General features: G+C 49.7%; 45 protein-coding genes and 2 pseudogenes (2 of these 47 running past the window's edge). 19 read left to right on the top strand and 28 right to left on the bottom strand.

The genetic code is table 11. The features are described from left to right. The 5 genes from GILYN3_RS12760 to thiI all read right to left on the bottom strand — a co-directional run. On the bottom strand, positions 1 to 635 hold the 5' end (the start) of the coding sequence (locus tag GILYN3_RS12760; protein ID WP_049723344.1) for a BCCT family transporter. It extends 1,486 nt beyond the left edge of the window; 635 of the gene's 2,121 nt are visible here — the first part of the coding sequence; the start codon lies at positions 633 to 635; the stop codon falls past the left edge of the window. Positions 636 to 860: 225 nt separating this feature from the next. Next, positions 861 to 2,162: a glycoside hydrolase family 2 TIM barrel-domain containing protein gene (locus tag GILYN3_RS12755; protein WP_232305588.1), complete on the bottom strand. Its 1,302-nt coding sequence runs from the start codon at positions 2,160 to 2,162 to the stop codon at positions 861 to 863. A gap of 287 nt (positions 2,163 to 2,449) precedes the next feature. Then, a complete protein-coding gene (gene typA, locus GILYN3_RS12750) occupies positions 2,450 to 4,273 on the bottom strand; it encodes a translational GTPase TypA (RefSeq protein WP_084005430.1) in 1,824 nt (607 codons plus the stop codon). Positions 4,274 to 4,422: 149 nt separating this feature from the next. Beyond that, entirely contained in the window at positions 4,423 to 4,884 is a 462-nt protein-coding gene (locus GILYN3_RS12745; protein WP_049723343.1) for a hypothetical protein, read from the bottom strand. A gap of 2 nt (positions 4,885 to 4,886) precedes the next feature. Continuing rightward, positions 4,887 to 6,368 (bottom strand): tRNA uracil 4-sulfurtransferase ThiI, encoded by a 1,482-nt coding sequence (thiI, locus tag GILYN3_RS12740; RefSeq protein ID WP_049723342.1) that lies wholly within the window; start codon positions 6,366 to 6,368, stop codon positions 4,887 to 4,889. 366 nt (positions 6,369 to 6,734) lie between these two features. On the opposite strand from thiI, the gene glnA reads away from it, so the two are divergent. The 4 genes from glnA (at position 6,735) to glnG (ending at position 11,565) form a co-directional block, all read left to right on the top strand. Beyond that, a complete protein-coding gene (gene glnA / locus GILYN3_RS12735) occupies positions 6,735 to 8,138 on the top strand; it encodes a glutamate--ammonia ligase (protein ID WP_049723341.1) in 1,404 nt (467 codons plus the stop codon). Positions 8,139 to 8,264: 126 nt separating this feature from the next. Then, entirely contained in the window at positions 8,265 to 8,819 is a 555-nt protein-coding gene (locus tag GILYN3_RS12730) for a DUF4124 domain-containing protein (RefSeq protein ID WP_049723340.1), read from the top strand. Between the two features lie 225 nt (positions 8,820 to 9,044). Further along, a complete protein-coding gene (glnL, locus tag GILYN3_RS12725; RefSeq protein WP_049723339.1) occupies positions 9,045 to 10,148 on the top strand; it encodes a nitrogen regulation protein NR(II) in 1,104 nt (367 codons plus the stop codon). Then, the gene (gene glnG, locus GILYN3_RS12720) at positions 10,135 to 11,565 is read left to right on the top strand and encodes a nitrogen regulation protein NR(I) (protein WP_049723338.1); all 1,431 of its coding nucleotides are present in this window, start codon (positions 10,135 to 10,137) and stop codon (positions 11,563 to 11,565) included. The genes glnL and glnG overlap by 14 nt, the downstream gene beginning before the upstream one ends. Positions 11,566 to 11,608: 43 nt before the next feature. Here glnG and GILYN3_RS12715 read toward each other — a convergent pair whose 3' ends face one another. The 3 genes from GILYN3_RS12715 to GILYN3_RS12705 form a co-directional block, all read right to left on the bottom strand. Beyond that, complete coding sequence (locus GILYN3_RS12715; RefSeq protein WP_049723337.1) at positions 11,609 to 12,088, bottom strand: GNAT family N-acetyltransferase; 480 nt, start codon at positions 12,086 to 12,088, stop codon at positions 11,609 to 11,611. Continuing rightward, on the bottom strand, positions 12,085 to 12,330 hold the full coding sequence (locus GILYN3_RS12710) for a DUF2164 domain-containing protein (RefSeq protein WP_232305587.1): 246 nt from the start codon (positions 12,328 to 12,330) through the stop codon (positions 12,085 to 12,087). Before GILYN3_RS12710 ends, GILYN3_RS12715 begins: the two co-directional genes overlap by 4 nt. Positions 12,331 to 12,487: 157 nt before the next feature. After that, entirely contained in the window at positions 12,488 to 13,819 is a 1,332-nt protein-coding gene (locus GILYN3_RS12705) for an OmpP1/FadL family transporter (protein WP_049723336.1), read from the bottom strand. A 565-nt stretch (positions 13,820 to 14,384) separates the two neighbouring features. Here GILYN3_RS12705 and GILYN3_RS12700 point away from each other — a divergent pair. Then, on the top strand, positions 14,385 to 14,795 hold the full coding sequence (locus GILYN3_RS12700) for a Dabb family protein (RefSeq protein WP_049723335.1): 411 nt from the start codon (positions 14,385 to 14,387) through the stop codon (positions 14,793 to 14,795). 127 nt (positions 14,796 to 14,922) lie between these two features. Further along, positions 14,923 to 15,456: a peroxiredoxin-like family protein gene (locus tag GILYN3_RS12695; protein ID WP_049723334.1), complete on the top strand. Its 534-nt coding sequence runs from the start codon at positions 14,923 to 14,925 to the stop codon at positions 15,454 to 15,456. 165 nt (positions 15,457 to 15,621) lie between these two features. Here the strand turns inward: GILYN3_RS12695 and GILYN3_RS12690 are convergent, their stop codons facing one another. From GILYN3_RS12690 to GILYN3_RS12680, 3 genes are all read right to left on the bottom strand, one after another. Beyond that, complete coding sequence (locus GILYN3_RS12690; protein ID WP_049723333.1) at positions 15,622 to 17,391, bottom strand: SLC13 family permease; 1,770 nt, start codon at positions 17,389 to 17,391, stop codon at positions 15,622 to 15,624. A 334-nt stretch (positions 17,392 to 17,725) separates the two neighbouring features. Beyond that, the gene (locus tag GILYN3_RS12685; RefSeq protein WP_049723951.1) at positions 17,726 to 18,706 is read right to left on the bottom strand and encodes a leucine-rich repeat domain-containing protein; all 981 of its coding nucleotides are present in this window, start codon (positions 18,704 to 18,706) and stop codon (positions 17,726 to 17,728) included. 183 nt (positions 18,707 to 18,889) lie between these two features. Beyond that, complete coding sequence (locus GILYN3_RS12680) at positions 18,890 to 21,871, bottom strand: TonB-dependent receptor (RefSeq protein ID WP_049723332.1); 2,982 nt, start codon at positions 21,869 to 21,871, stop codon at positions 18,890 to 18,892. 1,199 nt (positions 21,872 to 23,070) lie between these two features. Here GILYN3_RS12680 and GILYN3_RS16900 point away from each other — a divergent pair. Both GILYN3_RS16900 and GILYN3_RS12670 read left to right on the top strand, forming a co-directional pair. Beyond that, positions 23,071 to 23,421, top strand: a pseudogene (locus tag GILYN3_RS16900) (cellulose binding domain-containing protein); the annotation flags it as partial. An 18-nt stretch (positions 23,422 to 23,439) separates the two neighbouring features. Next, positions 23,440 to 24,765 (top strand): annotated as a pseudogene (locus tag GILYN3_RS12670) (endo-1,4-beta-xylanase); the annotation flags it as partial. A gap of 656 nt (positions 24,766 to 25,421) precedes the next feature. Here GILYN3_RS12670 and GILYN3_RS12660 read toward each other — a convergent pair. From GILYN3_RS12660 to GILYN3_RS12630, 7 genes are all read right to left on the bottom strand, one after another. Continuing rightward, positions 25,422 to 25,853 (bottom strand): hypothetical protein, encoded by a 432-nt coding sequence (locus GILYN3_RS12660; protein ID WP_157484933.1) that lies wholly within the window; start codon positions 25,851 to 25,853, stop codon positions 25,422 to 25,424. 252 nt (positions 25,854 to 26,105) lie between these two features. Next, the gene (locus GILYN3_RS12655; protein ID WP_157484932.1) at positions 26,106 to 26,663 is read right to left on the bottom strand and encodes a DUF3592 domain-containing protein; all 558 of its coding nucleotides are present in this window, start codon (positions 26,661 to 26,663) and stop codon (positions 26,106 to 26,108) included. 252 nt (positions 26,664 to 26,915) lie between these two features. Then, entirely contained in the window at positions 26,916 to 27,506 is a 591-nt protein-coding gene (locus GILYN3_RS12650) for a GNAT family N-acetyltransferase (protein ID WP_049723327.1), read from the bottom strand. A gap of 171 nt (positions 27,507 to 27,677) precedes the next feature. Beyond that, a complete protein-coding gene (locus GILYN3_RS12645) occupies positions 27,678 to 28,328 on the bottom strand; it encodes an MAE_28990/MAE_18760 family HEPN-like nuclease (protein ID WP_049723326.1) in 651 nt (216 codons plus the stop codon). After that, positions 28,315 to 29,421: a DUF262 domain-containing protein gene (locus GILYN3_RS12640; RefSeq protein ID WP_049723325.1), complete on the bottom strand. Its 1,107-nt coding sequence runs from the start codon at positions 29,419 to 29,421 to the stop codon at positions 28,315 to 28,317. Before GILYN3_RS12640 ends, GILYN3_RS12645 begins: the two co-directional genes overlap by 14 nt. A 62-nt stretch (positions 29,422 to 29,483) precedes the next feature. Next, positions 29,484 to 30,257 (bottom strand): hypothetical protein, encoded by a 774-nt coding sequence (locus tag GILYN3_RS12635; RefSeq protein WP_049723324.1) that lies wholly within the window; start codon positions 30,255 to 30,257, stop codon positions 29,484 to 29,486. Positions 30,258 to 31,156: 899 nt separating this feature from the next. Next, positions 31,157 to 34,333, bottom strand: coding sequence for a hypothetical protein (locus GILYN3_RS12630; RefSeq protein ID WP_049723323.1), 3,177 nt, complete (start codon positions 34,331 to 34,333; stop codon positions 31,157 to 31,159). 344 nt (positions 34,334 to 34,677) lie between these two features. Between GILYN3_RS12630 and GILYN3_RS12625 the strand changes: the two genes are divergently transcribed. Next, positions 34,678 to 35,220 (top strand): cytochrome b, encoded by a 543-nt coding sequence (locus tag GILYN3_RS12625; RefSeq protein WP_049723322.1) that lies wholly within the window; start codon positions 34,678 to 34,680, stop codon positions 35,218 to 35,220. Between the two features lie 21 nt (positions 35,221 to 35,241). Continuing rightward, positions 35,242 to 36,279 (top strand): Gfo/Idh/MocA family oxidoreductase, encoded by a 1,038-nt coding sequence (locus GILYN3_RS12620; protein WP_049723321.1) that lies wholly within the window; start codon positions 35,242 to 35,244, stop codon positions 36,277 to 36,279. A 19-nt stretch (positions 36,280 to 36,298) separates the two neighbouring features. Here the strand turns inward: GILYN3_RS12620 and arsB are convergent, their stop codons facing one another. The 4 genes from arsB to GILYN3_RS12600 form a co-directional block, all read right to left on the bottom strand. After that, positions 36,299 to 37,309, bottom strand: coding sequence for an ACR3 family arsenite efflux transporter (gene arsB, locus GILYN3_RS12615; RefSeq protein WP_049723320.1), 1,011 nt, complete (start codon positions 37,307 to 37,309; stop codon positions 36,299 to 36,301). A gap of 9 nt (positions 37,310 to 37,318) precedes the next feature. Further along, positions 37,319 to 38,023, bottom strand: coding sequence for an arsenical resistance protein ArsH (gene arsH, locus GILYN3_RS12610; protein WP_049723319.1), 705 nt, complete (start codon positions 38,021 to 38,023; stop codon positions 37,319 to 37,321). Next, positions 38,020 to 38,499: an arsenate reductase ArsC gene (locus GILYN3_RS12605; RefSeq protein ID WP_049723318.1), complete on the bottom strand. Its 480-nt coding sequence runs from the start codon at positions 38,497 to 38,499 to the stop codon at positions 38,020 to 38,022. Before GILYN3_RS12605 ends, arsH begins: the two co-directional genes overlap by 4 nt. Before the next feature lie 78 nt (positions 38,500 to 38,577). Continuing rightward, a complete protein-coding gene (locus GILYN3_RS12600) occupies positions 38,578 to 38,913 on the bottom strand; it encodes a metalloregulator ArsR/SmtB family transcription factor (RefSeq protein WP_049723317.1) in 336 nt (111 codons plus the stop codon). Positions 38,914 to 39,054: 141 nt separating this feature from the next. Here GILYN3_RS12600 and GILYN3_RS12595 point away from each other — a divergent pair, with 141 nt between their 5' ends. Beyond that, positions 39,055 to 39,438 carry a SpoIIAA family protein gene (locus GILYN3_RS12595; protein ID WP_049723316.1) on the top strand — a complete coding sequence of 128 codons (384 nt, stop codon included), beginning with the start codon at positions 39,055 to 39,057 and terminating at the stop codon, positions 39,436 to 39,438. 109 nt (positions 39,439 to 39,547) lie between these two features. Here GILYN3_RS12595 and GILYN3_RS12590 read toward each other — a convergent pair whose 3' ends face one another. Continuing rightward, a complete protein-coding gene (locus GILYN3_RS12590; RefSeq protein WP_049723315.1) occupies positions 39,548 to 40,189 on the bottom strand; it encodes a DUF922 domain-containing protein in 642 nt (213 codons plus the stop codon). A 135-nt stretch (positions 40,190 to 40,324) separates the two neighbouring features. Between GILYN3_RS12590 and tsaA the strand changes: the two genes are divergently transcribed. Beyond that, on the top strand, positions 40,325 to 41,035 hold the full coding sequence (gene tsaA / locus GILYN3_RS12585; protein WP_049723314.1) for a tRNA (N6-threonylcarbamoyladenosine(37)-N6)-methyltransferase TrmO: 711 nt from the start codon (positions 40,325 to 40,327) through the stop codon (positions 41,033 to 41,035). Between the two features lie 137 nt (positions 41,036 to 41,172). After that, the gene (serA, locus tag GILYN3_RS12580) at positions 41,173 to 42,402 is read left to right on the top strand and encodes a phosphoglycerate dehydrogenase (protein ID WP_049723313.1); all 1,230 of its coding nucleotides are present in this window, start codon (positions 41,173 to 41,175) and stop codon (positions 42,400 to 42,402) included. 92 nt (positions 42,403 to 42,494) lie between these two features. On the opposite strand, the gene GILYN3_RS12575 is transcribed toward serA, so the two are convergent. Together GILYN3_RS12575 and GILYN3_RS12570 are read right to left on the bottom strand one after the other, a co-directional pair. Next, positions 42,495 to 44,321: a hypothetical protein gene (locus GILYN3_RS12575; RefSeq protein ID WP_049723312.1), complete on the bottom strand. Its 1,827-nt coding sequence runs from the start codon at positions 44,319 to 44,321 to the stop codon at positions 42,495 to 42,497. Between the two features lie 73 nt (positions 44,322 to 44,394). Continuing rightward, a complete protein-coding gene (locus tag GILYN3_RS12570) occupies positions 44,395 to 45,648 on the bottom strand; it encodes a TonB family protein (protein ID WP_049723311.1) in 1,254 nt (417 codons plus the stop codon). A gap of 176 nt (positions 45,649 to 45,824) precedes the next feature. On the opposite strand from GILYN3_RS12570, the gene GILYN3_RS12565 reads away from it, so the two are divergent. Then, the gene (locus GILYN3_RS12565) at positions 45,825 to 47,834 is read left to right on the top strand and encodes a protein-disulfide reductase DsbD family protein (RefSeq protein WP_049723310.1); all 2,010 of its coding nucleotides are present in this window, start codon (positions 45,825 to 45,827) and stop codon (positions 47,832 to 47,834) included. A gap of 20 nt (positions 47,835 to 47,854) precedes the next feature. Then, a complete protein-coding gene (locus GILYN3_RS12560; RefSeq protein WP_049723309.1) occupies positions 47,855 to 48,469 on the top strand; it encodes a thioredoxin family protein in 615 nt (204 codons plus the stop codon). 95 nt (positions 48,470 to 48,564) lie between these two features. Here the strand turns inward: GILYN3_RS12560 and GILYN3_RS12555 are convergent, their stop codons facing one another. Next, entirely contained in the window at positions 48,565 to 49,455 is an 891-nt protein-coding gene (locus GILYN3_RS12555; protein ID WP_049723308.1) for a hypothetical protein, read from the bottom strand. Next, a complete protein-coding gene (locus GILYN3_RS12550; protein WP_049723307.1) occupies positions 49,452 to 50,039 on the bottom strand; it encodes a hypothetical protein in 588 nt (195 codons plus the stop codon). Before GILYN3_RS12550 ends, GILYN3_RS12555 begins: the two co-directional genes overlap by 4 nt. 105 nt (positions 50,040 to 50,144) lie before the next feature. Between GILYN3_RS12550 and GILYN3_RS12545 the strand changes: the two genes are divergently transcribed. The 4 genes from GILYN3_RS12545 (at position 50,145) to GILYN3_RS12530 (ending at position 56,216) form a co-directional block, all read left to right on the top strand. Further along, entirely contained in the window at positions 50,145 to 50,762 is a 618-nt protein-coding gene (locus tag GILYN3_RS12545) for a DUF938 domain-containing protein (protein WP_049723306.1), read from the top strand. A gap of 30 nt (positions 50,763 to 50,792) precedes the next feature. After that, the gene (locus GILYN3_RS12540) at positions 50,793 to 51,218 is read left to right on the top strand and encodes an MAPEG family protein (RefSeq protein ID WP_049723305.1); all 426 of its coding nucleotides are present in this window, start codon (positions 50,793 to 50,795) and stop codon (positions 51,216 to 51,218) included. A gap of 127 nt (positions 51,219 to 51,345) precedes the next feature. Then, positions 51,346 to 54,921 (top strand): family 16 glycoside hydrolase, encoded by a 3,576-nt coding sequence (locus GILYN3_RS12535; RefSeq protein ID WP_049723304.1) that lies wholly within the window; start codon positions 51,346 to 51,348, stop codon positions 54,919 to 54,921. 95 nt (positions 54,922 to 55,016) lie between these two features. Continuing rightward, positions 55,017 to 56,216, top strand: a complete 1,200-nt coding sequence (locus tag GILYN3_RS12530; RefSeq protein WP_049723303.1) for a BaiN/RdsA family NAD(P)/FAD-dependent oxidoreductase — start codon at positions 55,017 to 55,019, stop codon at positions 56,214 to 56,216. Between the two features lie 102 nt (positions 56,217 to 56,318). Here the strand turns inward: GILYN3_RS12530 and GILYN3_RS12525 are convergent, their stop codons facing one another. Continuing rightward, on the bottom strand, positions 56,319 to 57,671 hold the 3' portion of the coding sequence (locus GILYN3_RS12525; protein WP_049723302.1) for an FdhF/YdeP family oxidoreductase. The gene runs 837 nt beyond the window's last position; only the last 1,353 of its 2,190 coding nucleotides appear in the window; its start codon lies beyond the right edge, outside the window; it ends in the stop codon at positions 56,319 to 56,321.

The raw sequence follows: 57,671 nt of genomic DNA, 5'->3' as shown, positions 1-57,671 counted from the left end.
CCGAGAGTTGTGGCAATACCAAACATGGTACCCAAGATGGCAAACACATCGACTGCATGGCCGATAGGGCCGTATATACGATCACCAATTAAAGGGTATAGCGCCGAACGCATCGACAGTGGCAAACCGTGGCGAAAGGCAAAGTACGCCAATACCAGTCCCACCAAGCCGTAAATTGCCCAAATATGAAAACCCCAGTGAAAAAACGCAATTTGCATCGCCTGCTTGGCCGCATCAACTGTCTCAGGTGAGCCCTGCGGCGGCGATGAAAAATGCAGGACCGGCTCGGCCACACCAAAAAATAACAGCGCAATGCCATAACCGGCCGAGAACAGCATGGCAAACCATTCTGGAAAGCTGTATTGCGGATCCGCATGGTCGGGGCCAAGCTTGATATTACCCCAGCGGGTCATCGCCAAACCGACGATAAACACCAAGAAGAAAGCCACCGACAACATATAAAACCAACCAAAGCTATCGGTGATATACGTCAAGGTCGAGCTAAACACCTTGCCGGCTAAATCTGGATTACTGATGGCACCTACCACAAGTAAAACCATTACCACTACGGCGGGAATAAAGACAGGAATCAGCACCGTTGAGCCGGCACCATGCTTAGCGTTCTTTTCAATCATAGATCCATCCAGAGTATCTGCACATCGACTACTAGCCTAGCAGGCTGAAGCGGAGTATGCATCCTCATGGCTGAAGTCCAATGGCGGGCTACTAACGTTTTAACCAAACGCGGGGCTAATCGCCTGCCGGCGCCACAGCAGCCATGCTGCTCTGGCCCGTCCAGACATCTGTTACATATCGTTGATGGCAAAATTTACCAAACTGCAGCAATTTATATTTTGCTACTAAGGCTTTACATAGAATGGAAAATTCGCGTTGCCCACTTTGCCTTTGCCATCATAGCTATACGAGTAAATACGGTAATCGCCCTCTTGCAGCGGGGCGCTAAAGCTTAATTCACCGGCTTGCTGCTTGATAACGGTAATAGGTACTGCCTCGGGCCTTTTCTCAAAAGCACCGCCCTCGCTTCGCACCGCCACCTCTTTTAATAGCTCCCATTCGTAACGCAATGAATCTTCATCACTAACGACGACTTTAACCGTTAGTGGTTGGCCCGGAGTGGCATAAACATTATCGTGCGGAAGCTTGTCGTTAAGCGTAATCTCTTGTGCTCGTGGAGCACGATTACTGGGGTATTCTCCCGTCCAATAACGGGTTAGCTCATCGACACGCGCATTGGGTTTACCGTCAGCGTTGATCATGCCGTACCAAGTGGGTGTACGCTCTTGCTTTTGCCCCCACAAAAAAGCGAAAGAGCCAATGACCTTACCGGTAGGATTATCATCAAAAGCCAAATGTAGACGCTCAGAGAACGTCTCGGCTTTAATCCCACTCGGCTCTTCGATCTCGCGCTCCCACTCGGTAACAGGCCGCTCCCAGTGGCCAATAGCGCCGTACTCTGTGACCATAAAGGGCTTATCTATATTAAGCTCTTCAATAATCTGCGGTAGATTTGCCACATCACCGTACAATTGCAACGAGATAAAATCGACATTAGGTGTGTATTGCATGGCGGTTTTAATATGATCCGCAGGCGCCCCAGCAAAGGCGTAGGTCACTGGATGATTGGGATCTTCTTGATGAATATAATCAATCATCTTACCAATGGCTTGGTACACCTTTGGGTTAACATCTTTTAAGGAGCCATCATCGTTAAATAATAGATTGGGCTCATTGGCGACAACCCAGACCAATAAGTTAGGATGATCTTTATACTTTTGGACGGTTTGCTTTAAGCGCTCAAACTGAGCCTGAACAGCGCTCTCGTCATTGTAATCAAAGCCGTGCAGCTCTTTATCGGTATCAAATCCCAGCGCCACCATGACACCGTTAGCGGCGGCATTGTGCAATACCGCATCGGCGTTGTGCGCACTCCAAGTACGAATACTGTTGCCACCCACGGCTCTTAACAGGCTTAAACTGCCCTGTGCGTTACCGCCCAAGCCAACACCTTTTACCTCATAGGGGGCATCGTTCACCAGTAACTGATAGGCACCATCTTGCTTGACGATCTGTACTTGCTTAGGTGTACCGTCACTGGGCGCAGCCGCATAAGCGCTACAGAAAGTTGCCAGTAACAGGGGCATGCTCAAACAGAAGTTTTTATACATAAACTGGTCTCATGGTTTTTTTCTTATCAGACCAAACTCTAGCACTGGTTGCGGCCCACTAAGGCTCTATCACTAAAAGTGGGACGCAGATTCAACCTCCTCTGCTCTATACGCCCTATAAATCAGCAACCAACTGACAACAAAAAGCCCCGCACTAAGGCGGGGCTTTTTGTTGTCACGTGCAGTGCCAAGCTATACTTGCCAATCTATGCCTGACAGTCAAACTCAAGCATGGCAACTGACACGGCCATTATGCAACAGACTTACTTTTTGTTGCGTTTGCGCTCGTTCTCGGTCAGCTGCTTTTTACGCAGACGAATCGATATTGGTGTTACTTCTACCAGCTCATCGTCTTCGATAAACTCTAACGCTTGCTCAAGGGTGTGCTTAACCGGTGGTGATAAAGTCAGCGCTTCATCGGTGCCCGAGGCGCGAACGTTGGTTAGCTGCTTGGCTTTAGTGGGGTTAACCACTAAATCGTTGCTCCGCGAGTGAAGACCGACAATCTGACCTTCGTAAACCTCAATGCCGTGACCTAAGAACAAACGACCACGATCTTGCAGCGGATACAAACCATAAGCCAAAGTTTTACCTTTAACCATAGATATCAGCACGCCATTTTGACGCTTCGCCACCTGCCCCTCTTTAATTGGGCCGTAGTGATCAAAAATACTGGTCATAATGCCTGAGCCAGAAGTCATGGTTAAAAACTGACCGCGAAAACCGATCAAACCACGCGATGGAACCAAAAACTCCAACTTAACACGGCCTTTGCCGTCGGGCTCCATATTGGTCATTTCGGCCTTGCGCAAACCCAGTTCTTCCATGATCGAGCCTTGGTGCTGCTCTTCAACATCAATAACCACTTGCTCAAACGGCTCTTGAATCTCGCCGTCGATTTCTTTTTGGATCACCTCTGGACGCGACACGCCCATCTCAAAGCCTTCGCGGCGCATGCTTTCGATCAGTACCGACAAATGCAGCTCGCCACGGCCCGAGACAATAAACTTATCGGGCGTCTCGCCTTGTACAACGCGCAACGCAACGTTGTGGATTAACTCTTGGTCTAAGCGATCTTTAATATTACGCGAGGTAACAAACTTACCCTCTTTACCCGCAAACGGTGAATCGTTTACTTGGAACGTCATGCTCACGGTTGGCTCATCAACCGACAGCGGCGGCATCGCCTCTACCGCATCAGGGCTACACAGAGTGTCTGAAATATCCAAGCCATCAATACCGGTAATACAAACGATGTCACCAGCGGTGGCGTTGTCGGTATCAACCCGATCCAAGCCGTGATAGCCCATCACTTTTAATATTTTAGCTTTTTTAGTGCCGCCGCCGGGCTTAGCCACAATCACTTGTTGGTTAGGCGAAAGGCTACCGCGCGAGATACGGCCAATCCCGATAACACCGGTATAGCTGTTGTAATCTAGCGCTGAAATTTGCATTTGAAACTCGCCGTCGATATCAACGTCGGGCGATTTTACGTGCTGGGTGATCATCTCAAACAGCGGCGTCATGTCGTCGGCCAGCTCGTCTGGCTCTGGACCAGCCACGCCGTTTAAGGCCGAAGCGTAGATGATCGGAAAATCGAGCTGCTCATCGGTTGCACCTAGACGATCAAACAAATCGAATACTTGGTCTACCACCCAGTCTGGACGAGCGCCAGGACGGTCGACTTTATTGATAACCACAATCGGGCTCAAACCTTGCTCAAACGCCTTGCTGGTTACAAAACGTGTTTGCGGCATAGGGCCGTCAACCGCATCGACCAGCAGCAACACTGAATCGACCATCGACAAAACCCGCTCTACTTCGCCACCAAAGTCGGCGTGCCCGGGGGTGTCTACGATGTTAATACGATAGTCGTTCCAGCGGATGGCGGTATTTTTAGCCAAAATGGTAATGCCGCGCTCACGCTCCTGGTCACTGGAATCCATGATGCGTTCGGAGCCTTCATCGCGTCGATCGAGTGTGCCCGACTGCGACAACAATTTGTCTACCAAGGTAGTTTTACCGTGGTCAACGTGGGCGATAATAGCGATGTTACGCAAATTTGCGATTTTAGATTGGCTGGTCACTGTATTGTCTCGGGTGCGGGGAAATGGCAGCGTCCCTTAACAAGGGGAATAGCGCTGAAAAGGCGCGCATTATACCTATCATGGGCGCCCGCAGGAATAAAAAAGATCAGAAATCAGACAAACAGTGGCTATTTGTCGTCATATTGATGCTATAAACCTAAAGAATTGGTGCCGTCACCATCCAAATCATGCATATCTTCACTGTCGCCAGCATATTGAAACCGTTCAATCTTGCCATTACTCGCGTGCACAAAGCAGCTAAAGAACAGCTCACGCACCGGCCCTTGGCGAGTGTCATCGGGGTAAATATCGGCCTCTAAGAAAATCTCGTAGCGCTCGCCATCGACCGACAAACGACTACTGAAGTTGTCGACATGCATAACACTAATGCGATTTTTAAAACTTTGCTGAAGCTTTTGTTCACAATTTAACTGAGCATCTGTCATGGTCGCGTGATGATAGCGGGCCTCCTCAGCGCCCCCCACTCGGCCGGCAAAGTCACCGAGCGGCACATCCAGCACATGCAGTGTCGACATTATCGACAAGGTCACGATTGCCAACGCCACAATCATCAGTATCAGCAACTGCCGTAGCGGGGTTTTTCTGGGCATAATTAAGGCTGCCCGTGCGGCCGATAGACGCCAATATGAGTATGCCCATCATCCACCAAATGCGACGCGTGCAGCTGACTCATAATGCCTTTATCGCAATAAAGATAATATTGTCGTCCCGGCTCCAGCTGAGCCAAGGCTTTATTTAACGTGTAAAATGGAATGTTTAATACCTCGGTACCCGCAATCAACAGCGGCTTAAGCTCTTGCTCATCGGGGTGACGAATATCCACCACCACAGCATCGGCTGGCAGCACTGCTACCACCTCAGCACTGGCACTCGGCTCGATAGTCTCGGCCAGTTGACGCACATCTACGGTGACTTGCTCAGCAATGGCTCGCTCTAGTACCGCAAAATCAAATTTAGCCTCTACATGCTCAACCTTATCGAGCCGTGCACGAGTGGTAGGCTTAACCGAAATCACTCCGCAATACTCGGGCATGCTAGCCGCAAAGGTTTCGGTGCCAATAAGCCGCGATATATCGATAATTTCACCTTTATCCATGGTGATCAGCGGCCGCAATACTAACGTGTCAGTCACTTGGTCGATCACACTTAAGTTAGGCAGGGTTTGGCTGGATACCTGCGCCACGCTTTCGCCCGTCACCAACGCCGGCAGCTTGGCCGACTCGGCCACCGCACTGGCGGCGCGTAACATCATGCGCTTAAGCACCACCCCCATATAAGAGTTATCAACATGCTGTAGTATCTCGGACACCACCCCCTCAAATGGCACGGTAACAAACTTAACCGGGTGCGATGCACCGTATTTTTGCCAAAGGTAGTAAGCAACCTCTTTAACGCCTATTTCATGTTGACGACCACCCAAGTTAAAAAAGCAAAAGTGGGTGCGAATGCCGCGCTTCATGGTCAAATAGGTTGATACGGTAGAGTCAAAGCCGCCCGATATCAGCGACAACACCGACTCTTGTGAGCCCAACGGATAACCGCCCAGCCCGCGGCACTGACGTGCAACAATAAATAGCCGCTCTTGCTTAACTTCTATACGCACAGTGACATCGGGCTTTTTAAGTGCGACGCCGGCGTTCTCGGTATGTTGTGCCAAGCCGCCGCCGACATAGCGCTCTATCTCTGTCGAGCTAAAGTCATGGTTGCCACTGCGCTTTACGCGGACACAAAAAGTGCGCCCCGCCAGCGAATCGACCCAATTCTCTAGCGTTTTTTCATAAATATCGTGTAGATCGCCAAGCGCATACTCGACGACATGGAGGTAATTACCAATCCCTGGAGTTCGCCCTAACACCTCGGCCACCTGTGCTTCACGCTGCAAGCGGGCCGCCTCATCCAAGCCGGAATCATCGGCGGTAACTTCAATCTTCTCCCAGTCTCGCTGGACCTTAATATCCCGATCAATTCCTGCGAGCAGTGTGCGTAGATTATCGCGCAATTGACGTATAAAGCGTTTGCGAACCGGTGGGCTCTTAATAATTATTTCTGGGAAAACCTTGACGATGAAATGCATGGAAGCCTACTGTAGCACGCGGTAAAGGCGCCACAGTATAATGCATGACACAGAGCGAAACAAAGCGCCGATAAATTCACTCGCCTCATTTTAGTGCAAGCTTGCGGGCGCAGCGCACCAAAATAGGGCCTTTGGCGCAAATTATCCACCAAACAACCGCTCTTTGGCCCCATCACGACCGAGCAACGCAGGCGCACGGCGCGCTGGCATAGCTTTTGCTTTTGAAAAAGCCAATTGTGCACCTCAGTGGTCACCTAAAACGATACTGATGCACGCGCCAAGAGTGTAAACTCTGCGTCTTAACTTAAAACGCTTCAATTATTAACGACCGTAGCCCCGCGGGCTATTACCAACAGGAGACACTCGATGTCTAGAACACTGGATTTAATCAAAGAACATGAAGCTCGCTGGGTAGATATGCGCTTTACCGACACCATCGGTAAAGAGCAGCACGTTACCATTCCCGCCGCCACGATTGATGACGACTTCTTCGAAGAAGGCAAAATGTTCGATGGCTCCTCCATCAACGGCTGGAAAGGCATTAACGAGTCGGACATGATCCTGATGCCAGACGACGAAACCTCTATCGTCGATCCGTTCTCTGAAGACAGCACCATTATTATCCGCTGTAACATCGTTGAGCCTACCACCATGCAAGGCTACGATCGCGACCCACGCTCTATCGGCCTGCGCGCTGAAGAGTACCTGAAGTCTACCGGCTTGGGCGATACCGCACTGTTCGGCCCCGAGCCTGAGTTCTTTGTATTCGATAGCGTACATTGGGCCTCTGAAATGGGCGGCTCTTTCTACAAAATCAAATCTGAAGAAGGCGCTTGGTCTTCTGGCGACGACTTTGCAGACGGCAACGCCGGCCACCGCCCAACCGTTAAAGGCGGTTACTTCCCCGTACCCCCCGTTGACTCACTGAACGACTTGCGTGGCGCTATGTGTAACGCCATGGAAGCCATGGGCCTGGAAATTGAAGTACACCACCACGAAGTAGCCACTGCTGGTCAGTGTGAAATCGGTGTTGGTGCCAACACTTTGGTGAAAAAAGCTGACGAAGTACAGATTTTGAAGTACTGCGTACATAATGTTGCTCACGCTTACGGCAAAACCGCTACCTTTATGCCTAAGCCACTGATTGGCGACAACGGTTCTGGCATGCACGTTCACCAGTCCTTCTCTAAAGACGGTGTTAACCAGTTTGCCGGCGACGATTACGCGGGCCTGTCTGAAATGGCGCTGTTCTACATCGGCGGTATTATCAAGCACGCACGTTCATTGAACGCTTTCTGTAATGCCTCAACCAACTCGTACAAGCGTTTGGTTCCCGGCTTTGAAGCACCTGTTATGCTGGCTTACTCTGCGCGCAACCGCTCTGCGTCTATTCGCATTCCGTTTGTTACCAGCCCTAAAGCTAAGCGCGTAGAGACTCGCTTCCCTGATCCAACTGCCAACCCATACCTGTGCTTTGCAGCACTGATGATGGCCGGCCTTGATGGTATCCAAAACAAGATTCACCCAGGTGAAGCCGCCTCTAAAGACTTGTACGATCTGCCTCCTGAAGAAGAAGCCCAGATCCCAACTGTTTGCTCAAGCCTTGAGCAAGCGTTGAACTCTTTGGAAGCTGATAACGAGTACCTACAAGCCGGCGGTGTATTCTCTAAAGACTTTATCGATTCTTACATCGAGCTTAAGAAAGCCGACATCCAACGTCTGCAAATGACTCCGCACCCTGTAGAATTCGAAATGTACTACAGCTTGTAAGTCACCCGAGCCGGCACGCTTGCGTGCCAATGCTCACAAAAGGCCCGATCAGCAATGATCGGGCCTTTTTCTTTGCCGCCCAACAAGCTATCTTATAAGTTGAACTGGCAATAGCAGGATCATGCAATGAAGCCGCAAGCTCGATTAAAAACCGTTTTCTCGCTCTTAACCATACTGCTTATGGCGACCGCCAACGCGCAAACCAACGTCTACAAATCCGTCGACAAGTACGGTAACGTCACCTATACCGATGACCCTGGCACTGCACACAAAAGCGGTAAGACCGAGAAACTTAATGTCCGCCCCACCAATGTAATGCCCGCCACTAAAGCCATAGAGCCGGCGCAACCTATGCCCGAGACCGAAGCGGCCAAAAGCGACCAACCAAAGTACGCTATTCGCATTGTTAGCCCCGTCCACGAATACACCGTTAACCCCGGCCAACGAGACTTAGTCGTTGCCGTAAGCTTGCAGGCACCGCTTAAAAATGGGGCAAAGATTGCTTTTTACATGGATGGCAAACTGCTAGGCAAAGGCACCGTTAATAACTACTCCATCCGCGAGATTCTTCGCGGCGAGCACACTATTTACGCCCAAGTAGAAGACCCTGCCGGCAAAGCTCTGTCTAAAAGCGCCAGCGTAACTGTATATGTGCATCGCGTATCAACAATCGGCAACTAAACTCCCCCGATTCCCCTCCCCGATTAAGAGCACATATTTCGCACCTTAATAACGCAAGTGCACCACTTTTGTGCAACAATACTAGTGTTCGACATCAAACCCTACGCAAAACGCCCACTGATTGGGCATTTGCGCTTTGGTTCGGTATTTGCAGTCTAATTTGATACAGGCTTATTTTATTACAGCCACCACCACTGCAAGGCAGCTTACGGAGCATCAACCGCGGTGACAAACCAAGACACGCACAAGCCATTACTGGATAGCTTAAGCACCGCCATCATTTTGCTTGATAGCCGGCTACGGCTGTGCCACATGAACCCTGCCGCCGAAGCCCTGTTATCGATCAGCAGTGAGCGCTGCCAGGGTGAGTTAATTACACACTTTTTTCACGAATCCGCGAGCACCGCCGAACAGCTGTTGCAAGCCGCGCACAATGCCGACCACTACACCAAGCGCCACGCCAAGTGGCAACTGCTAAACGGCGAGCAGATCACGGTTGACTACACCGTGACGCCCTTTGCCGATAACGACGGCTTAGTAATTGAAATCTTGCCGATCGATCGATTGCTGCGGATCTCGCGCGAAGAGATGATGGCCGCCAGCCAAACAACCACCCGCGGACTGATTCGCGGGATGGCACATGAAATTAAAAACCCACTAGGTGGTATACGCGGCGCAGCGCAGCTTTTGGCGCGCGAACTACCCGGCGACACCTTCAGTGAATACACCAATATCATCATTGATGAGGCTGATCGGCTGCGCAATTTGGTCGATCGCATGCTTGGCCCCAACCAGTTGCCCCAACAAAGTGATTTAAATATTCACGAAGTGTTGGAGCGGGTCGCGACAATTATCCAGGCAGAAAGCGACAACGCGATTAAGATTGTGCGCGACTACGACCCGAGTATCCCCGACATGCTCGGCGATAAAGAGATGCTTATTCAGGCGCTGCTTAATGTCGCCCGCAATGCAATGCAAGCGATGCTCGAGAGCCACACGCAAGCTCCCAGCCTGACGTTGCGCACTCGCGTACGGCGCCAATTTACCATCGGCCGGCAGCACCATCCGCTAGTAATTCATATAGATGTTATCGACAACGGGCCCGGCATTCCGGCCGAGATCGTCAAACAAATTTTTTACCCCATGATCTCGGGCCGCGCTAAAGGTACTGGCTTGGGACTAACAATTTCACAACACCTAATTCATCAACATCAAGGCTTAATCGAGTGCCATAACGAGTCTAACGAAACCCGTTTTTCTCTGTTTTTACCCATCGCCTCGGCCGCCATTAAAACGCCCCACATGAGACCCCCCAATGCAGAAAGCTAATCGTGTTTGGATTGTTGACGACGATCGTTCTATTCGCTGGGTGCTAGAGAAGGCCCTACAGGGTGCCGGTATAGAAACCCGTACCTTCGACTCTGGCGATGCCGCACTCAGCCAACTCGGGCGCGATTTACCCGACGCCATTGTCAGTGATATTCGTATGCCTGGGGTCGACGGCTTAGGATTGCTGTCCAACCTACACAGCAATCACCCCACGGTGCCAGTCATTATTATGACGGCTCACTCCGACCTAGACAGCGCCGTCGCCGCGTATCAAGGGGGAGCGTTCGAATACCTACCCAAACCCTTTGATGTCGATGAAGCTGTTGCCGTTGTCCAGCGTGCATTAACCCATGCCGAAGAGCAAAGATCCGAGCGCAGCCAACCTCATGCGCTAGAAATCGATACCGAAATCATCGGTGAAGCGCCGGCCATGCAAGAGGTGTTTCGAGCAATTGGCCGCTTATCGCAATCTAACATTACGGTATTAATTAATGGCGAATCGGGTACCGGTAAAGAGTTAGTCGCGCGCGCGCTGCATCGCCACAGCCCGCGACGCAACGCACCGTTTATCGCTCTTAATATGGCGGCAATTCCAAAAGATTTAATGGAGTCTGAGTTATTTGGCCACGAAAAAGGGGCATTTACCGGTGCCGCTACCCAGCGCCAAGGCCGCTTTGAGCAAGCCAACCATGGCACTTTATTTTTAGATGAAATCGGCGATATGCCAGCTGATACGCAAACACGCTTATTGCGAGTATTGGCCGATGGTGAATTTTATCGGGTGGGCGGCCACACACCGGTAAAAGTAGATGTGCGTATTATTGCCGCTACGCACCAAGACCTAGAGAATCTAGTAGCCGAGAACTCATTTCGTGAAGATTTGTTTCATCGCCTTAACGTCATTCGGATTCATATCCCCAAGCTCGCACAGCGCCGTGAAGACATCCCCAAGCTGGCGCAGTTTTTTTTGCAAAAAGCCGCTGGCGAGCTAAACGTAGACACCAAGACTTTATTGCCCGAAGCCGAACATTTTTTATGTGGTCTAGCTTGGCCGGGTAACGTGCGACAACTAGAGAACACTTGCCGCTGGATCACCGTTATGGCCTCTGGTCGCGAGGTACACACAGAGGATTTGCCACCAGAGCTGACAGAAAACAAAACAGACGGTAAAGCCAGTCATGCCACGGACGATTGGGAGCAAGCATTACGCCACTGGGCAAGCCAAGCATTGGCACGCGGCCACCACCAGCTGCTCAGTGAAGCCGTGCCAACCTTTGAAAAAGCGCTGATTGAAACCACACTTAAATACACCGCTGGGCGCAAGCGCGACGCCGCCAACCTATTAGGCTGGGGCCGCAACACGCTAACACGCAAGCTTAAAGAACTAGGCATGACTGATACGGATGAAACACCGTAAGAAACGTGTAACCGAGATATCCCGCTAAAGCGTAAAAAAGCTTTTAACTCAGCGGTTTTTCCCAGAACAGTGCCTGCCCCATGGCAGGTTTTAGTTCGTAGCCAGAAAAACCAAATTTTTGGTACACACGTGCCGCGACTGCATTACCGGGCAAAACCTCGAGCGTTAACTTACAACAATCGCTCTGGCGGGCGATCTCCTCTAGCGCTTGCAGCAAAACCAAACCAATGCCACGCCCACGATATTCTGCAAGCACGGCGATGTCGTGAATATTTACTAACGGTTTGCAAGCAAAAGTAGAAAAACCTTCAAATCCGTTCAGCAAACCCACCGGTGTTACGCCACAGTAAGCAAGCAAACTAATGCCGTCTCGTTTAGCTAATTCGGTTACCAAGTTTTCTCGGGTATAACGACTCAGCGGCTGCTCGCCACCCATTGGATCGCGAGCATAAGCATCCAACAACATAACGATATTGTTGGCATCCGTCTCGCTGCGGTAATCAGCTCGGCGCACTGTGATCATCGCTTAAAATCCGTTACTTTTTCAATCTCATAAATAGCCTCAGAGACACTTTCCATTCTATCTGCCAGCACGGCTTGGGCATCGTATAAACCGCGATTATAAAAATACGGGCCAACCTCTTTCGAGAAAAAATCCAACAGAAATTGAGCATCAAAGCTGCCAATATCTTGCTCTAACTCATCCGAAAAATAACGCTGTATTTTATTCACCAAAATAGCTTGCTCTTCAGGAGAAAACTTCACCTACCTCATCCTCTTAGCGTATTACCGATATAACTGAAATCACCTGCACCTTTGCCACACTAAAATTTGCCACAGGCTCCCATATATTACCCATAAAAAACGCCGAGCCTTACTGGATCTTTCCAGTAAGGCTCGGCGCGACTTAACAAATTACAGCTTAGAAACTCCAGTTTATCTGAGCACCAAAGATATCTACACTGCTGTCAAAGGAGCCAGCAAGCACTGCAGAGGTGCCAATAGCCGTGGTCGACTCTTCACGTAACGATGCATCATCAATAAGTAAATGAGTGTAACCAAAGTCCATAGACATTTGATCTGACAGTTTCCAATTGGCACCAAGGCTCAACCAAGTGCGGTCAGCATCGGGGATACGCGCGCTAACGTGTACTGGGTTGGTTTGTGGCGATTCGTCTATGGCAACCCCTGCGCGCCAAGTCCAAGTGCCGGTATCTATACTGGTACCTAAGGCGTAACGCATTGTGTCGTCATACTGTAAGTCGAGCTCGTCAACCTGCGCACCATTGCCCGTGTTAATTACCGCAATATTCTGAATGCTGCTCCAACTGGTTTTGGCGATATCGGCATGTAATGCCCAGCCGTCCGTCACATATTGCGTAACACTTAAGGTTAGGGTGTCAGGCATACTAACGTCTGCTTCAATATCGCCGCTTAACGCGCTTAGACCGCCGGCGCATAAACTGCCCGTAGTGGGAGCCGGTGGTGCACCGGTAGGATAACCTGCCCCTGGGCTACAGGCGGCGTTCAATTCAAATGTGGCATCGCCATCAAGCGTAAACTCACCACCTTCACGCCACACTAAACCTATGCTGGTGCTGTCTGACGGTGTAACAAGTAGACTTAAATCGAGTACAAAACCATCATCATCGCCTTTAATTTGTGCGCTACTGTCAGTCGCCGGGCTTGGCGCTACGCCAAGCGTAGAATCGACCTGGCTTTGCAGGTCTGCCTCAATGGTTTGATAGTTTACGCCAGCCGCTACGGCTATAAAATCACTGATCGCCCACGAGGCAGTAGCATTAATATTAACCACTTGCAGCTCGCTATAGGTGGCGGAGTAACGGCCTACCCACTCATCATTGAAGCTACTGGCCAGCCCGTACGGTGCGTTAATACCAAAACCCACGGCGAGTTTATCGCCCAAAGGGACTACCGCATAAAGGTTGGGAATAACACCAAGCTCATCAGTAGTATCGCCCTCGCCGGAATAGCTCGACCCCTCGTTATTAAACTGAGCATCAGTCGCGACAAAGTTAATACCCGCAGTTAGCGAGACCTTGTCCAGCTTAGACATACCAGCGGGGTTAAAGTAGACGGTACTGGCATCGATAATATCCGAGCCGGTACCCGCAAAAGCTTTACCCAGATGCGAGGGGCTTTGTTCTAACAGCTGGAAGGACGCACCATGGGCAAATAATGGGGTAAAAGCTAAAGTTGTGGCCAATAACGTTTTATTAAATTTATTAGACATATGTGACTCCTCTGCGTCGGCCGAGCGACGAAATAAGGTTGCGAGCAACTACCAATTGGCAGAGTAATAATATACTCAGCTGAGCAACCAACGGCAAAGGGTTTACACCCTTTAAGTATCAATAGCACAGTTGCCGAAGCACTGCGAGCCGTTATCGACTAACGTGCTGTAGTAAGCCTAGCAGAAGCACACTAAAAAACAGCCCCCATAACAAAAATTCACGAACACCTCACAATGAGTCGCCACTGAAGCTAAAAAGCTGACACTAATACGCTTTTGTTAGCTCGATTGCGCCTCCATAACAAAACCGTTATTCAGATGTTCTGATGATTTGGCTATAGCGCACGTGACAGCATGCCTAAAGCCCACGCAGGGGTTAGATGGGCGACATCAACGCTTAACCAGTACCGCCGTAAGTGTTTAAGCGGGTGCAATGGTCTGGGGAGCGGCCTTGGCAGAGCAACATAAGCGACAGGCAAAGAACTGTTAAACCTCTGTGCAACGCTGCCCAAAGCGCTGTTGTTTGCTACTATTGCGGCAAACAACACCCTAAATGGAGAGCACCATGAGCGATTCATCCCGCCGCCAGTTTCTTGCAGGCGCCGCCACTCTAAGCGCGGCCGCCGCCGTAGGCACGGCCCAAGCAGGCCAAATCTGTAGCGATCTGCCCCCTGTCGTACATAAAGTGTACTTTTGGTTAAAAAACCCCACCTCGACCGAAGATCGCGACCAATTGATTGCCGGCCTAAAAACCTTGGGCGCAATTAGCACAGTGCAGGGCATTCACGTCGGTGTGCCCGCCTCGACCGAGCAGCGTGACGTGGTCGATAACAGCTACCAAGTGTCAGAGCTGCTGCTGTTTGCCAACGCCGCCGACCAAGACGCCTATCAAATCGACCCCATTCATTTAAAGTTTGTCGAGCAGTGCAGCCACCTGTGGAGCAAAGTTGTCGTGTACGACTCAATCGCCGTATAAGCATTTTTGCGACTAAGCGCTCAACTCAATAAGCCGACTTTTAAGTCGGCTTATTTATTGCTGTATCTCATAGCGTTGGGCACATTGCTCAGCCAACTCATTCTTTCTAAGCAGTATGGAGATCCCTATGACATCCAGCAAAATATCCGCCGCCGCTGTTTTTCCAGCACTTACGGTTAAAGATAGCGCCAACAACGAGGTTTTTCTCGGTCAACGCAACTCCGATTCAAGCTGGAAAATGGTGGTGATATACCGCGGCAAGCACTGTCCGATTTGTACAAAATACTTAAATCAGCTCGAAGATTACAAACAGCGATTAGCAGAGATTAACGTGGAGTTGGTAGCCGTCTCGGCTGATAGCGCCAAGCAATTGCAAGAACATCAGCAAAAGCTCTCGGTATCTTACCCGCTTTATTATGGGCTTAATGTCGAGCAAATGCAGAGCTTGGGCCTGTATATCTCCGAGCCACGCTCCGAGCAAGAAACCGATCACCCGTTCGCCGAACCAGCCCTATTTGTGATTAACGGTGAAGGCCGGATTCAAATTGTGGATATCGCCAACGCGCCTTTCTCGCGGCCGGCGCCAGAGACGCTAGTTTCGGGGCTTGAATTTATTCGCGACCCCGCCAATGATTACCCGATACGTGGCACTTATTGTTAATTTGCCACAAAGGTTAGACCAGCGGGGCTAGCCTTGCATAACCTCTTAGCGATAGGCGCTTAACTTTTATTGCTAAGAGCCTATCGCCCCCTTAAAGCTTTTGCCAATCACCTTCTGGGCGCGCCAGTACTCACCCCATCTATACCAATCAGTACTGCGGCCTTATTAAAGTGCCAGCTGCCAACCCAGCGATAACACTAAAACCGTGGTGGCCCCCACCAGCATGCTCATCGGTACACCCACTTTTAAAAAATCGGTAAAACGGTAACCACCGGGGCCATACACCATCAGGTTAGTCTGATAACCCAGCGGGGTACTAAAGCTGGCCGAGGCCGCCATCATCGTTGCCAAGATAAACGGCTCGGGGTTAAGCGCGGCTTTTTGCGTCAGCTCCAACACCACCGGCAACATCAAAATCGCGGCCGCATTGTTAGTAATAGACTCCGTTAGCAACCACACTGCCACATACGTTAAAAACAGCAGTAATACCGGATGCCCCAGCCCCGCCACCAGCAAGCCATCGGCTAACCACTGCGCCACACCGGTTTTGTACATCGCATTACCCAGCGCAAACGATGCGGCAATAGTCAGTAGTACCGTTGGGTCGAGACTTTTTTGTGCCTGTTGCGCCGAGCAACAACCGGTAACCATCATCGCAGCCGCACCCAACAGAGCCGCATTAAGCATACTCATCAGCCCAAACGCCGCCGCCAGCACGATGATCAACAAAATACCCCAGGACAAATACGCCCGCTGATGGCGTGGCTGCTCGGTGCCCAAATCGCTAATCAACAGAAAGTCTTTGTTGTATTTTTGCCGGCTGACAAACGCCGGCCGCGCCTCAAGTAACAGCGTATCCCCCGGCTTAAGTTTGATTGTGCCCAAGTTGCCCGGCAAACGCTCACCGTTACGCGCCACCGCCAGCACCGCCGCGCCGTAACGCTCACGAAACTGAGCATCGCGCACCGTTTGGTTAATGCAAAAGCTATGAGGCGAAATAACCGCCTCAACCAAGCGCCGTTCGCGGTGCTCGCGGGCCAAGGTCGGCTCGCCATCGGTGGAGGGCACAATACCTTTAATGCGTAACACCTCAGAGATCGCTTCGGTATTGCCAGCAAACACTAAACGATCACCGCCTTGCAGCAGCTCCTCGGAGCTTACCGCCGGTACAATGGCGCCGCCGCGTTCGATCTCGATCAAATAAATTTGCTTAAAATTACGCAGGCCCGCCTCTTCTACCGTTTGTCCCACCAACGGGCCATCGGAAGCCACCGCTACCTCTAAGGTAAATTCGCGGACATTGCCAAACATGGCTTTTTCTTGTCGATCGGGCAGGCTTTTAGGAAACACAAAGTAAATAAACAACATGCCCACAATCACCACAGGCAAGCCCACCACGGTAATCGAAAATAACGAAAATCCGGCATTACCGGTTAACTCTTGATACTGGCCATTGACTACCAAATTAGTACTGGTGCCAATCAGAGTTAACGTACCGCCCAAGATGGCCGAGTAGCTTAGCGGGATCATCAGCTTAGAGGCGGGAATATCAATCTGCCGCGCCCAAGCACGCACAGCCGGAATCATAGTAGCCACAACTGGCGTATTGTTTAAAAAAGCGCTGAGCAGTGCCACCGGAATACCAATACGCATTTGCGCGGCGCGCACGCTTTTTGGGTGGCGCAAGACGTTTTTGACCAATAAATCAACACCGCCCGAGCTATGAATACCCGCAGCAACCACAAACATAGCCGCCACCGTCAACACCCCGTGGTTGCTAAAACCGGCAAATGCCTCTGTCGCGGTCAAGACTCCTGTGGCGCTCAGAATGATCAGCACCGCCATCATCACCAAGTGCGCGGCAATACGAGTAAAGATCAGTACCGCCAATGCACCAACCGCCAAACCCAGCGACAACAACGCCTGCCATTCCATTTATTCAAACCCAATTACTGACAATAAGGCGGCGAGGATACCGAAACTTAAGGAGCAGGGAAAATAGTGATTTCGACTAGGGTTATAACTGGTTTGTATAAGTGGGGGGGATTGAGTGCGCGCTACAGAGCGTCTTAGCATCACCACTAAGAGAAAACCCTCACCGCAGAGTAAGAAGTAGGGTTATCTACAATGCGGTGTGGGCGAGGCAAGGTGGTAGCGACATCGAATGCCCGGCTCACCGGACAAATTTTTGCTGGTGGCTTCTGTGCGTTTTTTGCACAAAATATGACCACAAAAACTTGTCGCTGTTTAAGCTTAATGCGAGACGCTTCTAATCTTGAGCAATCGCTTTATAACTGTTCGAGAAATTTTCAGGTAACACGATATGTCCGGCCTCTAAAACCGTTCCGTCGCTTGCCTTCCAGCGTACCGCAGCGTCGGCCTCACCCCCTTGCGGTAAGGCAAAGCGTTCAAAATCACTATTAATTTTAAACGTATCTTCCCCTATAAACGCAACTCCAGCCGGCAAATCCACATGGGTTAAACGGTTGGCAAGAAAAGCTTTATGGCCAATAGACTTAAGTCCTGCAGGTAACTCTAGGTTCGTTAAGCGATTATCCCGAAATGCACTGTCTTCAATGACTTTAATCCCCGCTGGAAAATCCACACTTGTCAGAAAGTTTACATTGAACGCGCTATGCTCAATGGTCGTAAGCCCGGCGGGCAAAACCAAACGGATGATACGGTTATTCTGAAACGCAAATTCACCAATAGCTGTAACCCCTGCCGGTAAGTCAACAACGATAAGGCTATTATCCCGAAATGCACTGTCCCCAACGGAGGTGAGTCCAGCGGGCCATCTCACACGAATAACACTGTTCGTTGCAAAAGCCCATTTCTCAATCGTCGTAATACCTTCCGGAAAAACCACATGGGTTATTCTATTGAACTCGAAAGCGCCCGCACCAATAAAGGTAAGACTATCGGGAAAATCCACTGTGGTTAAACGATTATTCTGAAAAGCAAACTCGCCAATGGAAGTAAGCCCTGCAGGAAGCTTGACACTGGTTAGACTTTTATCTTGAAAAACATTATCCCCAATACCTTTGACTACCTGACCATCAAGCATCTTGGAGATAACAATATCCGGTCGATAATTATCTCCATCGGCGTTAGTAAGTATCGAGGAGGTAACAATCCCATTCACCACCGTCACATCATTATCTGTAAGGCTATAAGGTGTTTTCGCCTTAACATTAACCGCAAGAGCACAAAAAACAATTGCGCTCAATATAACTCTAGCCATTTTCATTTCTATGATCTCCGAGCGTTCGGCATCCATATACGGATAAGAATATCGTCCAGGCGCATATCGCACATACCCGAGGAAATTTTTCGCCATTAAACACGGCTTAATATCACTCGGAAAAAACGTTACACAACCTGAACGAGTTTTACTTATCGTTTAGTAATTTAAAATAATCGCCTTAACTTGTTACCAGCGATAGCTCACACCAAACGTGATGCGGCGATCGGTAAGCCCTTGGAAACACAATAATGAACCTTCGTTGACACAAGATTGTTCAACCTTTGATTCAGTTAAATTAACCGCTTCCAAACCAACATTGAGGTGATCTGTCACATCGTAACCGATGCTGGCATTAAGCTGTCCCCTGTCTTCCTGCACCACAGGAAAACCCATTGGGTAGTTAAAGGTACTGCCAAAATCTTCTGAACGGTAAGCTTCTCGCCAGGTGTAACGCATACGGGTTGAAAGGCCATACTTTTCATAATAAACCGTAATGTTATAAGCGTTTTCAGATAAGTCTATCAATGACTGGTTGGCTGAAACGTCAATACCATCTATACCAGTCGATGCGGCAAAGATTGCATTAGCGCGACTTGTAGCCGTATCAACGGCTTCACCTCCGGAGAATTCCTGGAAGGTATAGTTAGCCAAAATACCAAATCCTGATGCCCAGCCTAAAGTATCTTCAAATTGTGATAGATCATATTGCGCGGCTACCTCAATACCTTTCTGTGTGGTTTCGCCAGCATCATTGATAGTGGTTGACCAAGGAACACATACACCGACACCGACAGGGCCAAATACGTTGATATCCGCAATGGGGTTCCAAATACCGCCGTCTTCACACTCAGGACCAACAATATCTCGATAACCAGTATCTGGGTCTTCGTAAGGATCATTTTGCTGACTGACGTGTAAATTTTTGCGCGTTTTATGAAAGTAACCGATACTTAAAACACTTGCCTCGGCAAAATACCATTCTGCGGAAATATCAAATGACGTTACTTCTTCAGGCACTAAACCCGGATTACCCACTGAAATAGGGGGGTTAGGGCTGGTTGGATACGTAACAGACGTTGACAGGTCATTAAAATCAGGGCGACGAATATCTTTACCCCAACCGGCGCGCAACACTAAATCGTCGGTTAAATCCGCAACCAGGTTTAGCCTTGGCAAAAAAAAGTCATAATCACCCACAGTGGTAACCTGTGAAACAGTAGGATTACCATTGGCATCTGTCGTGCTTGAATTACCAGTCGATGCGACTTCAGTTTCCAAATAGCGAACGCCGAAGTTACCGCGAAGGTATTGGGTAGAAAAGTTTGCCTGCGCATAAATAGCATTTGTGGTTTCTTCGATATCAAAGAAAGCATCGACTTCCGACGTGGGGGCGGTAACCGGTATTGAACCTCCGTGAGCGGTAACGGCAGCGTTAAGTATGCTAAGTACGTTATCCTGATCGCTGGCAATCATTTCTGGGTTGATCATCAAAAAATCTTTGACAAATAAATCCCGACCATCCGCGTCACCAAAATTATCCGGCCCGGCGGTAAGAAGCTCCGCAAAAAGATCACCACGCGGGCTGTCATCATAGTTTCTCAGGCTGACATTGGCACGAATCTGATCTGTCATACTGGAGGCCACACTGTGGCGATAACCAAAATCAAGCGTAGTGAAGACCGACCAATCTAAATCGTAAATAAAGTCAGCACGAAAAGCATCTTCTGTATTTTCAATGATATCGCGAGCGGTATCGACGGAACGCAGCATATAATTAGCTGGGTTCATCATATCTTCAGCGCTAGGAGAATTTATTTCGTCAAATGCAATACCAAAGGCTAATGATCCACCGGTTAAGTCATATTCGAATGGGGTTCCATTTTCGTTGGAAGAGTTAACCGCAGCGTTGGGGTTAATAAAATTAAGGGTTGTGTTTACTTGTGGTTTTGTAGAGTTAGACGTCGAAGACGACAATTCCACCGTGGCTTGTAATTTTTCAAATTGCCATTCACCACCCAGCCTAAATATTTCGCTCTTAGTCACGCGTGAGATGGTGTCACCGGCAAAACGTAAATTTGGATCAGCACCGCCCTCCTCAACCGGAATAACCCCTTTAACGGCAGCTTGAATACTACCAAGGTCTTGACCGTCTAAGCTGCCAAAGTCTACCGTTTCAAATTCACTCGGCACGGCTATCCCAATAAGATCACTCACACCCGACGCCTGCACGGCTACACTTTCTGCATAGCGTTCTTGATCATTGACGATGGCATCAAAATAAAATTTTGTATTATCGCTTGGCTCCCACTCCAATGAGCCCGCTAGATTCACTGTTTCATATTCGAAGTTATCGTAATCTTGGTTAAGGAATTGAATGCCTAAAAAATCAAAATCTTGAGCGTTGGGGCTACCGCCATCTGAGGTGACGACGTTGTCACGGTCAACCCGAGGGCGGAAAGCGGTAACGTCTTGCTCTGCATAACTACCACTGATAACAACACCGAAGTTACCCGCACTAGTTTCCCAGTTGTCTCCGTAAGTTCCCGAGAACCTAGGCGTCATGCCTTCATCAGAAAGACTACTTGACTCACCCTGTACTCTAACCGCCGCTAAGGTTTCAGTTAACTGCAGTGGTCGAATCGTTCTTAAATTAATTGTGCCGCCCACAGAGCCTTCAATGGTTTTAGCATCAGGCGCCTTCGTCACCTCAACCGCAGAGATAAGACTTGCTGAAACATCGTCAAAGTCGATACCACTGCGACCTGCACCCGAGCCCACGGTCGACACGCCATTAATCTCGGTCCGGTTTGCGTTAGTACCCCGGATCTGTACCCCAGTACCCACACCTGCGGTTCGGGTAATCTGGATGCCAGTGACATTCTCAAGTACCTCAGCTAAGTTCTGATCCGGCAACTTGCCAATATCAACGGCCTGAATCACCTCAACTAAGTTGCTCGACTCGCGTTTCTTTGCCAGCGCATTGGTTAACGAACTGCGCATACCGGTAACGACAACTTCCTCTAGTTTATTCTCTGCTGGCGAGGTTTTAGCGTTCTGGGCTAATACAGATGGCGCCACTAAAGCGGCAATTAAGGCGGTACTGCAAATCAAAGGGCGGGACCGATGACTCTGCAATACTGTGTTGATTTTATTTAATTTTGTTTTCATGAACACCCCTTTCACGGCGCGATGCCGTATTGGTTTTTTATATAAATTAATAGCGCTGAAGCAAGAGCAACCTATAAAACGTTTTACTAAACCGTTCTACTAAACCGATTTATCTACAAGCTATCAGGTATTAAAGGGATGTCAAGATCAAATATCGGCAGGCTGATTGATATTAACTATAAGAATCTGGCAACCAAATAGCCTAAGGACATCAAGAGAAGTTAGCCCTAAACCTGCCCGCATAACCCTCACACCGGTAATTCAGTGGCCTGACGACTTACCGCCTACCTCTGGGTTAGGGCCGACGCCTCCGACCTGCTGAGATCAGAAACATCTCCAAAGCAACGCCCTCGCTGAATAGGTTTGGCAGGGATGAGTACTGACTCGCGCACGGAACAATACCCAGAGAAAATAGCCGCAGTAGTCGTTACCAAGTGGTTACCCAGTAAACCGAGAAAGGTTTCAAAAGCAACGGAACCGGAAGCGTCTCGGCATACCGAAAAAAGTAACATTCGCCCGACGAAGAACAAGGCAACGCCAACCCGGCAAGGTATTTTGTTTTCGGCGTCATCGCCGAGCTTTTACTTTTAGTGTTTGGGCGGCGGAGGGCTAAAGAGCAGAGGTGACGTGCAGCACACACGCAAACTTGATACCCACAAAAACGCGCGTGCGGCTCTGTTAATAATATTTATATAATGTGCGCAACAAATCTGGGCAGTCTTTACCTTTCACAGTCAAACTATAATCAGACTAAAAAGAGCAAAGTACGCAGCGGTTTTTTAGAGTTGCTATCGCTTCTTTTACTGTCGCTTTTTTCCTTTCTGCTCAGACAGCTTGTAATCGCTGTTGGGGCCACGACTAGCTGCCGCGCCCCAGACTTACCTTTAAGCATCCACAGAATAAGATAATCCATTACATATTTCGAATAACACAATGCTTTCGTGACACACGGCACAAACTCAAAAACAAAGACAAAGTGCATCTCATCTGACTTAAGTTCAAATTGACAATAAGGGTCGGCCACACTTAAATCTACGCCACTGCTCGCTAACCAGCAGCCAAATAACCAATCAATATTTGTTATTCATTATTTTTCAAAACTTAAAGGATGTATCGCGACATCGGTTAGCACTTAACCCTGTTCCAAGATTGAAAAGGAACAACTCAAAGCCAATAACGATTCTTACAGGAGTTCCGCAATGAGAAACCCAACACGACTCAAGCTGTTTTTTGCAGCCACCTCACTCATCTCCGCCAGTGCAGCGCACGCTATAACCGATGGTGCTGGCGAAGCCACGCTCAACGTCTCCAATCAATGGGGCTCCGGTTACTGTGCCAATGTCACCATTGCCAACAATGGCGACGCAAATATTTCCGACTGGAGCGTAGGCCTTAACCTGAATGGCTCTAACATCACCAACTTATGGAACGGCAACCTTAGCGGCACCAATGTAACGCCCGCGCCCCACAACGCCAGTATCGCAGCGGGTAACGATACTAACTTTGGTTTCTGCGCCAATGGCAGTGCCACTCCTAGCCTAGCAAGCTTAGAGGTACAGGGCGGCGGCTCTGGTAGCTCCAGCTCAAACTCAAGCAGTTCGAGTAGCTCTAGCAGCTCGTCCAGCGACAGTGGCAGCAACAGCATTACCGTGCGCATGAGCGGTGTGACTGGCGACGAAAGTGTCAGCTTAGAAATTGGCGGGCAAACCATCGAAACTTGGACTCTAAGCATCGGCATGCTGGACTACACCGTCAACACTAACGCGAGCGGCGAACTGCGCGTTGCCTTTACCAACGACTCCGGTGAGCGCGACGTACAAGTAGATTATGTGATGGTCAACAACGTCACCCATCAAGCCGAAGACCAGCAGGACAACACCGGTGCCTATGATGGAGAATGTGGCGCGGGCTCTTACTCCGAAATGCTGCACTGCAACGGCTCTATCGGTTTTGGTAACCCATTCGATGGCAGCTCGTCGTCAAGCTCTAGCAGCAACTCATCAAGCTCCAGCAGCTCTTCAAGCAACAACGGCAACCCCGACTTCCCAGAATTTTTTGTGGGCAATATCACCACCAACGGCAGCGTCAGATCGGACTTTACCCAATACTGGGATCAGATCAGCCCCGAAAACGAAGGCAAATGGGGCTCTGTAGAGGGCACCCGCGACCAGTACAACTGGGGCCCGCTGGATGACATTTACGACTACGCACGCGCCAGCGGTATTCCCGTAAAAGCACACGTACTCGTGTGGGGCAGCCAACGTCCAGGCTGGATCGACGGGCTGAGTGCAGCCGAGCAGCGCGCCGAAATCGAAGAGTGGATCCGCGACTACTGTGAGCGCTACCCAGATACTGCAATGATTGACGTGGTAAACGAGGCCCTACCCTCGCACGCCCCGGCCAACTACGCAGCCAACGCCTTTGGCAGCGACTGGATTACCGAATCCTTCCGTCTGGCGCGCGAGCACTGTCCAAACGCCGTTCTCATTTACAACGACTTTAACTTTCTGACTTGGGATACCGATGCCATCATCGACATGATCCGCCCAGCCGTTAATTCCGGTTACGTCGATGCTCTGGGGCTGCAGGCCCACGGCCTTTACAACCCCCGGCCCTGGACTGCACAGGAGATCGCAGACAAGCTAGACCAGATCGCCGAACTGGGCCTGCCGTTATACATCTCTGAATACGACATTCAGGAATCCAACGACCAGCTGCAACTGGAGTACATGCAGCGTCACTTCCCGATCTTTTACAACCACCCAGACGTAGCCGGCATTACCCTCTGGGGCTATGTGGTTGGCGCCACCTGGCGCGACGGCACCGGCCTGATAACCAGCAATGGGCAACAGCGCCCCGCCATGCAGTGGTTAATGGAGTATTTGGACCGATAGGAATGTATTCACGCTAAAACGGGAAAGGAAGCCCACCTTAAAGCCCTGCCAACGCAGGGCTTTTTTATGTCTGTGATTTACTGCGAGTGCGAATCTTTGGCCGCCAACCTTTTGTTTATGTCTAGGCTGCTCAATGCTCGGTAAAAAATGACAAATGGCCCAGAGACAAGAGCAACCGAAGAAAAGTGGAAAATACTGATCATAAAGCCTGGGAGATGATTCAAGGTGACTTCAAAATAAAACCAAACAATATAGCCCGCGCCCCAAACTACCCCTAACCCACATATTAATTTATAAGCCAAAGCGCCTAGCTTTGAAAAACGGCTAAGGCTATAAGTGGCAGCGCACAAGGTTAGAGACAGCAGCAACCCGATAAAGAATATTATTTCTCCAGACCGAGTCCAGTCACCCATTAGCCCTGCTACCGACGCTATAAATAGAATACCCGACCACAAGTAGGATACTTTTATAAAGCTACTAAATTTACTACTCACAAAAATCCTTATTCCCACTTCTATAAAAACATACTAAAACTACTAATAACAGTTTTCTCGACACTCAGTTAAGCGGGGGCACTGGGAGCAGATAGTACATTTGACATCTACATTTCCAGCTCTAGTACATGTGATGAATTGCGGTGCCAGTCTCGACACTTATTAACCTTCAGGGTATGCGCATAATACAATTGATATATCTAAATCCGCAGTACTTTTTAATATTGGAGGATCTAAAAAAATATTCATATTTATACTATCAGCACTAAACCACCCGACGAAATATTCAATAGCACCACCGGTAGTACGTATGTCATTGAAAAGGGCTTTATGTTTATTAAATTCAATATTTTTAATAGCAATGAATTCTTCAAATAATATCTCATCCGCATCAATCCTTTTCCCTTCACAGAGATCAAAACTCCAGTACATTTCTTCGTATGAACCACCAAGTAACCGACCATTCTTGGTCATTCTTAAGTCACCTACATCATGTGAAGTTTCTGGCTGAAGAGATAAATACTCACTTATAGCCTTCACTTCCATTTTAGGGTGAGAAATATTTAATGAAACACAAAATTTGTAATCTGGCACTGACTATTCCTAGAAACATAATGGCATTCGGGTCAGACCTTAGGGTTTAAATTCTAGAGTCTTTTCGCGCGTGTAAATTGTAAGGCCTGACCCCGACACTCATATTCTTTTCTTTCAGAATTTGCGACATGTGATTTGTAAGGCCTGACCCCAACATCTTGTGAATTGTAAGGCCTGACCCCAATATCTTCCGAAAATTAGAAAAATTTATATCTTTCTTACCATTAACAGCTAAAACAAACTACGAATACACTATTGCCACACGATCACACCAAGCACTGTCAACATAGACGTCAAGAACAAAATCAATGAAATTGTTAGCATCCCAAGTTGATCTCTAGTCACTCCTGGCCTCAGGTACGCGACATTAGGGTTATTAGGGTCAACCAAAACCTTATTTCCGTATTTTCCCGAGCGAACCTCGTCGATATACCTGCTGGCCTGCTTGGCATTAGGAAAGTTGTTCGTCAAATTTAAATTTATTTTATCTGAGGTTCGGCGATACAACTTACCACCAAACTCATATTCTAATGTAAAGTGAGATTCATAGTGATCAAAATGCCCCGTACCTTTTGGCGAAGCAATAAAGATTACCTTCGACTCAAAAAGCCTATATTCTACCTTGCACCATTGATAGCTATTTAACGACTTGCATATCGCTCTCAAATTATAAAAAATCCCCCAAGCACCTAACACCATCACCAAAATGCACAACATGCCTGTATATACCCAGTTCGTGTAGGCATATGCCAACGCACCCGTTGCAGCAACCGACCCGATTAGCACTAGTAATATATAGCTACGCCACACTTAAATGCTCCCTTCTGCGTTTTTCTCACAAACTGCGGGGTCAGGCCTTACATTCTACATTTACGCTTCGAGACTCTAGGACATGTGAATTGTAAGGCCTGACCCCAATATCTCCTTTGTGAATTATAAGGCCTGCCCCTGTAGTTTATAACGGGCTAAGGCCTTTTAGTTGTGATGCCGCCTTGCTATTTCTTACCCCATTAAAAATGGATAGTAAAGAATCATAAACCAAAGAATAGGCCCATTGCTTTGTTAGCTGTATGTCGACAACTTAAATTTTAAGCTTTCTTTTACACAAAGCCACTCGGCATTAATAATTGAAAATACTACCGTATCTCGATAACCACCGTTAGGCAGTTGCTGGTGGTTTCGTAGCACACCGTCTTGTTTTGCTCCTAGCCTTGCTATTGCGGCTCTTGATGCATGATTATGCCAACTTGTTCTTAACTCAACAGCAATGCTGCCTAAAATTTCAAAAGCATAGGTCAAAAGTAATAATTTACATTCTGTATTACAGGAGGTTCGCTGGAAGCTTTTACTGTACCAAGTGTAGCCAATTTCAACTCGCTGATTAACTGGATCGGCATTACAAAAACGGGTAGAGCCAATAACCCGACCACTCGATTTTTCCACAACAACAAATGGCAAAGCTAAACCTTTAGATTTTTGCTCTAGAGCACTAGCAATGTAACTATTGATATTTTCTTTATTTGGTACTGAGGTGAACCAAAGCTCCCAGAGATCACCGTCAGCTGAAGCCTCAACTAAAGCACCGGAATGCTCGTTAGTTAACGGGATCAATTTTATTGTTTCTGATTCAAGCTCTACATCTTTAAGCCACATTCCACTCTCCATGTACTTCTTATTCTGATAAATACAGCTAACGATACTTAGAGTTTAAATTCTAGAGTATTTTCGCATGTGTAAATTGTAAGGCCTGACCCCGACACTTCCGCTTCGAGACTCTAGGGCATGTGAATTGTAAGGCCTGACCCCAATATCTTTTCTTAATCTCTATGCTGCTTTGTACGATTCTGTAACGCATGAATTCTCTAAAAGGTTTTTGAACGTAGCCATTAACCCTATAACCTCATCAACCATTTCAAAGAAGTCTTTAATATCTATCTCTATTGCTTCTCCATGTGCCACATGGTTTCTTCTGCCCACAAGCTTTAAATCTATGAGCTTTTCTTTAGCTTCAAAAAGTTCATAATCTAAACCCAAGCACCACATAATTTCTTTAAGAACATTAGTCGAAAGGTTGGATTGGGTGTCAACGACATTTTTTACAGGGATTCGAGCTCTGGTTGTTTGATTTTCAATGATATATCTAGTTACCTCACCAAATGCAGAATATTTATTAGATTCACTAGCTCTATCTATTTTCCCTCTAACAAGGAGGGTTACAAAATTGCCTTGTAACTCAGAAATATTATGTCTTTGTGCCGCCACATACTCCAAGAAGTATGTGCCTGATTTTTTTACAAAGCCCTCCCAGTGAGCATAAAGCAAGGCGATTCCTGACCTGCAAAGAACTCTCTTTCTTAACTCAGAGATTGTAGGCTCTTCAATTAGATTTTTTAATTCAGAGATTTCACGTAATCGCCAAACGTGATCCTGACTGACTTTATCAACCAAGTTCTCTTTGGTTCTAATTGCGGACATCAAAAACCTCCCGTCCGAACGGAAGGATTCTAGGTAGTCTTCTAGTCGCAGTTATCCCAGAGCCAGACCAGCTGGTATACCTCTCATCACTCCAAATACTTGCTGCTGTCTTGGTAATGTTTGTCATGCCATTTGTATTGGCCAAGTTGTAGCCCACGCCATAAGCAACAACTTCGAATTGAGACAACAAAAACCCACCTGTAAATTTTTTCTTAGGAACACTGTATCGTTTGAATGATTCGTCTGACAACTCATGTTGAAGCAAGTCAAAAGTCTGTTTGAATAGTTTTTCCCACATTACCTTGTCGAAGGCATCATCAACAGCTATTGCTCTCATTTTTTCAGTGATAAATATTCCTACATCGCCTAACTGATGCAGCTCTTTCTCTTCAATTAGTGTGAAAATTATAAAACGAAGAGCTAGTTCAAGGTCATACGACTCTTTCAACGGGCGGTCGCTGAGAGAAATGCATTCTTGGAAAGGATCATAAGATGCCAAGCTTTGAAGCCACGTGTAAAAATCTTTATTTAACATGACCAAAATACAGTTTCGCACTTCCTGTGGGCTTAAATCTGACCCGCCAGTATTTAAGCGTTGGAAAAGATCATATTTCGCTGTTTCATCACTTTCTTTCAGGATTATGCTTACATTTATCTTTGATCGTTTAATAATTAACCGAAGCTCTTGACTAAATGAATTGTCTTCATCTTCGGGGTTATTCCACTTTTTTCCTTCTAAGCTAGGCAAATATTTTGTGCCTGTAAGAACTAAAGGGTCGATATTGTTCTGGTTCTCATCTTTCAGAACACCCATAAACTGATAAATTGTTGATAAACGCTGCAAGCCATCAACGACATCCCATATCCCATCTTTTCTTTGGCTGACAAAGACAGGGGGGATTGGAATCCCTAGTAGAATAGATTCTATAAGATTCGTTTTTTGAATATCACCCCAGCGATAAAAGCGCTGAAATTCAGGATGAATATCAATCTCTTTACTCTCATATAAAGAAGCCCACTCACTGATAGACATTGCATAACCATCCGTGCGAATTTCTTTACGTTTTTCATTTACTTCGTCTAATAGTGACATTCTATTTCCTTTAATTATCTCTCGTTGTAAGTGGTGCCTAACGCCTCAAACAGGGGCGCGCGTTAGCGCGTCCCGGCCGCAGGCCCTTGCTGTTTTGATTTGTTAGGCTTTTCCATTTTGACAATTGCATGACCTTTGAACTCAGATTTCAGTAACTCGTGTAGTTCCTCTATTAATTTCTCTGTATCTGAAACAATAAAATCTACAAACTCGATTAGCTGATCTGTAAGATCTTTCATAGTCTCCGTTAGGCGATGACCAAGTGCAGCATTGATCTGATTGAGAGTGACATCTTGACCATTTTGAAAGCCTGCCTTGTCAGCGACAGGTTGCACATAATTAAAATGAACTTCTGACCTTTGGTTGATTAAATTAACAGTTGATTCAACCTCTGCCTGAGTTGAAGATAACTCATTAAGCATGTTTGGGTTTTTTGACTTAAATAGAAAAGACAGAGATTCATAATCTAATTCCAACCCACAGACCATTTCACCAATTATTGGCCTGATTGCGACAAACCTAGCGGGATGCTCTCTGAACGGGTCTATTGCCTGCCGTTGAATGCTAATAAACCTGTTGTGGCAACGCATTAGAGCGAAGATAGCTGTATTTCCTGCATCAACTTTCTCCTCAACTCTTTTCTCCAACTCCTTTCGTCTTTGGAGCAAATATGCTGCCCAAGCACCTGCAAAAGCAGCAACTAGCGTTACCACAGAAGGCAGATAGTCTTTAAATTGAATGTCCGTAATTTTAGCAATTAGGCCTAGAAATATGCCAACGCAGAAAGACAGAATTGCTATTACTATTCGTCTTTCGTTTTCACCGGGAAATATCACTGAACTCTCCTAGAAGCCTAACAGCTAATTCATACGACTCAATCGGATTTTCGCCAGGCACCCTATCCCCAGTAAAAACTGGATGAAGTTAGATATGGAAGTCGTTGAATACAGAGGGAGAATAGGCATATTTTGACAGCTCCTTGTCTGGGGAAAGTGCGACTAAGATTAATTTAGGGTTTAATTTAATCTTTTTTTTCTACCGCGCAAGCTCTACTAACTTATTGAATTGTTTAGAAAATATTATTCTTAAACATCACATCCACACACAACACTCATGGGCTTTCCTTGAGTGTTCATCATCCGATCTGGGCACTCAGATTCACAGCCACCTACGAAGCACCGCTTTTAAACACCCCGTAGATACAGCCGAATGGAAGCCTATTTTTGGGGGTAAGCGCACAGGGACAAGGTGAATGGCGCGGAGCGACAGAGAGGGCAGCCTGGGCTGCGTTTGCGCAAGCATCGCCACGCCATGGAGAAGGTGAATGCCGAAGGCAGAGAGGCCGGCCTGGGCCGCGGCCTGTCGATGCGGCCCTCTAAAATTTGCAGGAATGAGGGGTGAGATCTAGCGTTTACAAAGCGCTGCTTTGTGTGTAATCGAACGACAGTAAGCTGTGCTTACTGGCCGGACGCTTAGCGACGAAGGGCCGGGCGCCGGGGTGGGCTTTGACGTGCATGGATGCACTAATGCCGCGAGCGCAAGGAAGCGCAGGAGCGACGGAGTTAGTTTACTTTGCCCAAACAAAAGAAAAGTAACTCGCCACGCCCGGCGACTCGGGCATACAAAAAGCCCGCCTCGGCGGCACTCCACAGCGTCCATAAATAAGTTAACTTCTCTACAAAGCTCCAACCACACGAACCTCAATCATGCTCTCAACCCAAACACACTTGAGCCGTTACGGCTCAACCACCCCCCTAGCGGTATTAATCCTAAACTTCCACTGTTTAAAAATAGTCCCCTCAAGATTCAAACGGCTTGCCAAATAATGCAAACGCCGGGTGGCCTCGCCGTTGGGCGCTAAATCAAAACGCTGCTTTAACCAATACGGCGGTATCGCTTGGTAATACATAGTTGCTTCTACCGTAAGCGGTTTGCCCCGGTACTGCGCGGGTAAGTCGATACGGTACTGCAGCGAATCTTTACCGATAAAACCTGCGCCTTGATCTTGGTAATCAGGATCGGTGCCCACAAAGTGTGGGTCTGTCGCCTCCATAAATTGAGTCATCACCTCGCCTTGTGGCTCAAAGAACGATGAGTCGCGCCAACCGTCGGGCAGCAAACGGTTATCTTTAACGGTGTGCACGCGGTGAATAAAGCTGGTGGTAAACTCCTGGGCTTTATTGCGGTTTAGCTCTTCGTAAATTTGTACCTGTTTATCGCTGGTAATAACCTGATGATGCGCTTGGTAACAGCCGGCGGGTTGGTTATTCGGGTGGCCGCAATCGCCATTGGGTAAAAACTCTGTGGTTAAAGGCTGGCCCGAGTGATCGACGATAACACCGGCATCATTGGTGCGCCCCGAACTCCAAATAAGATTGTCGCCGTCTTTTACTAACAGCTCGATAAAGCCACGCCGAAACGCCACGCCGCTGGGGAAACGGTGCCCCGTTTTATTTTTTGTTGTTACATCGACCACTAAGGTGTTTTCTGCAAAACGGATTTTATCGATGCTCATGTCGACGGTACTGTCCCGCGCCTGCAGCTTCATGCTCTCTAGCGCCAAATCAACCCCGGCCTCGGATGCGCCGGTCATATAACTTTTGGGGGCGACTCCCAGTATTGGCTCAAACTGTTTAAACATGCTTAACAAAAAGGCGTTTAACCCCACGTGGGTGTGGCGCTTGTACTCTTTGCGAAACGGCACGGCAATTTCGTCGGCCGCTAAACCGTGGTCGGCGTCTGGGTAGTTGCTGTCTTCGATGGTGGCGATTTTGCTAATCAGCTCTTCAATCGAAATGTCGTCGCTGGCAAAGCTTGAGGGCATATGACAATCCTGACAGCTCTGAGCGGTATCGCCTTGGGCGAAGGCGCTGTTTTGCCATTCTAAAAAGGTTGCTTGCTCAATAGAGTGTGGGTACTCGGCAAACGCCGGGTTAACTTCGGCGGCCTGCAGTACTGGCAAGCTGGTATCGCTAGAGCCAATATTGGGCAGATTAATGGTGTGGCAAGTACCGCACAATTCCGACTTTTTAATAAAGTCGTTTTTGCTGGGCGTTATATTTAACGCATGCTCCATTGGCTTTTGCGCTACATCGAAGGGGCCGTTGAGTGTGCCGGCATCGCTGCTATCAAAACGCCCGGTGGAGTTATGAAACAACAAGTACGCCAGCTCTTTATCTGCCACGCCCGAGCTGACCCAACCGGTGGGCGGGTTCCAGCTTGATACGGCTTGCGCGTCTGGCCCATCAATACTGTGACACACCATGCAGCTGATGCCTTCGCGAGCGAGCGCGCCGTATTGATGATATTGCTGCTCCTCTTGGCTGGGCTTTTCGGCCGAGGATAGCTGCTCGGTATAATAAAAATAATCGGTTTTAAAGTTTTTATCTAAGCTCTCGTTGTTGTGCGCGTCTAGGGTTAGTTGCCGCTGGCCCATGGCGCCGTGACAGCTCAGGCAGGTGTTATTTACGGCCTGCTTGGTTTCTTTTAACGGGCCTTTTAAGCCAGATGCTTCTGGGTGTTTGGCGTTTTCATCCAAAATTGCCATTTCGCTTTCTAGCTGAGCGTGAAAAATAGGGTCGCGACCCGCCAAACCCATAGGCGACCAGCGCCACTCGCCGTATTCCGAGATATCAAAACCATCGCCATACTCGGGGCCGGTGGCAACAAACATGGTGGTGCCAAAGGTGTCGGCGCTTAAGCCACCGTGGCAACCAAGGCAATTATCCGAGGTGACATACTCTTGCGGCTTACCGCTTTTTTGCACCACATGATCTAACCACTGCTGGGGAAACTTTTTAATCTGATCGGCTTTTAACTTAGGAATTTGCGGGAACGCCTGCAGAAAAGACTGGTTGATGTAAGCCTCGTTACTCGGGGTTTCTGCGGCTTGAGACTTGGCGTGAGCGGCCGCATCCAGTTGGGCATCGCGGTCGTGCTCGTTAAACGAGGCATTAACAGCCGCGCCTCTCACACGCTGCTGGGTAGACCAAGGCAATTGCGCCAGCGGAATATCGAATATGGTTTTTAATTCTGGATCGTCCAGCAGCAACGATAGCGGATACTTAGCAAAGTGGCTGGCAGTGCGCCAAGAGTTGTCGTCAAGAAACCGCAACGGATCACCCTTAGCCTCAAAGCCCTTAATGTTGCGCAGGCTGGCAAAGGTGAGCTCATTTTCGGCCGAGGCATGGCAGCGCAGACAGGGCATGCCAAAACCGGACAGGCGAACGCCATTGGTCGCCACGTAGGAGTTTTCCCGGTTGTTGTTTTCGCGGGTATCCAGCTGCGCTTTAACCGCCTCTTTTTGGCTTTGTAATTTGCCGTCTACCAAGGTGGGCGCCGAGACACTGGCCCAAAACCAACCATCACTTGAAGCGTTGGCGTCTTTCACCATCACCGTCCAGTCCGCAAGCTGTTGCAGCCGCAGCGACTCGGACTCATCCGCGCTTTTAAGACGGCGTATATCGCGGTAGATTTGCGCCGGCGCGCCGTACATCTCTTTAATAATCATCGCGCCATCGGGGATATCACCGGCAATACCTTGCTCGCGGTTGAGCAACCACGCCATCATGTTAGGTGAGTAATAAATCAGCACCGCTGGGTGGGTGCCATGGTACTGGCCATCCACAAACGGGCCGGTATCGCGCACTTCTTTGTCGTGGCACCAACCTAAAGCGGCGTATTCGCGGTTTATCACCCAAGGGTAAAGGGTTTGCTCGTAGTCGACTAACGGAACGGAGCCTGGCAAGGGCAAAGAGGCAGAGGCCGAATTGGGGCTTATCGCGCAATCGAGCGATTGCAGATCAACAGCGATTGCCTCGCCGGCAATGCTTTTTGCGGTAACCGCCGGCGACACCACAACAGCCAGCAGCATAGGGGCAACTAATTTTGCCAAAAAGGTACGAGCAACCATCACAACGACTCCTTGTTATCGGTCAAACTCCCGATTAGTCCTAAACTGAGATTTATCAAGTGTAATACATAAAACCGCCAAAAGCTTAAAATGTGATCGGGCATCATTTGATAGGGCTGGCCGCGCATGGCCAACGGCTTTATGCTCCCGATAGGGCGCCCCCGTAACCGCCCAATAGATTGCCTGAGCGCGGCCCACTACACAGGCTTAATTCGCGCTATAGTATGGCCTGATGCACTACTTAGCCGACCGGCTTATGCTCTGGCAAGGTTAATGATGGCCACACTACATTCTAAAAAAATTTAAATTAACAAGCACAACAGCCCAAAATGCAGGAGACGCACATGCTAAAAAATTCACAACAGCGCTACGGCTCGGTAGCCATTGCTTTTCATTGGTTGATGTTAGTACTTTTAATTGGCGTGTACGCTTGTGTGTTTTTACACGAAGAGTTTCCACGCGGCAGTGATATACGCGATGCACTAAAAACTTGGCACTTTATGCTGGGGCTTAGCGTATTAGCCTTGGTGACACTTCGCCTAGTTTGGCGCCTAGTCAATGTTCAACCCGCCATTACCCCAGCCGTACCCCGCTGGCAACACTGGCTGGCCAGCGCCGTACATTGGCTGCTGTACGGCTTTATGATTACTATGCCGGTAGCCGGCTGGCTAATGTTAAGCGCCGCCGACCGGCCAATTCCGTTTTGGGGTTTAGAGCTGCCGCATTTAATCGAGCCCGACAAAGCCTTAAGCAAAACCATTAAAGAGGCTCACGAGTTGGCCGGCACAATATTTTATTGGGTTATCGGCCTGCACGCGCTTGCCGCGCTTGTGCACCACTACATTATTAAAGACAACACCCTAAAACGTATGTTGGGCAAGTCGTAAGATCATTAGGGCGGCAATTACATGAGCCAAATTTTTAATGTGGCGCTAGCCTCATACGGTATGTCGGGGCAGGTTTTTCATGCCCCACTTATTGCTGCTTGCCCTCACTTAAAGCTCGCCAGTGTGGTGCAACGCAGCGGTAAGAGCGCGCAAGAGCAATACCCAGATGTACACGTAGTTACCGACTTACAGCAAGTACTAAACGACCCAACGATTCACATTGTGGTGGTCAACACCCCCAACGCACTGCATTACCCTATGGCCCGCGATGCGCTGCGCGCGGGCAAACACGTGGTGCTTGAAAAACCCTTCAGCTGCACCCTGGATGAAGGCCGCAAGCTAATAGCGCTGGCCGAACAACAAGGGCTTATGCTAACGGTGTTTCACAATCGCCGTTTGCAATCGGGTTACTTAACCGCGCAAAAATTATTGCACGATAAAACTCTAGGTAAGCTCAATACCTTTGCCACTAGCATCGACCGTTTTAGACCCGCGCCCGGCGCTAAAAAGTGGAAAGAAGAGCCGGGCCCAGGTGCGGGGTTACTGTACGATTTAGGCTCGCACTTAATTGATGAATGTTTAATGCTGTTTGGCTTGCCCAGCTCGGTATACGCCGACCTGCGCATTGAGCGCGATGGCGCACGCAGCTGCGATTACTTTGATATACGGCTAGATTACCCAAGCCACAAATGTGTACTTAAAGCCAGTATGTTGGCCCGTGAGCCAGCACCGGCGTATGTTATGCATGGCGACCAAGGCTCTTACATTAAAACTGTGGCCGATGTACAAGAGAGCCGTCTAGCGGCCGGTACAATTCCCGCGCACAACGACTGGGCCGCCGAAGAGCCTCATCAATGGGGGTTTATTCACCTTGAGCAAGGCCGAACCAGCTACCCCACCGTGAGCGGTAATTACTCGTATTTTTACGATAACGTTTACCGCCACTTAACCATCGGCGAAGCGCTTTTAGTCCAGCCCGAGCAAGCTCTAGTGGTGGTGGGTATGATCGATGTTTTAGAGCGCAGCGCACGCGAGCGCGCCTGCATTGAGCTTGCCTAAGCAAGCTCAAATAAATGCATTAAAACCAGTGCCGGGTGCGATTAGTAAACGCCACCAGTGACAACATAACCGGCACCTCGACCAACACCCCCACGACGGTAGCGAGCGCCGCCCCCGAGTGCAGACCAAATAGCGAGATGGCCACCGCCACAGCCAACTCAAAAAAGTTTGAAGTGGCAATCATACAGGCCGGTGCGGCAATATCGTGGCTTAAGCGCCAGCGTTTTGCCCACCAGTAAGCCAAGGCAAAAATACCGTAGGTTTGCAGCAGCAAGGGAATGGCAATCATCACAATGGCCATAGGTTGCGCCAATATACGTGGCGCCTGAAAACCAAACAGCAACACCACCGTGGCGATCAAACCAATAATAGATAGCGGCTTAACCTGCGCCAAGAAACTCGCCAGAGCCGCCTCGTTGTGACGGAATATACCGTAGCGTGTTAACACCCCCACCATTAGCGGCAGTAATACATACAGCACCACCGATGCCAACAGCGTTTGCCACGGCACCTCGATATCGGTAACGCCCAGCAACAAACCGGCAATAGGCGCAAACGCGATCACCATAATGACGTCGTTAACCGACACTTGTACCAACGTATAAGTCGCGTTGCCACGGGTCAGCTGACTCCAGACAAACACCATGGCGGTGCAAGGCGCCACCCCCAGTAAAATCATGCCGGCGATATACTCTTCGGCAGTGGCCGGATCGACCCAGGGCGCAAACACGTATTTAAAAAACAGCACACCCAACGCGGCCATAGTGAAGGGCTTAATGGCCCAGTTAATTAACAGCGTTAAGGCCAAGCCTTTGGGATTGGCGCCCACTTGTTTGATCGAGGCAAAATCCACTTGCGCCATCATGGGGTAAATCATCAACCAAATTAAAATAGCCACCGGCACATTAACCCCGGCCCACTCCCAAGCGGCAACCACCGTGAACACATCAGGCAGTGTGCTGCCGAGTGCCACACCGGCGATAATTGCCAGCCCCACCCACAGAGATAACCATCGCTCGAACATACCCATAGCTTGCTCCTATATGTTTTTTTGATTAACCCGCGCGCTGAGTTCAGCCGCCGACTCTACCCGCTCTGAATAGCGATCCACCAAGTAAGCCTCGCGCCCCTGTACCAAATAAGTGAACTTCATCAGCTCCTCTACCACATCGACAATGCGCTGATAATAAGCCGAGGGCTTCATGCGGCCGTCATCGTCAAATTCCAAAAACGCTTTAGCCACCGACGATTGATTGGGGATCGTCAGCATTCGCATCCAGCGGCCCAGCACGCGCAATTGATTGACCGCATTAAACGATTGCGAGCCACCACACACCTGCATCACCGCCAGCGTTTTACCTTGGGTGGGGCGCACGGCACCAATACTCAGTGGGATCCAATCTATTTGCGCTTTCATTATGCCGCTCATAGCACCATGGCGCTCGGGCGAGCACCACACCATGCCGTCACACCAACTGGCTAACTCACGCAACTCGGCAACTTTGGGATGATCGGCCTCAGCACCATCGGGCAAGGGCAAACCCGCAGGGTTATAAATGTGCGTCTCGGCGCCATAGGCGGTCAACAAACGTGCCGCCTCCTCAACCACTAACCGGCTGTACGAGCGCTCACGCAGTGAACCGTACAACAATAAAATTTTGGGGGGCCGCGCATTTGGGTTGCCCAAACGGGCGGCGTCTATTTCGGCAAAAGCCTCGGGGTTAATATTGGGCAAGTCACTCATGCTGGCACCTGCTCGGCCACGCGGGTTGCTAAAGCTTGCAACTCGGCCGCTGACATTGATTCGAGCGGCTCATCCAGCATGCGCTCAATACGCCGAGTTATGAGCTGGTACACATTATCAAAGGCAGCGGTAACGGCGGCTGGGCCACCGTCGGTGTGTGACGGGTCGGGTAGCCCCCAGTGAGCTTTGGCGGTATCGCCCATCCACAGCGGGCAGCTCTCCCCTGCCGCGCGATCACAAACGGTAATGACCAAATCTGGGGCAAAGCTCTCAAACTCATCCATACCTTGGCTGCTTAAGCCATCGGTCGCGATGCCCTTGGTGGTTAAATAATCGAGAGTTAGCGGGTGAATACGCCCGGCTGGGGCGCTGCCGGCACTGGCGCTTTGTAAGCGTCCGGCACCCAGTTTGCGAGCAACAATTTCGGCCAATACGCTACGGCAAGCGTTATGAGTGCAAACAAATAAAATTTTCATGTCATATTCCTTAATATATATGAAATATCATATATTTACAGTTAAAAATAATGGCTGCGGGTTCAGCCAAAGATTAAGCTATGGGCAGCACGAAGGCCGATCAGCCATGCGCTTTAAACGCGCCAACGGCTCACGTAACCACGCTTTATTGCCAGCCAGAGTTTGCCCCAGTACTTGCGTGGCCCAATCCGGCACTGTGTGAGCCAAACGATAAAACACCCACTGACCTCGTTTACTGCTGTGCAACAAACCGCACTCACGCAATTGCGCTAGGTGCCGTGATACTTTGGGCTGACTTACGTCAGTCGCCGTCGTGAGCTCACACACACATAACTCGCCCAACTGCTTTATTAGCAGCAGGCACTGCAACCGAGTGGGCTCTGCCAAACATTTGTAAAAACTCACGGGATCCATTGCAAACCTCATTACATCAGGCGCCATAGTACATATGATTTACCATATATACAACACCATAAACGCCCCTGCCATAGTGCGCATTAGCGGCTATACTGGTTTGTACTCGAGCGTTGCAACCATTCGTTATAGGAGCGCAGCATGAACAGGCACGGCTTTCATATTGGCATTGAGCGGATCGATAATTATTTTTTTCTATCGCTAAAAGTATCGGGCAAACTCACCCACGAAGATTACCAAAAAATTACCCCCTTACTAGACAATGCTCTAGCAGGATTGGAAGACCCCGACTTGATGGCCTATGTCGATATTCGCGAGTTAGAGGGCTGGGAGTTGCGCGCCGCGTGGGATGATTTTAAATTAGGCGCCAAGCACCGCAAAGCATTTAAACGGGTCGCCATTGTTGGCGATCAACGTTGGATCGATGTCGCGAGCAAAGTGGGCGGCTGGTTTATCGCCGGCAAAATGGAACACTTTGACGACCCCGCCGCCGCACTCGCATGGCTTAGCGTGGATCAGAACTAAAAATTTGAACGATAACCTCTAAGGTTTTTCGGACGGCAAAATTTAGTCTTTGACACTGGCATAAACCCCTCGTACTGACTCGATCAATACGAGGGGTTTTATTAATAGGTTATTCGTCCGCTGCCGGTTCTTGCGCCAACGGCTCTTTAGATTCAGCAACCTCAGATGCAGCAAAACTCACACCTTGCTCTGCGCCATAACGAGTTTTCTCATCAAAGGCGATTGCTTTTTCTCGATGCTCCCGCTCGATCTCTACCGCCATGGCTTGCGCCTGATCGCGCGCGCTATCGCAATCACTGCTCGGCTCCATATACGTTAGCCTTATATCAATTTTATTGGCCGCTTGAATCGCAATAATATAATGGCCAATTTGATGCCGCTGCAGGGCCTCGGCGTAGCGATTAAATTCGGCCTGTAACGCCTCATCGCGGTAGCCCAGCTCGGGCAAATAAATCAGAGCGTCTAAGTTGATATCGATATCGGTGATTTTACAGCCGCCATCGGCCAACGCCTCGGTACTAAAACGCCAATCCAGCTTCCAGCGAGTATCACCGTGCAGCTTGCGGCCATCGCGCTCGATGGGTGTGGCATTATCCAGCTGCGTTTTTAATGGCAGCCCGATGCCGGATTCATCAAGCTCATAATACGTGTAATCAATGATCTCACTCACCTCGGCCCAAGCGCTTGCACTGATACTAAACAACCCCGCAACAGCGTAACGAATCGACTTCGACATAACGCACTTCAGCATAAAGCTCTCCTTTATCAACACCACCAAACGGGCGATTTACACCTTAGCGCCAGTATACACAACCCAGTAAGGCCACCTGTAAGACGCGGCACAATCGGGTACTATGCAAACTTTATTCAGCAACAGATACGCGTCATGTTTGAGTTTGAGCCTATCGGAGTCGTGCGCTCCTGTTTTACCGACAAGTTTGGCATTCCACGCCAAAGCGGCTTGGCACCTGCGGCCAGCGCAACGGTTGAATTTCATTCGCCTTATAATGACGCTCAGGCATTTGTGGGCTTAGAGGGGTGCTCGCACCTATGGTTGCAGTTTGTGTTTCACGCCAACCGCGCCACTGGGTTTCGTCCACGAGTGCGCCCGCCACGTTTGGGCGGTAATAAAACCTTGGGGGTTTTTGCCACCCGCTCACCGGTACGGCCCAACCCTATTGGTTTATCGGTGGTCAAGCTCGATGCAGTGATCATTACCGGCGCCACCGCCACGCTGGCCATCAGCGGCCACGACTTGCTGGATGGAACGCCCATTTTAGACGTAAAGCCCTATGTGCCCTACACCGATTCACTGCCCAATGCCGTCAACCCAGTAGCTCCCGAGGCCCCCGTAACCCTTGCCGTAAGCTTTAGCGCCAATGCTGTTAGCCAGTGCCAGCAACACAGCCTGCGGTTAAACACCGAGCTTGCCACACTGCTTCGCCAACTATTGGCGCAAGATCCGCGGCCCCAATACCAAACCCCAGACCCTGCGCGCAGCTATGCCATGGCACTGTTTGATCTTGATGTGCAGTGGCATTACCGCCCACTGAGCACGGGGTTTGCCATAGAGGTGAGCGATATTCGCCTGCGTTAAATACCCATATTGTGCCGTGGCCGCTGGCCCAGAGGGTTGATATTTATGCTATCATTCGCGCCTCTGACGGCGGCGCCGGCCAGAGCAACCATCCCCCTTTCATTCTCTGGCAACGCGTAAGTTGAGGTCTTTGTTTTATGGGCAAGAAGTCACTGGATAAGAGCAAAATTAAGTTCTTACTACTAGAAGGCGTGCATCAGTCCGCCATCGAAACACTGCACGCGGCAGGCTACCAAAACATCGACTACCTAAAAACCGCACTGTCAGAAGACGATTTGATCGAGCGCATTAAAGACGCTCATTTTGTCGGCCTGCGCTCGCGCACCCAACTAACTCGTCGCGTGCTGGATAATGCCCCCAAGCTTATCGCCGCTGGCTGCTTCTGCATCGGCACCAACCAGGTTGATTTACAGGCCGCCCAAGAGCACGGCGTCGCCGTCTTTAACGCGCCTTACTCCAACACTCGTTCGGTAGCCGAATTGGTGATCGCCGAGGCGATCTTGATGATGCGCGGCATCCCCGAGAAGAACCTCGTCTGTCATCGTGGTGGCTGGTTAAAGTCGGCCGTTGGCTCTTACGAGATTCGCGGTAAAACCTTAGGCTTGATCGGCTACGGCTCGATCGGCAGCCAAACCAGCGTACTGGCCGAGTCGCTGGGCATGAAAGTTAAATTTTACGACGTTGTCGCCAAGCTACCACTAGGCAACGCCACGCAAGTTCGCTCGTTAGATGAACTGCTGCAAACAGCCGACATTATTAGTTTGCATGTCCCCGAAACTGGCGCCACTAAAGACATGATCGGCGAGCGCGAATTGGGGCTAATGAAAAAAGGCGCTTATTTAATTAACGCCTCGCGTGGCACCGTGATCGATATTGACGCCTTGGCCGCCGCGGTCAAAAATAAGCATATTGCCGGCGCCGCCATTGATGTGTTCCCGATTGAGCCTAAAGGCTCTGACGATGAGTTTATCAGCCCATTGCGCGGCCTTGATAACGTCATCCTCACTCCGCATATTGGTGGCTCGACAGCCGAAGCACAAGAAAACATTGGCGTTGAAGTTGCCGAGAAGTTAGTGCGCTACTCCGATAACGGCACCACGACCACTTCGGTCAATTTCCCCGAGGTGGCGCTGCCCGAGCACCCGCACGCCCATCGTTTACTGCATGTACACGCTAACGTACCGGGCGTACTGTCGGCGATTAACCAGGTGTTCTCCAACAACAACATCAATATATCGTCGCAATACCTACAAACGAACGACAAAGTGGGTTACGTGGTGCTGGATGTTCACTCGCCTTACAGTGAAACAGCATTAGATGAGCTGCGTAATATTGAAGGCACCATTCGCTGCCGGGTACTGTTTTAATAACGCTACTTTTTATTAGGCCTCTGACGCTAGATCGTTTAAATAAATAGTTTTAAACGATCTAGCTCGCCCCCAACAACTCTGTGCTGTCATTATTGCTGCAGTAATTCATCCAGTGAAACCGACAGGCGCGAAAATTCATTATCGATACTCGAACCGGCTTCGTGTAACAACGCAAACCGCTGCTGCGTCTCATCCAATATATTTTTGTATACTGCATGTATCTCGTCATCTAAGCCCAATCCCGGCAACAACTCTTCAAGTTCGCCCAGAAAAGATGCCACAATATTTTTAACTTCTTCGGTTTGATACGCGTACTGAATATCAATATTAGCAACCCCAGTACGTATTTGGTCGGCTAACAATGACACTTTTCTCTTTTGCCCCGCTAATTTTTTACGCACTAAATGTTGCTGCAACTGCAGTTTAACCAGTGTATGCATTACCTCTAAAACATGCGTCAACTCTTTAAAATCAAAATCGACCAGTGCCTCTTCGGGGATAAACACCTGCAAACAAGGTCGCGAAAAAAATAGCCCTTCGGTATTGCGCTCTTGAAAGCTAGAGCCGGAGATATCAGCTAGCTTTTTTCGCAGCAATGCATTATCTAAATTGGCCGAGCCGCTAAAATCCGTCTTGCCAGCAAAAGTTATCCCTATCATATAAGGTAAATTTAATTGCGCAAAAGTATCGGCCACCTCTGCCAACACCTCATCTGGATTGGTATTTTCAACCACTTTCTTCGAAAAATCTAACAACACTTCGGCCAGCACTATGCCGTCATCCGGCTGCAAGTTGGCATTTTTTTCTGCCTCGGCCTCACTCTGCTCAAGGGCTTCTTGCAAATAAGCCACCTCGCTTTCCAAAGTAGCAATGCAGCTTTCGCACTCATTTAACATTCGCTCTAACGATTTTGTCTGTTCGTTTTTATCACTCGACTTATCATTAAGTGAATGTCGTAGCTCGTTTAGCTCTTGGTATAAGTTAGTAATGGTATTACGTTGTCGATGGTTATTGCCTCGCAGGCTTTCTATTACTGTCAGCTTGTCTAGCTCTGAGTTTTGGTGCAATGATTGGTGTAATTTTGCTAGATTTTTATCGTAATCTGTCACGCCGGCTTTTAGCTCATCTACCTGTTCGTGCACACCCTCGCGAGTTTGATAGATCGTTTTATGCGGTTCACTGTTTATATGGCCATGCATATCATCAACTAATTGGCGCTGATTCTCATGGGCTTCGTTTAAGCCTATTGTGGCGTTATTACTGTGCGCCGTTGCACCTTCATCAATACTAGGAGCACCGGCCTCGGCCAGTATTGCGCGATATTTTTGATAGTACTGACGCAGTCTTTTAAGCTCATCATCGTAGCGCTGGTTTTGCCCACGCAGATCGGCGTTGCTTTTTTCAACGTTTTTTAAGGCTTTCATGCGCTCGCGCAGCAGTGAGATTTTATCCGCGTCGTGAGCCTCTAATGGTTTGCCACTACTGACGATAATACTGACCAGCTTGGACAACGCTTTCTCTAGCAGTTGCCAGCGCTCATGCTCTGTATGTGAACTTTCGGCTTGCTGCTCAGCCTGTAGGTAGTGATAGCGGATCGAGGCAATGCGTGCGCTAAAGGGATCGTCAACGCTGTAATCACCCAAGGTTTTCTGAGCAAAGGCTTGATAACGAGCCAGCGCATCGGCCTCTAGGGTGGGCCAATCGATTCGCACCGCCGATGACGGGTCAGTAGCAGAGTGTTCCGCCGATGCGCTATCGCCTTGATCCACCTCGCGCTTGAGCGTGGCATAGACGCTAAGCAGCCGCCGGTAACGGCGGCGTACACGCCACAGCAGCAGTCCCAGAAAAATGGCGGCAATAACGGCAACCACCAGAACCTGCGCTAAGATAAGCAGCAAAGTGCTGTTATTAGCCATAATTTACTCAGATTGGGTATTACATAGCCTGAGTATAGACCAGCTCCTCTATAGCTACCTACCCAAACCGCTATTAAGAATGCTCCAACATAAAGGTAATGGGAAAGACAAACTCAAAATGTTCGGTCATTAAGCCTGCGGGAATCGCCGGGTAAGGGGCCGCGTTTTCTATGGCGCGACGCACCGCATCATCCAGCTGTTTATAGCCCGACTCCAACAGCGGCTGCACTTCAAGCACTGCTCCTTTGCTGCCCAACACCACCGCCATCCGCACACTGCCCGTTTGCTGCAACTTCATGGCGCGGCGTGGGTATTTGATCTCTGCGTGGGTCAGCGCCACCAGCTGCGCGGTGTAATCTTGTAATAGCTCAAGCGATTGCACCGAAAAATCGGGTAAATCCTCTTCTGGCTCTGGGCTTGCACTGAGCGCCATGCTTTGGCTCGCCTCAGCCAATAGCGGGTTAGAGGCTATCGAGGCTACGCCTAACTCCACCGCCTCATCTTCAAGCTCGGACTCTATGGCAAGAGGGTTTGCCGCAACAGGTGTGGGCGGCGCAGGCTTAGCGGCATCGGCTACAGGCTCGGGTATTGCCGCAATGCTTAACTGCCGCTCGGCTTGCTCGCTGGCAACACTAGATGCCGCTTGCGTCGGAACCGTTGATACAGACTGCTGCGCCGGAGCCTGAATAGGCTCAGCCGTATTCGCAACCACTGGAGCTGGGTTTTGCCATTGCTCCACCAAGCTCAAACGATCTTCTGCCGTTGATAGCTGGATATAACGCACGATATCCCCTGGTGCCGAGTTACCCAGCAAGGCATGCTTGAATTCTCGGCTGGGCGGCACCGAACCAATCCAAGTCGCCAACAACAAATTAAAAAAGTTAGGGTCGGTTATATTCACTAGAGGCTGCTGGTTAAGGTAAACATTGACGCCGCCGCCATCGGTGCGCTCACTAATGGCGAGAATATCCCCCGCCCGCAAGCTTCCTTTAAAGGCATTAAAAAATGTCGCCAATGATTTACCACTGGCGCGCTGCGCCGCAACTGAGTTATTAATAGCGATGCTCTGTAAAAACAAACGCGACAGCTTACCTGCCGTCATCTGATCGGCGACAAAACGAATTTCCATCGACCGCGAACCGTACTGCGCAATCGCCTGTTGCGCACTGGTGGCAGGCTCAGCCAAATACAGGCCGGCCAAAAACAGTTCGCGCTGTAACTCTATATATGGGGCAACCCCGTCCGGTGCGGCGGCGGCCCGATGCGTAAGCAGTGTAAGCATTAGCGCAGCAATCAGCGCACTACAACGAAAAACGGTGCGTTTCATACTTTTTCCTATCGTCGGCTGGTAAAGTCAATCATTCGCCGCAAGGCCTCAAACGAGATCCTGCAGGGTGACGTGTTGTTTTTGATTTTTTGCGGTAGGTTATCGTGATTGATAGCTGTTATCGTTTTATGACAGCACAGCTTTTATAACTAAATGTTTTTATTTGGGTGAACCTCATGATCCGTCGCTGGTTAAAACCTGTAATGCTATTCGCACTGCTGCTAGGTGTGGCGTGTCAATCGGCAGGCGCCACCACCGAGGCTTCGGGCGATCACGTTAAGGTGCGCTTACTCGTACCCAGTCAATTTGCCTCAGACCAAAGTACAACCGTCGGCTTTTACTTTGAGGTCGATCCGCACTGGCATGTGTACTGGCAAAATGCTGGCGACTCGGGCGCTGCACCGCGCTTTGATATCACCAGCAAAGGCGCTCACAGCGGCGCCATCAAATGGCCGTTTCCGACACGATTGAACATCGAGCACTTAACCAATCTCGGCTACCAAGGCAATGTCGCTTATTTATTTGAGATCACCCCAGAGGCGGGCGCAAGCACCGTTGAGCTGGAAGTAAACCTTGAGTGGCTGGTGTGCAAAGTCGACTGTATTCCGGGTTTTGGTCAAATCAAGGGGGCATGGCCAGTAGCCGATACCACACAATGGGCCGAGCCCGATAAAGCGTTACTTGATACTTTTAACGCGCGGGTACCACAGGCGGGGGCCAATAGCCCTTGGCAACCTAACTCCCTGACAGCGACGACTGACAGCGCTAGCCTAAGCATCACCGGCAAAGGCGTCGCGCCAGAGGTGTTTCCGTTAAATGGCGATTGGCTTGGCGCCCAGCAACCCCGCGTGAGCCAAACCAACTCGGGTTATACGCTGCGCTTTGTCACCCAGCCCGGTGTTAGCGCACCAAAAACGAGTGGTTTTGTCATCGCCCAAGAGGGCCGCGCTTGGCAGTTTGACAGTGTCCCACTCAACCCCGTAGCGCCCCCGACAACAGCTGCCGGCAACTCGGCGCTGTGGCTTCTGTTACTGGCGGCTTTCGCCGGCGGCGTTATTCTCAATTTAATGCCCTGCGTGTTTCCGGTGTTGTCCATCAAAGTGTTTAGCCTGATGCAACCGGGAGTAAGCCGCGCCGAGCGGATACGCGAAGGCTTACTGTACAGCGCCGGAGTACTGACAACGTTTACCTTACTGGGCGCACTGTTGCTCATACTACGCGCAGGCGGCAGCGCTATCGGCTGGGGTTTTCAACTGCAATCGGCGCCGGTGGTATTGGCGCTGGCAGTATTATTTTGGCTTATGGCATTATCGTTTAGCGGCGTGTTTGAGTTTGGCCACCGCCTCATGAACTTGGCCGGTGGCTCGCGCGGCGGCGCCTTTGCCACCGGCGTGCTGGCAGTATTTATCGCCGCGCCCTGCACTGGGCCTTTTATGGGTGCCGCATTAGGCGCGGCCGCGGTATTACCCACGCTGCAAGCGCTGGCGATATTTATTGGGCTTGGCGCAGGCTTAGCCGCACCTTTTTTACTGCTAAGCGCATCACCTGCATTGCTTAAACGCTTACCCAAACCCGGCCCATGGATGGACACCTTGCGGCAGTTGTTTGCGTTTCCGTTGTACGCCACAGTGATTTGGTTGTTATGGGTACTGGGTAAACTGGTGGGTGACATCGGCTGGGTGCTCGGCACCTCACTGTTGCTTGCCCTGGCCTTTACGTTATGGCTGGCGCGCGATGCTGGCCGTATTCGATCATTACTGGCCATCGTCATCGCCCTTGTCGCTATTGTTACCGCAGGCACAGCGATTATGCAGGCCGAAGCACCCGCGCCACAAACCACCAGTGAACTATGGCAAAGCTACGATAAAACCGCTATTGCCGAGGCCCGCGCACAAGGCCGAGCCGTGTTTATTGATTACACCGCCGCCTGGTGCATTACCTGCCAAGTGAATAAAAAGCTGGTGTTAGAAACCGATCACACCCGCGCATTATTTACGCGGCATAATGTCCTGGCGATACGCGCCGACTGGACTCGCTTTGATCCAGAAATTACCGCAGCGTTAGAGGCACTTGGGCGCAACTCGCTACCCGTTTACGCCTGGTATCCTGCGGGTGCCCAGCAGGCGCAACTGTTGCCGCAGCTGCTGCAAGAGCGCATGATCAACAAGCTGTTTGATAGTGAATAAGCTAACCTTGGAGACCCAATATGAGCATTCGTAACCCGATCCGCCCGCTGTTATTTGCCGCTGCATTGGCTTTGCCCAGCTTTAGTTTTGCAGTCGCCACCCCCGGCGAGCCTGCACCAAGTTTTTCTGAAATCGACGCGGCGGGCAACATGCACTCGCTGGCCGATTATAAAGGTGAGTGGTTAGTGTTGGAGTGGTTTAATAAAGACTGCCCCTACGTGCGCAAACATTACGGCAGCGGCAATATGCAAGCACTGCAAAAAAAATACACCGAGCAAGACGTTAACTGGCTAACCGTTATTTCATCGGCCAAAGGCAAGCAGGGCTACCTAGAGCCGACTGAAGCCATAACCGAAGCGAGCAGTCACACGCTAAACGCCAGTGCCGCCTTTTTGTTAGATCCCGACGGCAATATGGGTCGCGACTATGGCGCCAAAACGACGCCCCATATGTTTGTCATTAACCCTGAAGGCAAAATCGTTTACGCCGGAGCAATCGACGATAACGACTCGGCCAACCCGGCGGTGATTCCCGACTCGCACAACTACTTAGTCGCGGCACTCGATTCGGCAATGGCTGGCCAGCCTGTCGCCGCGCCGGCCACCCGCGCCTATGGTTGTAGTGTTAAGTATTAGGCACCTCCCCAAGCCGTCATTATTTCTTGCACTGCTTGGGGTCACATTTCTCAATTAATAATACACTGAAAAAATATCGCGGAGTATTTTCAGCGTTAAGGCCCAACCTCCACAAAGTTGTCCAACAGCCACTGATAGCTCCATTCGACAATTTCAGGCATCTGTGGCTCGGTTTCGATACCTAGCTCTACTTGCGAGGCCCGAATACTCGCCACTAAGTCATCAGATTTTTGATCGATTTCAGGCCAGTGATTTTTAAGCATGGCAGGCTCACCCTCATACATAGACTTTATAGGTTGAGGCGCCCGTAAATCCCCCAGCTTTAGTGCTGCATAATAGTAAGTTGCCGCCTGAATAAATTCAGGTTTAATCTCTTCATCTGTACCGCGAAATAAACCGCTAACTCCACGTTCTGCCATACGCCCTGCGCTAACCAAAGGCTCAGTCGCACCTAGGGTTATTGCCTCTTCACGAATAGCCTTAGCACGCTTGTTGTAATGCTCCCATCGATCAGGATTTCCCGTCGATTGAGTAGCCATGTCATCCAATTTTTTGGCGAGTACATATAATGCCGCCAAATCACCCTCATCGCCTAATGCCTCAAGGGTTGAGATGGAGTACCCCTCATAAACAGATCGCTGGTCTAAAGGTATATACCCGTGCTGTCGCTCCCACGGCACTACATATTGCTCGTACTCGGCCTGTCTGTGTTCATACCGTCTGAGTAATTCACCCATGGGTTCGCCGACTTCCCGCACCTCCGCGTCCGCAACGACCGGACCAAACTCCTGAGTTTGTTCTGTCCCATTCACACCTACACTATGCTCCACTGGCTCGGGTTTATTCGTGTGCTTAAGGCCAAGCTGTAAGGATAGGCCGTTCAGCTGGCCTGACCACAAAACAAGTAACACCGCTGCCAGCACTAGAAACGCAATCACGCTGCCAACTTTAATCCTATTTTTATTGATACTCTCCGAGTGATTCATAATGCCTCCGGACAATTATAAATATAATAATCAAGCTCGACATTGTTACAAATTAAGATAGCACTTTCTTTCCACCGCTCATTCTGAAGGCGACAGGACTCGCTACGGCCAAACGCATACTCGGCAACAGAACAGGCAGAAATCACTATATTCGTATTCTCCATACGGTCAACATAGCAAGTGTTAAATGCCTTTTTCGCCTCTGCCTTACATATTTTATTTTTTGTTGACTCACGAGAATTGTCATTGACGTTATTTGGCTGGGCAGAAGAAGCACTCCCTTGAGAGCTTCGTGGACCACTCTGCGAAGACCCTACAATATCACCGACATTCGGATAATATGTTGATGGCGTCGTCGGCCGCTGCCCTTGTGTATAAACCTCCTCCATAGGTCCATCATATTCCGGCTGCTGGATTTGATTTTGAGCCTGATGCTGACGACGGTACTGTTCGGCAAATTGCTGCTCTGCAAGTCTTGCCTCTGCCTCTTTTAAGTCCCTCTCGGTCGGAGTTTCTGACGCAATCGAGTATGAACATAAGAAAATAAAAACAGTAGGAAATGCTAGCAATCCTTTATTTGACATAAAAAGCTCCCTCAGAATGTAAACGGTTATATCCGTGGAAACTTGATCTAATTAAGCTATTGCGTCAAAGTAAACGCTCTGTTTTTAGATGCGTATCACAATTTTATGACTAACACCCCCTCAGCAGTATCTCCTTACTCACAAGCCTGCGAAAACAACAAAACTCCAATCCTTAAGCTATTAATCGACGCCTTTGCCGACCGTAGCGCCGTATTAGAAATTGGCAGCGGTACCGGGCAACACGCCGTGCACTTTGCCAAAACCTTAACGCATCTGGATTGGCAAACCGCCGACCTACCCGTTAACCATGCCGGCATCAACGCCTGGCTTGCGGCCAAGCCCAGCGCCAATTTAAAACCGCCTATCGCCATAGACTTAAACGAGCCTTGCTGGCCCGGCGAGTACGATGCTGCGTATTCGGCCAACACCGCACATATTGTCAGCTGGCCACTGCTGCAAAACATGTTAAAGCTGGTGGGCGAAAACTTACCCGAAGGCGGTATCTTTGCCTTGTATGGCCCGTTTAATTACCACGGCGATTTTACCAGCGAGAGTAACCGCGCCTTTGACGCTATGTTGCGCCAGCGCGATCCGGCCAGCGGTATTCGCAATATCGAAGAAGTCACTCAAGCGGCCCTGCGCCATGATCTACACTTACACCAAGATCACGCCATGCCGGCCAATAATCGCTTACTGATCTGGATTAAGCGCTCGCGCGAATAATCTATTCAAAAAACGCAAAAGGAACACTTTATGCCTCTCGATTACACATTTGCTTATAGTTGGATTTATGTCGCTCTAATAACCTTGCTGGTACAGGCGACTGTCGCCGCCATGAGTAAAGCAAAACAGTCAGGTTCCGTACCGGGCAAAATGGACGAACACCTATCCCACGATTCTTTTGTATTTCGCGCCAACCGCACCTTTATGAACTCGCTAGAAAATTTTCCGCTGTTTATTGGCAGCGCCTTCTTAGCGGTGTTTGTCGGCGCTAACCCACGCTGGCTTGGTATTTTTATTATGGTCTACGCCTTAGCGCGTATCATTCATATGGCGCTTTACTATGCCATCGCGACCGAGAAAAACCCCAGCCCGCGCAGTTATTTTTATGGTGTGGCGCTGTTTGCACAAATCGGTCTGCTCGGATTAATAGGTACCGAATTACTGCGCCGTTTGTAATGATATGTTAATAGACATCTTAAATAAGCTTATGAAAACGTATTCAGCCACTTTGATCTCCAGCGTCATGGCACACTCTGCACCTTAATCAAAAATCGATAATAACGAGTGAGCTTCGGAGAACGTTATGCTGACCTTATCTACGCGTTTAACCTTACTGACCTTAGTCTGTAGCGGGATCACGTTAAACGCCTGCACCCCTGACACAGCGCCACATACCACCGCCAGTACTGAATTAACCGGCCCAATGCCAGCATTTCGCTCGGTACTCGACGGCAAGCCCCGCGTACTTACGGTGCGGCTAGACGATAGCTTAAGCGTCGCTTACGACACCGACGGCGGTGAGTTGTATAAAGTGTGGGATGGCAGCGTGGAGTTCTCGGGGGCGGTGTATGACCAAAAGCACGGGCCACAACCGACGACCCCCGCTCGCAATTATTTATTAAACGGCGCCAGCCACTGGGCTGACGGTATCGACTATCAAGGTTATCGACTCAATGGCGACAGCGCCCAATTAGAGTTTGGCCATGGTGATGTATCTATTATCGAAACCCCCAGTCACGCGCTGTCGGCCGACGGGATAATACTCACCCGCACCTTCGAGGTCAGCGGCCTTACCGGTAAACAACAAGCCACGTTGGCCGGTTTAACTTTACCGAAAAGCTATGACGTTAAAGGCGACGGCACTATTGAGGGCGACACGTTACGTTTGAGCAACGGCACCACAGTTCTGACGCTCTCCTACCCGCCATTGCCGCCAGCCGCCGCAGAGCCTGAGCCTGCCGATGAAAGTGCCGAGCACCCAGGGCTCACTCTGATTAAGAACAGTGACTGCGCCGCGTGCCATAACGCCGAGGTGAAAACCGTTGGGCCGTCATACCTCAGCATCGCGACGCGCTACGCCAATGAGGATAATGCCGTTGCCACACTGAGCGATAAAATTATTATTGGCGGTGCCGGCAATTGGGGCCAAGTGCCCATGACGCCTCATGCCAGTTTGAGCGAGCAAGATGCCGCGCAGATGGTTGAGTATATTCTCGCGCTTAAACCCGAGGCCGACACGGGCAATAGCAATACCGGCCCAATGAGCCAGCCGGCCATCGCGATAAACTTAAAACCCGAGACGCCAACGCTGAGCGAAAACACCCCAGGGGCGATGGTGTACCTGCACTACTTTAGTGGCGATCAACCCAACGTCGACATTCTGCGGAGCACGCCACCGGCACTGGCCGCTCTTACAGCGCAATTGCACTTACCCGATGTCGATGCTTTTGAGCCCATCAAAGAGCGTTTTGCGTATCAGGTAAAAACCAACTTAAACCTTACCGAGCCTCTGAATACCACCTTGCGTTTGGTCAGCGATGACGGCTCGTATTTATTTTTAAATGACGAGTTGGTGATTGATCACTGGGGCTTTCACGGTCCCGACCCGATGGACACCGAGATTTCGCTAGCGCCGGGCATTCACCCGCTGGAGATTATCTTCTTTCAGGGCACCGGCGGTGCAGCGCTCTCGCTGCAATGGAAGAATCCAGCCAACGGCGAGTTTGAGCTAGTGCCAGAATCTATGTTATTGGCCACCGTGGATGACGCTCGCCCAGTCAAAGCGGTGATTACCGATCCGGACATTATTAAAACCATTCCCGGTGATCGGCACGAAGTGGCCGGTGTGCATCCGTCGTTTGATCTGCATCAGGCGCGGCCTAAAGAGTTTGAGCCGATGGTCGGTGGCATCGACTTTTTAGACGATGGTCGCATGGTGGTATCTACCTGGGACCCAGAGGGCTCGGTGTATTTAGTGTCTAACTTTGACGCACCACCAGAGCAGATAATCGTCAAACGTATTGCCCGTGGTTTAGCCGAACCTCTTGGCGTAAAGGTTGTCGATGGCGATATTTACGTGATGCAAAAACAAGAGTTAACGCGCTTGTTGGATCTCAACGGCGATGACATTATCGATGAATACCAAAAAGTCGCCAATGATTGGGGCGTTACCGGAAACTTTCACGAGTTTGGTTTTGGCTTGGAGTACCTAGACGGTTATTTTTACGCCACTCTTGCCACGGCCATTTTGCCCGGCGGTGCCAGCGCCGATCCACAAGCGGCCAACCGTGGTAGCGCGATGAAGATCAGCAAAACCGACGGGACCGTAGAATTTATCGCCAATGGTTTGCGCACCCCCAACGGCATTGGTTTTGGTGTGGATCAAAAAATGTTTATCGCCGACAACCAAGGTGACTGGCTACCTGCCAGTAAAGTTGTCGAGCTAACCGAGGGGGCTTGGTACGGCTCGCGCTCGGTGGATTTTGCCGGCACCGCCAACTTACCAGAAATGCTACCGGTAGTGTGGCTACCGCAGGATGAAATCGGCAACTCTCCCAGCGAGCCGGCACCACTGAATCTTGGCCCCTATCAAAATCAAATGATTCACGGCGAGGTAACTCACGGCGGTATTAAGCGCGTGTTTGCCGAGCGGGTGAACGGCCGACTACAAGGCGCCGTGTTCCGTTTTACTCAAGGCTTAGAAGCCGGCATTAATCGCTTGGGTTGGGCGCCCGATGGCTCGTTGATTGTCGGCGGCGTCGGCAACCCGGGCAACTGGAGCCACGCCGGTAAAGGTTGGTACGGTTTACAGCGGCTCACTTACAACGGCGCGTCGACGTTTGAAATGCTCAGCGTCAGTGCCCGCAGCGACGGCTTTGAGATCACCTTTACCGAGCCGGTCGCCGAGAGCGCCAATATCAGCGCCGATGATTTTGAGATAATTCAGTGGCGCTACCAGCCAACGGCTGAATACGGCGGCCCTAAAATCGACAAAGGCCCACTCAATGTTGCGGCATTTTCACTGTCGGATGATCGCACCCGCGCGCAATTTAAGCTCGACGGCTTAAAAGAAAATCACCTAGTGTACTTTCGTATTAAGCGTCCTTTTGTAAGCGCACAAAACCGTGAGTTATGGACCACGGAAGCGTGGTACACGTTAAATGCCATTCCCGCAGACAAACCCGTAACCATTAACCAGCACTACCAAGTTGCCCACAACAGTCTAACAACAGCTGAAAAAGCTGCCGGTTGGCGATTATTGTTTGACGGTAAAACATTGAGCAATTTACGCAATTACAACAGAGAGTCTTTGGGCAAACGCTGGACTATTGACGATAACGCCCTACACCTAGCAGGCCGTAATACTGACGAAGACGGCTGGACCACACCCGATGGCGGCGACTTGGTATTAACCACCAATCCGGTCGAGAATTTTGAGCTATCGCTGCAGTGGAAGGTGGCTAAAAATGGCAACAGCGGCATTATTTATAATGTTAAAGAGCGCCCTGAACTTGAATACCCATTTTTAAGTGGCCCCGAATATCAATTGCTGGACAATACCGGTCACCCGGATGGTCAAATCGTTAAGCACCGCTCGGGCGATTTATACGACTTGATCAAAAGTCGATTTGTCAGCGTTAACCCTGCCGGCGAGTGGAACCGTACCCGCTTAGTGATTAACAACGGCCAACTCGAACACTGGTTAAATGGCTACCTAGTGGTCAAGACGCAGATGTTTAACAGCCAGTGGCAAGCCTTGATAGCGGCCAGTAAGTTTGGCGAGTGGCCCGAGTTTGGCAAAACTCCCGGCGGGCATATTGTGCTGCAAGATCACGGCGATAAGGTTTGGTTTAGAGATATTAAATTGCGCGAGCTGTAATTTTGCAGCCATAGCCTGGGCGAGCTTGGTAAAAACTCCACCAAGACATCCCGTATTCGATCACGTATTATGGCCTTTTTTAAGCGATAGACCTTATGCAAAGCTATGATGTTGTGATTATCGGTGCGGGAGCTGCGGGCTTAATGTGTGCCGCCTCGGCCGCTGCCCGTGGCCGACGGGTAGCGCTGCTTGATCATGCCAACAAGGTGGGCAAAAAGATTTTGATGTCCGGCGGTGGGCGCTGTAACTTTACCAATTATTATATTGAGCCCGCCAACTACCTGTCAGCCAACTCGCACTTTTGCAAATCAGCACTGGCTCGTTTTAACCAGTGGGACTTTATTGCCCTAGTTGAAAAATACCAATTGGCCTACCATGAAAAAACCTTAGGTCAGTTGTTTTGCGATAACAAAGCTAAAGATATTCTTAATATTTTACTGGCCGAGTGCGAGCAATATGGCGTTGATATTGTCACTCAGTGCGATATCGAGGCGGTCGAGAAAATAGCGGCTAACGAATACCGCTATCAAATAGAGTCGAGCTTAGGCTCTTGGCGTTGCCAGTCATTGGTAATCGCTACTGGAGGCTTGTCCATTCCCACTATGGGAGCCACCGGCCTGGGTTACGATATCGCCAAGCAGTTTGGCTTAAGCATAAAACCGCGTGAAGCCGCCTTAGTGCCCTTTACCTTTAAAGGTGAGTTGTTGACGCTCGCGCAAGCTTTGGCCGGGGTGGCGCTGCCGGTTAGCATCGAGTGCCGGCAACAGCGCTTTGCCGAGGCGTTACTGTTTACTCACAAGGGCATCAGCGGCCCGGCAGTATTACAAATATCCAACTATTGGTACCCCGGCGACGAGCTTATCATCGACCTTTTACCCAGCCAATCTCTTAGCGACTTGTTGCGACAATGGCGCGATAACGGCGAAAAGTCCGGTTTAACCAAACTGTTGGGTCAGTACTTACCGAAACGTTTTATTCAGGCATGGTTTGAATTTCAACAACTATCCATCTTGCTAGAGGCCAATGTTGCACAACTTAGCAATGCCGATATAGAGCGTATCAGTAACTGTTTACACGCTTGGCGCTGCACTCCCGCCGGCACTGAGGGTTACCGTACCGCCGAGGTTACCCGTGGTGGTGTTAGTACCGACGAGGTGTCATCCAAAACCTTTGAAGCAAAAAAAGCGCCGGGGTTGTATTTTATTGGCGAGGTATTAGACGTTACCGGTTGGCTCGGAGGCTTTAACTTTCAGTGGGCGTGGGCCAGTGGCTACTGCGCGGCTCAAGAGGTATAACATCACGCAGGTATTATAAAAATACCTTGCCGATGAATAGGTTTAAAATCTCACCCACGATACTGTTATAACCTTTAAGCGCACAGCCACCCTAACCTATTGTTACTGACTAACCCGCTCAATACGCACCGGTACAGACTTAAACGCTGGCGTTTGGCTGCGAGGATCGCGCTCAGTGCCAATTAATACATTCGCCTCGGGGTAGTAGGCTAATAAACTGCCTGCGGGTAAATCGAATTCGTAAACCACTAATGAATCCATGCGCCCACTGGCAGACACCAGCGAGACTAAATCGCCGGGGGCAAGCTCAAGCCGTTTTAAATCCTCTTTGCCTATTAGCACACACCAACGAGTTGTGGTGCCACGATAACTGTCCGATTGCTCATAGATAATAGAGTTAAACTGCCCTTCACTGCGAATACTGGCCAAGTGATACGGATACTCTGTAATATCCACATGAGGTAATTGATGAGTTTTAAAACCCGCTTTGCCGCTAGCTGTGTTAAACGTTGGGGTGTGCAGAATCCGGCCGCTAATGGTAAATTCTTGCAAGCTTTGATCGATATCAACCAGCTCTTGCATGCCAGGCACAGTGGCCGCAATAGCCGCACGAACATGGCTGTGCTTACCAAAAGCTTTAAAGTTTACCGAGCTATCGGGCATTAAGCGCTCGCCAAGCTCTGCCAGAATCGACACCTCCGAGCGCACATTACGCAGACGCTTAATACCGCCATCACTGAGTCGAACATAATTAAACATCGACTCTTGGGTAGTGGGCTCTGGCTCTTCATCACGTGCCGCGACCGGTAAAATCAACGCCTCACTATGCTCCATGCCTCGCACATGTCCGCGATTAAGCGTGGTAGTGAGATACACTTTAAAACCCACGGCATCAAGCGCACGACGGGCAAATTCTGCGTTAGGTGTAGCGCCGTATAAATTGCCGCCCAACATCAAGGCACAATCTATATCGCCGGCATCGGCGGTCTCAAGACAGGCCAACGTATCTAAACCACGAGTGGCCGGTAGCGTTACTTGCCACTCGCGTTCAATAGCAGCTAACACATCGGCGGCCAATATTGGTTTTACGCCGATGGTGCCAATACCTTGTACGTTACTGTGCCCACGCAGAGGCAACAAACCCGCCGAAGGCTTGCCTAACATGCCACGCAATAGCGCCAAATTGGCAATCGCCTCTACATTATCCACACCGTTTAAGTGATGGGTAATACCCATGCCCCAGGCAAATACCGCATGTTCGGCACGGCGGTAGTCATCGGCGACGGCGGCAATATCGGCTTGAGTTAAACCGCTAGCCGAGGTAATGACACTCCAAGGGGTCTGCTCAATATCTTGTTTGTAGGCAGTAAAGTTTTCGGTGTGGGCCGCAATAAAATCGGCGTTAATGGCGCCGCTTTCTAGCAGTGCTTTGGCAATGCCTTTTAGTAAGGCTAA

The sequence above is a fragment of the Gilvimarinus polysaccharolyticus genome (genome assembly GCF_001187555.1).
Lineage (GTDB): Bacteria > Pseudomonadota > Gammaproteobacteria > Pseudomonadales > Cellvibrionaceae > Gilvimarinus > Gilvimarinus polysaccharolyticus.
The sequence above is the reverse complement of the archived record's forward strand: the minus strand, read 5'-3'. Positions and strand labels throughout refer to the sequence as shown.

Coding starts and splice junctions, on each gene's coding strand:
- GILYN3_RS12755 (WP_232305588.1), bottom strand. CDS start 2,162: ATGCCCCTGTTACTGGCAACTTTCTGTAGCGCTTATGCGGCTGCGCCC.
- GILYN3_RS12745 (WP_049723343.1), bottom strand. CDS start 4,884: ATGCCCAGAAAAACCCCGCTACGGCAGTTGCTGATACTGATGATTGTG.
- thiI (WP_049723342.1), bottom strand. CDS start 6,368: ATGCATTTCATCGTCAAGGTTTTCCCAGAAATAATTATTAAGAGCCCA.
- glnA (WP_049723341.1), top strand. CDS start 6,735: ATGTCTAGAACACTGGATTTAATCAAAGAACATGAAGCTCGCTGGGTA.
- GILYN3_RS12730 (WP_049723340.1), top strand. CDS start 8,265: ATGAAGCCGCAAGCTCGATTAAAAACCGTTTTCTCGCTCTTAACCATA.
- glnG (WP_049723338.1), top strand. CDS start 10,135: ATGCAGAAAGCTAATCGTGTTTGGATTGTTGACGACGATCGTTCTATT.
- GILYN3_RS12715 (WP_049723337.1), bottom strand. CDS start 12,088: ATGATCACAGTGCGCCGAGCTGATTACCGCAGCGAGACGGATGCCAAC.
- GILYN3_RS12705 (WP_049723336.1), bottom strand. CDS start 13,819: ATGTCTAATAAATTTAATAAAACGTTATTGGCCACAACTTTAGCTTTT.
- GILYN3_RS12700 (WP_049723335.1), top strand. CDS start 14,385: ATGAGCGATTCATCCCGCCGCCAGTTTCTTGCAGGCGCCGCCACTCTA.
- GILYN3_RS12695 (WP_049723334.1), top strand. CDS start 14,923: ATGACATCCAGCAAAATATCCGCCGCCGCTGTTTTTCCAGCACTTACG.
- GILYN3_RS12690 (WP_049723333.1), bottom strand. CDS start 17,391: ATGGAATGGCAGGCGTTGTTGTCGCTGGGTTTGGCGGTTGGTGCATTG.
- GILYN3_RS12685 (WP_049723951.1), bottom strand. CDS start 18,706: ATGAAAATGGCTAGAGTTATATTGAGCGCAATTGTTTTTTGTGCTCTT.
- GILYN3_RS12680 (WP_049723332.1), bottom strand. CDS start 21,871: ATGAAAACAAAATTAAATAAAATCAACACAGTATTGCAGAGTCATCGG.
- GILYN3_RS12650 (WP_049723327.1), bottom strand. CDS start 27,506: ATGTGGCTTAAAGATGTAGAGCTTGAATCAGAAACAATAAAATTGATC.
- GILYN3_RS12645 (WP_049723326.1), bottom strand. CDS start 28,328: ATGTCCGCAATTAGAACCAAAGAGAACTTGGTTGATAAAGTCAGTCAG.
- GILYN3_RS12640 (WP_049723325.1), bottom strand. CDS start 29,421: ATGTCACTATTAGACGAAGTAAATGAAAAACGTAAAGAAATTCGCACG.
- GILYN3_RS12630 (WP_049723323.1), bottom strand. CDS start 34,333: ATGGTTGCTCGTACCTTTTTGGCAAAATTAGTTGCCCCTATGCTGCTG.
- GILYN3_RS12625 (WP_049723322.1), top strand. CDS start 34,678: ATGCTAAAAAATTCACAACAGCGCTACGGCTCGGTAGCCATTGCTTTT.
- GILYN3_RS12620 (WP_049723321.1), top strand. CDS start 35,242: ATGAGCCAAATTTTTAATGTGGCGCTAGCCTCATACGGTATGTCGGGG.
- arsB (WP_049723320.1), bottom strand. CDS start 37,309: ATGGGTATGTTCGAGCGATGGTTATCTCTGTGGGTGGGGCTGGCAATT.
- arsH (WP_049723319.1), bottom strand. CDS start 38,023: ATGAGTGACTTGCCCAATATTAACCCCGAGGCTTTTGCCGAAATAGAC.
- GILYN3_RS12605 (WP_049723318.1), bottom strand. CDS start 38,499: ATGAAAATTTTATTTGTTTGCACTCATAACGCTTGCCGTAGCGTATTG.
- GILYN3_RS12600 (WP_049723317.1), bottom strand. CDS start 38,913: ATGGATCCCGTGAGTTTTTACAAATGTTTGGCAGAGCCCACTCGGTTG.
- GILYN3_RS12595 (WP_049723316.1), top strand. CDS start 39,055: ATGAACAGGCACGGCTTTCATATTGGCATTGAGCGGATCGATAATTAT.
- GILYN3_RS12590 (WP_049723315.1), bottom strand. CDS start 40,189: ATGCTGAAGTGCGTTATGTCGAAGTCGATTCGTTACGCTGTTGCGGGG.
- tsaA (WP_049723314.1), top strand. CDS start 40,325: ATGTTTGAGTTTGAGCCTATCGGAGTCGTGCGCTCCTGTTTTACCGAC.
- serA (WP_049723313.1), top strand. CDS start 41,173: ATGGGCAAGAAGTCACTGGATAAGAGCAAAATTAAGTTCTTACTACTA.
- GILYN3_RS12575 (WP_049723312.1), bottom strand. CDS start 44,321: ATGGCTAATAACAGCACTTTGCTGCTTATCTTAGCGCAGGTTCTGGTG.
- GILYN3_RS12570 (WP_049723311.1), bottom strand. CDS start 45,648: ATGAAACGCACCGTTTTTCGTTGTAGTGCGCTGATTGCTGCGCTAATG.
- GILYN3_RS12565 (WP_049723310.1), top strand. CDS start 45,825: ATGATCCGTCGCTGGTTAAAACCTGTAATGCTATTCGCACTGCTGCTA.
- GILYN3_RS12560 (WP_049723309.1), top strand. CDS start 47,855: ATGAGCATTCGTAACCCGATCCGCCCGCTGTTATTTGCCGCTGCATTG.
- GILYN3_RS12555 (WP_049723308.1), bottom strand. CDS start 49,455: ATGAATCACTCGGAGAGTATCAATAAAAATAGGATTAAAGTTGGCAGC.
- GILYN3_RS12550 (WP_049723307.1), bottom strand. CDS start 50,039: ATGTCAAATAAAGGATTGCTAGCATTTCCTACTGTTTTTATTTTCTTA.
- GILYN3_RS12545 (WP_049723306.1), top strand. CDS start 50,145: ATGACTAACACCCCCTCAGCAGTATCTCCTTACTCACAAGCCTGCGAA.
- GILYN3_RS12540 (WP_049723305.1), top strand. CDS start 50,793: ATGCCTCTCGATTACACATTTGCTTATAGTTGGATTTATGTCGCTCTA.
- GILYN3_RS12535 (WP_049723304.1), top strand. CDS start 51,346: ATGCTGACCTTATCTACGCGTTTAACCTTACTGACCTTAGTCTGTAGC.
- GILYN3_RS12530 (WP_049723303.1), top strand. CDS start 55,017: ATGCAAAGCTATGATGTTGTGATTATCGGTGCGGGAGCTGCGGGCTTA.